This is a genomic window from Candidatus Enterococcus huntleyi (genome assembly GCF_009933175.1).
Classification (GTDB): Bacteria; Bacillota; Bacilli; order Lactobacillales; family Enterococcaceae; genus Enterococcus_K; species Enterococcus_K huntleyi.
The window spans coordinates 1-57,671 of record NZ_MAEJ01000016.1; the positions used below are offsets into that span (position 1 = coordinate 1).

General features: G+C 38.9%; 38 protein-coding genes, 1 CRISPR repeat array and 1 other annotated feature (1 of these 40 running past the window's edge). Of the genes, 5 read left to right on the plus strand and 33 right to left on the minus strand.

Annotated elements, in window-relative coordinates:
- Positions 1-244 precede the first annotated feature (244 nt).
- The 3 genes from uxaC to BAU15_RS10055 all read right to left on the minus strand — a co-directional run bounded on the left by uxaC (position 245) and on the right by BAU15_RS10055 (position 4,395).
- Entirely contained in the window at positions 245-1,636 is a 1,392-nt protein-coding gene (gene uxaC, locus BAU15_RS10045; RefSeq protein WP_161842625.1) for a glucuronate isomerase, read from the minus strand.
- A 12-nt stretch (positions 1,637-1,648) separates the two neighbouring features.
- Positions 1,649-2,728, minus strand: coding sequence for a mannonate dehydratase (gene uxuA, locus BAU15_RS10050; RefSeq protein ID WP_161842626.1), 1,080 nt, complete (start codon positions 2,726-2,728; stop codon positions 1,649-1,651).
- Between the two features lie 86 nt (positions 2,729-2,814).
- On the minus strand, positions 2,815-4,395 hold the full coding sequence (locus tag BAU15_RS10055) for a mannitol dehydrogenase family protein (RefSeq protein ID WP_161842627.1): 1,581 nt from the start codon (positions 4,393-4,395) through the stop codon (positions 2,815-2,817).
- Between the two features lie 148 nt (positions 4,396-4,543).
- Here BAU15_RS10055 and BAU15_RS10060 point away from each other — a divergent pair, with 148 nt between their 5' ends.
- Entirely contained in the window at positions 4,544-5,209 is a 666-nt protein-coding gene (locus BAU15_RS10060; RefSeq protein ID WP_161842628.1) for a GntR family transcriptional regulator, read from the plus strand.
- 122 nt (positions 5,210-5,331) lie between these two features.
- Here BAU15_RS10060 and BAU15_RS10065 read toward each other — a convergent pair whose 3' ends face one another.
- Together BAU15_RS10065 and BAU15_RS10070 are read right to left on the minus strand one after the other, a co-directional pair.
- On the minus strand, positions 5,332-5,673 hold the full coding sequence (locus tag BAU15_RS10065) for a YlbF/YmcA family competence regulator (RefSeq protein ID WP_161842629.1): 342 nt from the start codon (positions 5,671-5,673) through the stop codon (positions 5,332-5,334).
- Positions 5,674-6,104: 431 nt separating this feature from the next.
- Positions 6,105-8,267 carry a PBP1A family penicillin-binding protein gene (locus tag BAU15_RS10070; RefSeq protein WP_161842630.1) on the minus strand — a complete coding sequence of 721 codons (2,163 nt, stop codon included), beginning with the start codon at positions 8,265-8,267 and terminating at the stop codon, positions 6,105-6,107.
- Positions 8,268-8,532: 265 nt separating this feature from the next.
- On the opposite strand from BAU15_RS10070, the gene BAU15_RS10075 reads away from it, so the two are divergent.
- The gene (locus BAU15_RS10075) at positions 8,533-9,387 is read left to right on the plus strand and encodes an RluA family pseudouridine synthase (protein ID WP_161842631.1); all 855 of its coding nucleotides are present in this window, start codon (positions 8,533-8,535) and stop codon (positions 9,385-9,387) included.
- A gap of 366 nt (positions 9,388-9,753) precedes the next feature.
- Here BAU15_RS10075 and BAU15_RS10080 read toward each other — a convergent pair whose 3' ends face one another.
- From BAU15_RS10080 to BAU15_RS10090, 3 genes are read right to left on the minus strand one after another with little or no spacing between them, the layout of a single operon-like run.
- A complete protein-coding gene (locus BAU15_RS10080) occupies positions 9,754-10,614 on the minus strand; it encodes an ROK family protein (protein WP_161842632.1) in 861 nt (286 codons plus the stop codon).
- 17 nt (positions 10,615-10,631) lie between these two features.
- Positions 10,632-13,307 (minus strand): alpha-mannosidase, encoded by a 2,676-nt coding sequence (locus tag BAU15_RS10085; RefSeq protein ID WP_161842633.1) that lies wholly within the window; start codon positions 13,305-13,307, stop codon positions 10,632-10,634.
- A gap of 12 nt (positions 13,308-13,319) precedes the next feature.
- Positions 13,320-14,609: a glycoside hydrolase family 125 protein gene (locus tag BAU15_RS10090; protein ID WP_161842634.1), complete on the minus strand. Its 1,290-nt coding sequence runs from the start codon at positions 14,607-14,609 to the stop codon at positions 13,320-13,322.
- Positions 14,610-14,768: 159 nt separating this feature from the next.
- Here BAU15_RS10090 and BAU15_RS10095 point away from each other — a divergent pair, with 159 nt between their 5' ends.
- Positions 14,769-15,803 (plus strand): GntR family transcriptional regulator, encoded by a 1,035-nt coding sequence (locus BAU15_RS10095; RefSeq protein ID WP_161842635.1) that lies wholly within the window; start codon positions 14,769-14,771, stop codon positions 15,801-15,803.
- Position 15,804: 1 nt separating this feature from the next.
- Entirely contained in the window at positions 15,805-17,952 is a 2,148-nt protein-coding gene (locus tag BAU15_RS10100) for a GH92 family glycosyl hydrolase (protein ID WP_161842636.1), read from the plus strand.
- A 175-nt stretch (positions 17,953-18,127) separates the two neighbouring features.
- On the opposite strand, the gene BAU15_RS10105 is transcribed toward BAU15_RS10100, so the two are convergent.
- The 23 genes from BAU15_RS10105 to BAU15_RS10215 all read right to left on the minus strand — a co-directional run bounded on the left by BAU15_RS10105 (position 18,128) and on the right by BAU15_RS10215 (position 51,918).
- On the minus strand, positions 18,128-19,897 hold the full coding sequence (locus BAU15_RS10105) for an ABC transporter ATP-binding protein (protein ID WP_161842637.1): 1,770 nt from the start codon (positions 19,895-19,897) through the stop codon (positions 18,128-18,130).
- Positions 19,897-20,484, minus strand: a complete 588-nt coding sequence (locus BAU15_RS10110; RefSeq protein ID WP_161842638.1) for a MarR family winged helix-turn-helix transcriptional regulator — start codon at positions 20,482-20,484, stop codon at positions 19,897-19,899. Before BAU15_RS10110 ends, BAU15_RS10105 begins: the two co-directional genes overlap by 1 nt.
- Before the next feature lie 716 nt (positions 20,485-21,200).
- Positions 21,201-22,706, minus strand: a complete 1,506-nt coding sequence (locus BAU15_RS10115) for a sulfatase-like hydrolase/transferase (protein ID WP_161842670.1) — start codon at positions 22,704-22,706, stop codon at positions 21,201-21,203.
- A gap of 99 nt (positions 22,707-22,805) precedes the next feature.
- Positions 22,806-24,182: a family 20 glycosylhydrolase gene (locus BAU15_RS10120; protein ID WP_161842639.1), complete on the minus strand. Its 1,377-nt coding sequence runs from the start codon at positions 24,180-24,182 to the stop codon at positions 22,806-22,808.
- Positions 24,175-24,921 (minus strand): endonuclease/exonuclease/phosphatase family protein, encoded by a 747-nt coding sequence (locus BAU15_RS10125; protein ID WP_161842640.1) that lies wholly within the window; start codon positions 24,919-24,921, stop codon positions 24,175-24,177. The genes BAU15_RS10120 and BAU15_RS10125 overlap by 8 nt, the downstream gene beginning before the upstream one ends.
- An 11-nt stretch (positions 24,922-24,932) precedes the next feature.
- Positions 24,933-25,724 carry a YitT family protein gene (locus tag BAU15_RS10130; protein ID WP_237580176.1) on the minus strand — a complete coding sequence of 264 codons (792 nt, stop codon included), beginning with the start codon at positions 25,722-25,724 and terminating at the stop codon, positions 24,933-24,935.
- A gap of 15 nt (positions 25,725-25,739) precedes the next feature.
- A complete protein-coding gene (locus tag BAU15_RS10135) occupies positions 25,740-26,642 on the minus strand; it encodes a metallophosphoesterase (protein WP_161842641.1) in 903 nt (300 codons plus the stop codon).
- A gap of 21 nt (positions 26,643-26,663) precedes the next feature.
- Positions 26,664-27,608, minus strand: coding sequence for a DUF7916 family protein (locus BAU15_RS10140; protein ID WP_161842642.1), 945 nt, complete (start codon positions 27,606-27,608; stop codon positions 26,664-26,666).
- A 222-nt stretch (positions 27,609-27,830) separates the two neighbouring features.
- Positions 27,831-29,279: a response regulator transcription factor gene (locus BAU15_RS10145; protein ID WP_161842643.1), complete on the minus strand. Its 1,449-nt coding sequence runs from the start codon at positions 29,277-29,279 to the stop codon at positions 27,831-27,833.
- A complete protein-coding gene (locus BAU15_RS10150) occupies positions 29,272-31,011 on the minus strand; it encodes a sensor histidine kinase (protein ID WP_161842672.1) in 1,740 nt (579 codons plus the stop codon). The genes BAU15_RS10145 and BAU15_RS10150 overlap by 8 nt, the downstream gene beginning before the upstream one ends.
- The gene (locus tag BAU15_RS10155) at positions 31,007-31,621 is read right to left on the minus strand and encodes a YesL family protein (RefSeq protein ID WP_161842644.1); all 615 of its coding nucleotides are present in this window, start codon (positions 31,619-31,621) and stop codon (positions 31,007-31,009) included. Before BAU15_RS10155 ends, BAU15_RS10150 begins: the two co-directional genes overlap by 5 nt.
- A 94-nt stretch (positions 31,622-31,715) precedes the next feature.
- On the minus strand, positions 31,716-33,182 hold the full coding sequence (locus tag BAU15_RS10160) for an ABC transporter substrate-binding protein (protein WP_161842645.1): 1,467 nt from the start codon (positions 33,180-33,182) through the stop codon (positions 31,716-31,718).
- A 24-nt stretch (positions 33,183-33,206) separates the two neighbouring features.
- The gene (locus tag BAU15_RS10165) at positions 33,207-34,127 is read right to left on the minus strand and encodes a carbohydrate ABC transporter permease (protein ID WP_161842646.1); all 921 of its coding nucleotides are present in this window, start codon (positions 34,125-34,127) and stop codon (positions 33,207-33,209) included.
- A gap of 15 nt (positions 34,128-34,142) precedes the next feature.
- Positions 34,143-35,090: an ABC transporter permease gene (locus BAU15_RS10170; RefSeq protein ID WP_161842647.1), complete on the minus strand. Its 948-nt coding sequence runs from the start codon at positions 35,088-35,090 to the stop codon at positions 34,143-34,145.
- A 301-nt stretch (positions 35,091-35,391) separates the two neighbouring features.
- A CRISPR array of direct repeats spans positions 35,392-40,977; the repeat unit is 33 nt; unit sequence ATTTCAATCCACTAGCTCTATACAGAGCTAGAC.
- 166 nt (positions 40,978-41,143) lie between these two features.
- The gene (gene cas2 / locus BAU15_RS10175; RefSeq protein WP_161842648.1) at positions 41,144-41,434 is read right to left on the minus strand and encodes a CRISPR-associated endonuclease Cas2; all 291 of its coding nucleotides are present in this window, start codon (positions 41,432-41,434) and stop codon (positions 41,144-41,146) included.
- A 10-nt stretch (positions 41,435-41,444) separates the two neighbouring features.
- On the minus strand, positions 41,445-42,476 hold the full coding sequence (gene cas1c, locus BAU15_RS10180) for a type I-C CRISPR-associated endonuclease Cas1c (protein WP_161842649.1): 1,032 nt from the start codon (positions 42,474-42,476) through the stop codon (positions 41,445-41,447).
- Positions 42,473-43,126, minus strand: coding sequence for a CRISPR-associated protein Cas4 (cas4, locus tag BAU15_RS10185; RefSeq protein WP_161842650.1), 654 nt, complete (start codon positions 43,124-43,126; stop codon positions 42,473-42,475). Before cas4 ends, cas1c begins: the two co-directional genes overlap by 4 nt.
- Positions 43,127-43,129: 3 nt before the next feature.
- Positions 43,130-43,993, minus strand: coding sequence for a type I-C CRISPR-associated protein Cas7/Csd2 (gene cas7c, locus BAU15_RS10190; protein WP_161842651.1), 864 nt, complete (start codon positions 43,991-43,993; stop codon positions 43,130-43,132).
- The gene (gene cas8c, locus BAU15_RS10195; protein ID WP_161842652.1) at positions 43,994-45,886 is read right to left on the minus strand and encodes a type I-C CRISPR-associated protein Cas8c/Csd1; all 1,893 of its coding nucleotides are present in this window, start codon (positions 45,884-45,886) and stop codon (positions 43,994-43,996) included.
- Positions 45,883-46,602, minus strand: a complete 720-nt coding sequence (gene cas5c / locus BAU15_RS10200; RefSeq protein ID WP_161842653.1) for a type I-C CRISPR-associated protein Cas5c — start codon at positions 46,600-46,602, stop codon at positions 45,883-45,885. Before cas5c ends, cas8c begins: the two co-directional genes overlap by 4 nt.
- A gap of 14 nt (positions 46,603-46,616) precedes the next feature.
- A complete protein-coding gene (cas3, locus tag BAU15_RS10205) occupies positions 46,617-49,043 on the minus strand; it encodes a CRISPR-associated helicase Cas3' (RefSeq protein WP_161842654.1) in 2,427 nt (808 codons plus the stop codon).
- Positions 49,044-49,491: 448 nt separating this feature from the next.
- A complete protein-coding gene (locus BAU15_RS10210) occupies positions 49,492-50,211 on the minus strand; it encodes a pseudouridine synthase (protein WP_161842655.1) in 720 nt (239 codons plus the stop codon).
- Positions 50,212-50,271: 60 nt separating this feature from the next.
- A complete protein-coding gene (locus BAU15_RS10215; RefSeq protein WP_161842656.1) occupies positions 50,272-51,918 on the minus strand; it encodes a putative polysaccharide biosynthesis protein in 1,647 nt (548 codons plus the stop codon).
- A 272-nt stretch (positions 51,919-52,190) separates the two neighbouring features.
- Here BAU15_RS10215 and BAU15_RS10220 point away from each other — a divergent pair, with 272 nt between their 5' ends.
- Complete coding sequence (locus BAU15_RS10220; RefSeq protein ID WP_161842657.1) at positions 52,191-53,726, plus strand: UDP-N-acetylmuramoyl-L-alanyl-D-glutamate--L-lysine ligase; 1,536 nt, start codon at positions 52,191-52,193, stop codon at positions 53,724-53,726.
- A gap of 110 nt (positions 53,727-53,836) precedes the next feature.
- Here BAU15_RS10220 and leuS read toward each other — a convergent pair whose 3' ends face one another.
- Both leuS and BAU15_RS10230 read right to left on the minus strand, forming a co-directional pair.
- Positions 53,837-56,350: a leucine--tRNA ligase gene (gene leuS, locus BAU15_RS10225; RefSeq protein WP_161842658.1), complete on the minus strand. Its 2,514-nt coding sequence runs from the start codon at positions 56,348-56,350 to the stop codon at positions 53,837-53,839.
- Between the two features lie 54 nt (positions 56,351-56,404).
- Positions 56,405-56,613, minus strand: a binding site (T-box leader).
- Positions 56,614-56,659: 46 nt separating this feature from the next.
- Positions 56,660-57,671: the 3' end of a LysM peptidoglycan-binding domain-containing protein gene (locus tag BAU15_RS10230; RefSeq protein WP_161842659.1), read on the minus strand. It continues 1,361 nt past the right edge of the window; 1,012 of the gene's 2,373 nt are visible here — the last part of the coding sequence; its start codon lies beyond the right edge, outside the window; its stop codon occupies positions 56,660-56,662.

Below are 57,671 nucleotides of genomic sequence, written 5' to 3' on the forward strand. Positions count from 1 at the left end.
AAATCTACGTGACCGCATCTATTTAGTTCAAGGCTTAATTTTTGAAGACGTTAAAGACAACAAAAAGAAGCTCCAGCTAAGCAAAGCTGCTTAACTGGAGACACTGTACTCTATTCAATTTGACCCTCACCAACACTATTTGACGAAGAGCCTTTCTTTTCAGCATTTTCGTAATTCATTTTCTATTATTTTTTGATTTCTAATCACTTTTTCTTACAATCACTTTCTTCTCAGCTACTGCGTATTATTTACCAAAGCCAAAGTAGTGATTCGCATTGCCATAAGCAATCTTCGCAATGATCTCACCCAAATATTGATCATCTTCTGGCAACTGGCCTTCTTCCACCCATTCACTGACTAATTGGCAGAGAATCCGACGGAAATATTCATGCCGCGGATAAGAAAGGAAACTCCGTGAGTCGGTCAACATGCCAACAAAATTCCCGAGAATTCCGCCTTCAGCCAAGGTTGTCATCTGATAACGCATCCCTGAATAAGTGTCATTAAACCACCAAGCAGAACCAAATTGAATCTTGCCTTTGACATCCGCTTGGAAACAGCCCATTAGCGCAACGAGCGGTAGATAATCTTTAGCATTCAAAGAATAAAGAATCGTTTTCGGTAGTTGATCTTGTTGATTGAGCTCATCAAATAAACGACTAATCCCCGCTTCGATTCGTTCATCTCCTAGTGCATCGGCACCTGCATCGGGTCCATAGCTTTGAAACAATTGTTGATTATTATTTCTAGTCGCCATTAAATGAAGCTGCGCAGTCCAGCCTTGTTTGTGATATAAGCGCATCAAATCAACGGCCAAACCAAATTGATAGAACGCAACTTCCTCATTTGTCAAAGGAATCTGTGTTTGTTTCTTCTCAAAAATACCAGCTAATAATAGGCGATCATAGGTAAAAGGCTTTAATGTAGAAAAGCTATGATCAGACAATTTGCAGCCCAGCGAAGCAAAATGGTTCATACGATTTTCTAATGAATCGAGCAAGTCTTGATATTCTTTGATCTCACTACCAGTCACTTCAGACAGAGCCGTTAGATAAGACAAATACTCCTCATTTTGAATATTGATTGCTTTATCTGGTCGAAAAGTCGGATACACTTGGAAGTCTGACTCTTCTTTGAGCTTCGCGTGATAGTCTAATGAATCAATCGGATCATCCGTGGTACATATCACTTCAACATTCATTTGTTTAATCAGATTGCGGGTCGACATCTGTTCTTCCTGCAATTTTTGGTTGGCTTTTTCCCAAATAATTGGCGCATTTTTTCGATTGAGTAGCTCTTCAATCCCAAAAATCCGTTTTAATTCAAGATGTGTCCAGACATACAGCGGATTGCCAATACAATTTTCAATCGTTTCCGCCCAAGCTAGAAATTTTTCATAATCATCACCGGTTCCGGTAATTAACGCTTCCGGCACCCCGTTGGCTCGCATCAAGCGCCATTTATAATGGTCACCACCTAACCACGCTTGGGTGATATTGGCGAACTTCTTATTTTCATAAATCTCTTTGGGATCCAAATGGCAATGATAATCAATAATCGGTTGTTCTTCCGCATATTCATGAAATAGTTTTTTTGCAAACTCGCTCTTTAATAGAAAGTCTTTATCTAAAAACATGATTTCTCCTCACTATCCTCTGCCTTTACTTTTATCGATAGCTTCCCATAAGCCTAGTAAATAAGAAGCACCTAGCGCACGATCGTATAAGCCATAGCCCGCACGACCCGTTTCGCCCCAAATCATACGCCCGTGGTCTGGACGAATATATCCATCAAAGCCATTATCATACATCGCTTCTAAAATTTTATACATATCCAATGAACCCTCTGACGACAAATGTGGCGCTTCATAGAAATCTTTGTCATTACCCAAATACTTAATATTTCTAACATGGGCAAAAGGAATCCGGTCTCGTTTACAAAATTCTGCTAGAATCTCATAGACATTATTCGCTGGATCTTCTCCGATACTACCGGTACATAACGTAATCCCATTAGATGGGCTATCCACGACGTTACAAATCCAATCCAAATCCGCCCGATTCTTAACAATTCTCGGTAAGCCAAAGATTGAATACGGCGGATCATCAGGGTGAACAGCCATTTTTATGCCAACTTCTTCACACACAGGGATGATTTCTTTTAAGAAATAAGCGAAGTTCTCACGTAATTTCTCATCATCAACGTTCTCATAAGCTTTAAACAAATCTTTAACCTGAGCCAATCGTTCAGGCTCCCAACCAGGAAGTGTGTAATCTGAAGTTGACTCCTCCACCTCACGTACGATATCTTCCGGATCCTTATCAATCCCAACTTTTTCAAAAGCCATCGTCGATGAACCATCCGGTAGAATATAATCCAAATCAGTCTTAATCCAGTCAAAAATCGGCATGAAATTATAACAAATCACTTCAATTCCATATTCTGCTAAATTGCGAATCGATTCTTTATAATTTTCGATATATTGCTCGCGACTTGGTAAACCAATCTTGATATCATCATGCACATTGACGCTCTCAATCACCTTCAACGTCAGTCCAGCTGCTTCAACTTCCTCCACTAAAGCTTTAATCCGATCTTTCGGCCAAACCTCTCCTGCAGGGATATCAAATAACGTCCCCACGATTCCTTTCATCCCAGGAATTTGTCTGATTTCTTGTAACTGAATTTTGTCTGCTTCTTTGCCATACCAGCGAAAAGTCATTTCCATCTGTTTCATCTCCTCATTTATTGAACAATTTATTTTCCTTTTTATTAAAATGCCTATTAAAATAGGGTGTTAAACTAGCGCACAATTTATTGGACTGTTTCATGTAATACTTTGCGAACTGCGCCTTCTTTTTCGATCATTTCTTTGAAATAACCTTCAATTTTTTCACCTAGTCCTGCTTCATACAAATCAACACCAAAGATTGCACGATTGCTTAAAATCGGTTGTAAAATAGGGGCTACATCTCCGATAAATCCAAGTCTCACAGCTGATAAGTTTTCTTGTAATTCTTCTAATAACGGATCTGGACTCAATTGAGCTACTTCCCCTTGATCATTTACGCCCAGTAAATAGCGCAACCAACCAGCAATACTTAATGGCAGGTAAATTAACTCTTTTGACTGACCCTTTTCTAGATATTTCTTGATTGTTTCGCCAAATCGAATGGCCACCTTTTGTGAAGTATCCGCAGCAATCCGTTGCGGCATATCAGGAATCATCGGATTAGGAAGTCGTTTCGTTATAACTTCATCGATGAAAACTTTCGGTTGAATAATCTCAGGATCTTCCACTACCGGTAAGCCTTCAACATAGCCCACACCTTTAATTAACTGAACTATATCCTCGTCCTTCATCTCCTCAGCAATCGATTGATAGTCTAGTAGACAACCAAAAATGGACATCGCCGTGTGTAAAGGATTTAAACAAGTCGTGACTTTCATAGCATCCGTCTTATCAACAATTTCTCTAGTCGTCAAAATCACACCTGCCGCATCCAACGCTGGACGACCATTTGGAAAACTATCTTCAATCACTAGATAATGAGTCGCTTCCGTATTCGCAAAAGGCGCAATGTTCGTCCCTTTATCAGTATGAATTAAGGATAACCCAGTAATCCCTTCAGCAGTCAACTTATCTGCCACCACCTGTGAAGGATTAGGCGTGATTCGATCAATCATCGACCAGGGGAACGTCACTTTTTCAGTATCTTCTAAATAGTCGATGAATGCAGCATCCGCAAATCCATTTTCTACCCAACCTTTAGCAATTTGCAAGATAGATTCTTGGAATCGTTGACCATTTCTCGAAAAATTATCGGTGGAAATCATCGCTATCGGGTGCGCCCCGTGATTAAACCGATGAAAGAGAAGACTCGCTAAAATACTCATGGTATGAACCCCTTGATTCGGTCCTTTTTGAATATCACTTTTCACTAAAGGTGATAATTCTCCTTGACTATTCGCTAATGCATAACCTTTCTCAGTAATCGTGACCGTTACCATCTGTAGAGACGGCTGTTCGAAAATTGTCTGTACAGCCTGATAACTTACTTCATCTGATGGATGGCAATAATAGCTTTCTGCCACGGCATTCAACATTTTCTTCTCTAATTTACCATCTTCATGCATGATTACTTCTAAAATATTGTTATTATACGGTTGATACGCTTTTTCAATAACCTGTTCGTCAAACGTTTCGCAGACAATCACACCACTCTGCATTTCTTTTTTATCGACTAACTCTTGGGCAATTTCCGCATGAAACGCACGAAATAAATTCCCACCACCAAAGTGAACCCATTGAGGATGATCCTTCGTATAAGCAACTAGAGCCTCTTTATCGACTAATGGCAACTGAACATCCAAACATTTTTCAATCCCTTGCATTATAATTCCCTCCTAAAATTTCCTAAACTGATATATTAGTATTTTAATCTATCTAAAAGTAATTTGCAAACCTTTACAAAGAAACTTTTAGCTTATATACTAGTTTTATTGTCAATAAACATAAATAACATTAGAAAGGAGACGCGTAATGAGTACCAATAATTTTCAAAATCAAGCCTATGAATCCATAAAAAACGCCATCCTTTCAGCGGAATTAGTCCCTGGAACCAGAATTTCCGAAAAAGAATTTGAAGAACAACTCAAGATGGGACGGACGCCAATTCGAGAAGCAATTATTCGTTTACGTCGAGAAGAACTTGTCCGCGTGATTCCTCAAAGCGGCACCTATGTAGCGAAAATCAATATTCAACAGATTGAAGAAGCTCGATTTGTACGAGAAACCCTAGAAAAATCAATTTTCGTCTTAGCTTGTGACCTAGCCACAGAGGAACACTATCAAGCATTGGAAAAATTGCTTGTGTTGCAAAAAACCTATGCTTCACTCAAAGATGAGACAAATTTTTTCCAATTAGATGAGGAGTTCCATCATTTGGTTTATCAAATTGCCAATAAAAACCATGTCTGGAACTGGCTCCAATCGATCAATTTACAACTCAATCGCTTCCGCTTTTTACGTTTAGAAGTTGCTGGCCTTTCTTGGGAAGTTATTTTGACCGATCATGAAGAAATTCTTCAAGCGCTAAAAGAAAGAAACAAAGACAAAGTAGCCAAACTAGTTGGCACGCATATTGATGTCATCGATAATGATTTAAAAGTAGTCACACAAGCCTTTCCTGACTACTTCGAAGACTAATTACAAGAAATTTCATCAGCAAAAAAGACCACGAAATCATTGATATGATTTTGTGGCCTTTCCATTTATTCTTACTTATTCACTGAGTGCACATTCACAACTAAACGAACTATACCCTAGAATTAGTCTTGATATAACTCACGGACAGGTGTCATGATGATGCGGTTTAAGTCATTCACAATTAGGCTGAAAGCTTGTTCTTTTTCCATCAATTTGTTGATAACTTCTTCGCCTTGAACTTTCATCGCCATTTCTTGAGCTTTTTGGGCATCTTCATCTGAAAATTCTTGTCCTTGCATTTGTTTTTCTTGTAATTGAATTTGTAGGTTTTGGAACTCTTTGAACAACGCATGCGCTTCTTCATTGGCTTTTACGTTATTATACGCTTCTTGCAATGCTTTGAATTCAGCTAATTCACGAATTTCGCGTTCAATCTGGTTGGCGCTATCATAGATATTTGACATGGTTCTAAATCCTCATTTCGTATTTTTATTTTTCCTAATTATTGTAACATGTAACAAATCGTTTTCAAAGTAATCAATCAGATAGCTAGTTTTTTTATAGTAGGCATTACTCTAGCAGTCACTCCTACTAGTCAGGCTTCATTCACCTTACGTCATTTGTCTATTCACCCGATTAAATTCTACAATCAGCCACTAGGTAGATAGTAGGTATCCATCGGGTAAATACCTAGGGAATTCATAATAATACCCACTAGCGGCTTATATCTAGTTGTCTATTGAATCACTCTCTAGATGTTATCAGCACCCTCTGGCATCCTTTAGAATATAGGCTACTTATACAATTAACAACTCACTTGCATTATTTCATATAAGTATTCCCCAAGAGATACTAGTTCTTTTTCGCGCTGGGTAAACCTATTTTTTTACCTAGCTTACCCACCAGTCAACTTATCCCAAACACCTTTGATTTTGCCGCCGACTTTATCTAGTCCATCTTTGACTTTACCACCGATATCTTTGATGCCTTCTTTAGCTTTTTCACCAAAGTCAGCGACATCTTCTTTCCATTCATCAGAGGAATCGCCTTGGTTATTCACCTCATCAGCTGCGACAACTTTTCCTTCGGTCTGATAAGCATCTGCTACAGTAAAGCTTGAGCCATTTGTATATTGCAAGATCCCTTCGGTCTGGGCTTTAAAAACTTGTCCCACAACGCTACCACTGGTTCCTTCAATATAATGATCTTTACTAGATTCTTCAAAGCCCATCCAAGTTGAGATGACGACATCTGGGGTGTAACCAACAATCCACTGGTCATTGGCTTTTGTCGCGTCAAAGTTGGTTTCTGTTGTCCCAGTTTTCCCAGCAACAGTGTAACCGTAAGGCATTGCTTGTGCACCGGTCCCATAAGAAAATGTCCCTAGCAGCATACTCGTCATTTCATCTGCAGTGTCTTTTGAGACAACCTGTTTAGATTTCACCTTGGTATTATCAACTAGGACAACCCCTTGTGAGTCAACAATTTTAGTGATTAGGTGTGGCGTATATTTTTTTCCACCATTGGCAAAGGCACTGTAAGCGCTGGCCATCGTCAATGGTGATTCTCCTTGTTCGAGTCCACCTAAAGCTAAGCCCCAATATTTATCAGATTTTGATAAAGATAAACCGAATTCCTGCGCTTTGTCATAGCCCTTTTGTAAACCAATTTCATGTAATAACCAAACGGCTGGTAAATTCAAACTTTGAGCCACCGCTTGATACATCGGCACTTCACCTTGATACGTTCCATCATAATTTTTCGCTTCGTAATAAGTTTGCGGTTCATCTTTCAGGATACTATCTGGTTTGTACCCTGCTTCTAGCGCTGGCGCATAAACACTCAGCGGTTTAATCGTTGAACCAGGTGAACGGCGCATTTGTGTGGCAAAATTATAGCCTCTAAATACATGTTCTCCTCGTCTACCAACTAGGGCAGCCACCCCACCAGTCTTTGGATCTAGTGCAACAGAAGCTGATTGAACCATCGCTCCATCCACTGCATTAGCTGGGAATAAAGCATCGTTCTGATAGGTTGCCTCCATCTGTTGTTGATAATTTTGATTCAGTGTCGTGTAAATTTTGTAGCCATTATTCATAATATCTTTTTCATCTAACTTATAAGTATTCACTGCTTCATCAATGACAGCATCAAAATAATAAGGATACCGATAATCAGAAGAAGAATTTTGATACGTATCCTGAAGCATCGAGTTCATATCAACACTGGCTTCTTGATCCGCTTCTGCCTGGGTGATTTTTTTATTATCCACCATCACACTCAAAACAGTCGCCCGTCGATCCGTTGCGTAATTTGGATGATCAATCGGGTTATAGATAGATGGTCCCTTTAACATGCCGGCAATCGTTGCCGCCTGGCCAAGAGTCACTTGATTGGCATCCACACCGAAGTATTTTCGAGCCGCATCTTGAACACCCCAGACCCCATTTCCAAAATAAGAATTATTCAAATACATCGTCAAAATTTCATCTTTACTATAGTTCTTCTCAATTTCAATGGCCATGAACAATTCTTTGGCCTTTCTTTGGAAGGTTTGGTCAAGCGACAAGAAAGCATTTTTTGCTAACTGTTGCGTAATCGTACTTCCGCCCCCACCGCCAGTACCACCACTGGTAATCATCCTGACCCCAGCACGAGCAATCCCTTTGAGGTCATAGCCGTGGTGTGAATAAAAATTTCGATCCTCAGTAGAAATGACGGCATCTTGAATAAAAGGTGAAATTTGGTCCAATTCGACATACGAGCCTTTATTCGCGTAGATACTTCCAGCTTCTTCTCCACTCACATCATAAATTTTCGTGGTCTGAGTCATCCCTGATTTTAAGGCCGAAACATTCGAAGCTTTAGCCAAGGTATACAAATAAATACTGCTGACTAAGATAAAAACTAAGCCAATCAATAACAGAATTTTATTAATATAATATTTTTTCCAAATCCGCTTACGCCATTGATGAAATTTACTTAAGTTGGGTTTTAGCCAGCGCCAAAAAGTCTTCAGCCCTGCTCGGATACTGCCCCATATTTTTTGAAAATCCATTTATTTCTCTCTCCAATCTCATGACTTATCAATCATCAGAAAATAATTGCTGTCTAAAGTCTATCATAACTAGCCGCTAGTTGCCTACGTCCCTAGCAGTAGAATAAAGCTGATTCGCTCTAATTCTAGCAAGAAATTTCTATAAAAATCTGTTTTTTTCCTTAAATATTCCTAAACAATGGTACAATTACAAACACAAGAACCATCATTTCATGGTGTTAACCCTAAAATACACCATTTAAGAAAATAGTTTAAAGGAGTCTCTATGAAATTCACAATTACTTTACCGGAAAATCACGCACCTACAACTATCCGCGATCTCTTAGAAACAGAATGGCTAGTGCCTAGAAAGGTTCGTCACTTTTTGCGTATGAGGAAAAATGTTTGGCTCAACGGGGAAGTCGCACTCTTTCATCAAGAAGTCGTCCCTGGCGATAGCTTAACGCTAGTTTTGGAAGAGGATGATTATACCTATCAAGAGGTGATTCACGGTGATAAAACATTAGTCACACCCTTATATGAAGACGAGCATCTACTAATCGTCAATAAACCCGCTGGGATGAAGACGCATCCCAATGCACCTGACGAATCGGATACTTTATTGAATCATTTAGCAGCTTATCTTTCAGAACAAAATCAACGTCCTTATGTCGTCCATCGACTCGATAAAGAAACTAGCGGCGCGATTCTTTTTGCCAAAAACCCATTAGTCCTACCGATTCTTGGTCGCATGTTAGAACAGAAACAAATTGGCCGTCGCTATCAAGCGATTGTTCATGGAAGACTAGACAAAAATCTGACTATTAACAAAAAAATCGGCCGTGACCGCCATGATCGCCGCAAACGAGTCATCGATGAACGCAACGGACAACAGGCTGTCACACATGTCACGAGCCACGAAGTCCTAGGCAAGCAAACTGAAATCTATTGTGTGCTAGATACTGGCCGAACCCACCAAATTCGAGTTCATCTCGCAAGTATCGGTCACCCACTCGTCGGTGATCCGCTCTATCAAAAGAAATCCGCTGCTCGTTTGATGCTTCATGCGATTGAACTGAACATGACACATCCATTTACACAAGAAGAAATTAGCGTCACAGCCGCACCAGGACTTTGGTAGACTGGCATCCTTAGCTAATAAAAAAATATTGTGCCCTATGTATGCACAATCATATCTACTGATTTTAAACTATTAAAAAAGCTGATTTTCCATTGGATTGGAAAATCAGCTTTTTTTTGATAAACGGAAATTTCGTCTTATTAGCTAACGCTGTTTTAGGAAATGAAATGTTCCATTTCTTTTATCAGCAACGCATAACATTCCACTAAATGTTCCTACAAAAGCGGAACTGGCAAGCTATGGTCATGTAAGGGAGTGAAATGGGACATTTCACAACTATTGCCCTACGCATACCATTCCACTACTACGATACTTGGTAAGTGGAACTGGCATCTTGAAGCTGACCACTCCTGTCACGACCTTTTTTTATTTAACTAAATTCTCAGCTAATAGTGTACAGCCTAGAATGCCACTCTTATTTGGTAAGCCCCAAGTCACAATGTATTCGTCTAATGGCGGTGTGACTACATAGCCGGCCATTTCTCGCTCAAAGGCTTTGCGGATTTTTTCAACAAGGTGTTGTTGATTCATCACGCCGCCACCTAAAATAATTTTTTCAGGGGCTAAAGTTAGCGTATAAGTCATTAATGCTTGGGCAATATAATCTGCTTCGATTTCCCAAACTGGATCATTTTCTGATAAATATTGGCCTTTTGTTCCTGTCCGTTTTTCTAAAGAAGGTCCGGCAGCTAAGCCTTCTAAGCAATCTTTATGGAATGGACAAGTTCCTTCATAGCTATCTTCTGGGTTACGTTTGACGCGGATATGCCCCATCTCTGGATGCGCAATGCCTTGATAAACATCGCCATTAATCACAACACCCGCACCAATACCTGTTCCAACAGTCAAATAGATACAGCTTGATTTGCCTTTAGCTGCGCCCATTTTCAACTCGCCATAGGCAGCTGCGTTGACGTCTGTCGTCCAAGCCATCGGAATATCGTAACGTTCTTTTAAAGCGGGCAAGAATGGATAATTCGCCCAACCTTTTTTCGGTGTTGCTAGCACATAACCATAAGTCTCAGACTGTGTTTGGATATCGATGGGTCCAAATGAGCCAACGCCCATCGCCGCTAATGTAAATTGATCAAAAAATGCAAACACTTTTTCTAACGTTTCTTCTGGTTGTGTCGTAGGTATACTCACTTGTTCAAGAATATTTTGGTTCTCATCGGCCACGGCACAGACAAATTTTGTTCCGCCAGCTTCAATTCCTCCGTATAACATATCAGCTTTCCCTCTTTCTAAAACTTCATTGTGCGAATTTCATAAGGATCGATTGTTTCTACAACGGGCTCATCAAGTGGTTCTTCTAATAAATTCAGCAGTTTTGTTGGCACGGCTGCCTGCTTTTCTATCCGTAGAGGTTCTTTCTTATCTGATAAATTGAATCCTCGAACGATTAACTCATTGGTTTCACGATTTCTTTTGACTGCTGTTGTACCAAATGTTGCGCCTTCAATCGTCAAATAGTCATTTGCACTATTTAGTGTACCCGATTGTGGTTTTACTTGCAATGTCACGGCAGGAACTTGTGCACTATAGGCATCAAGATAAGTTTGATAGCGAGTTTCTGGTGCACCATGTACCTCAATGCCATAGTGGAAAGTGAATTCTCCTAAACATTGTGCTTCAGGTGTTGGGAAATAGCCCCAATCGCCTAGTTCGCCCACAGAACGTAGTAAGGTTACAGCAATCGTTTGACCCGCGACAATTTCATATTCATTCAAGCCAAAATTAGAAACAGTTAGACCCCAATTGTCGTCATGTAAATTAGCAAACGCATGCTGATGTTGCGGATTCGTCGGATTTTCCCAGCTAGCTGATACTTGATTAGGACGCGTCACGACTTCATAAATACTATCTGCTTCATGTGTTTGGGCGATAATATCGGTTGGGAATAAGACCCGTAAACGATGATCTTTCATTTGATTATTGATTTTTGTCTCGAAGGCCACTCGTTTGCTGCCTTTTTTGACAGTAATTAGTGTTTCAATCACCAATGGCGCAAGTTCTTTTGAACGACCTGCCTTACGATAGCGGAAATCAATCACAGCTTGTTGCTCTTGGCTTAATAATTCATCGGCGCTGACAGGAATCATCAAGGATTGTACCAATTTTACGACCGCTTGCTCTGCTGAATTTTTAACAACTGAGTAAGTTGCTTGACCTTCAGAAGATAGAATCGCTTGGTCACCTTCTGGTTTTTTGAAGATATATTCGTTGGCAATATCACCGACATCTTCAAAGACTAACAAATCAGAAACTTCTTTCTGCGTTGCCTTATCTAAGAGCGTCAAGCTGCCATTGTCGGCAATTGTTACTTTGATGGCTTCATTTTCAATCACGCGGCCATTTTCTGTGGCTAAGCCTGGTGTAGCTACATCAGCTTGGCCTTCGACAATCGCAAATGTTTCCCAAGAAAAGGCTGGCATCTCAGCCATGTGTAATTCCACCGTGATATATTTTTCCATGTAAGGAATCCGGAAACGATCTTTTGGCAAGTCATAATCAAAGCGCACCGCTTCTTCACTAATTGTTGCCGGCATTTCGTTGCCATTTTTATCGATTACTTTATACGATTTTTTTGGTTGTTGCTTCAATTCATCCCATAATTTACTTGGGTAGCCTTCACTGAAGGTTTTTCTTTCTAGTTCAATCTCAACAGAAACGATTTCTGTTTTCTTATAGCCCGTCGTATTAAAGACGACAAATGGTTGGCTCGTTTCAGGAAAAGCTGAGGTATCTAGCGCTTCGCCGATTACACGCAAGGCTTCTTCTTCAACGTATTTACCGACTTCATAAGATTTTTCAAAACGAGGCATCATTTCCCGATGCACTTCATCAACAGAACAGCCACAAATACTATCGTGCGGATGATTTTGCATCAAGGTTTTCCACGCATAAGTCAACTCATCATGAGGATAACTACCGCTAATCTCATACGCCATACTAGCTAACGGTTCAGCCACATTTTCTAGCTGACGTTGCACCTTAGTATTCCATTGTTTTAGATACACGCGAGCAGACGCGGTATTGGCTAGCGTAAACCAGCCATCCGTTTCTTGGCTAGTTAATTCGCCATGAACCGTACCTAAATCTTCTGGCAAATCATTTTTCACCGCTTCAATATAGTCAGTAAAGTTCGAATGAATAAACTCATAGTCAGGGAACAATTCGTTCGCTAGAGCAATCGCTTGGGTGACATTTTTTTGAACCGGTTGGTGATCGACGCCATTCATCATTAGGTAATGGTTGGTAGAGCCAAATTTTTCAACATCCGCCAATTTTTGTTTCCAAAAAGCCAGTGCCGCTTCTTTTTCAGCCGGAATTTCATTCCCATTACTGTACCAGTTAGCAAATAGCAAGCCAAAGATTTCGCTGTTATCTGGCCCTTGCCACCACATCTCAGAATATTGAGAAGTATAGCTTTCGGCTTCCAAGACTTCATTGTCAAAGCCAATCGGTTTCACACCACGTCCGAAAGCAGCCGTCTCTAAGCCAGCTTTTTTCATCATCTGCGGCGTTTGGCCCATATTCCCAAACGTATCCGGGAAATAGCCTAACATCACTGGTGTGCCCCATTTTTTACTATCTTCCATGCCAATCAACATATTCCGCACATTCGATTCTGAGCTGATTAAGAAGTCATCTTGTAAAATATAGAACGGACCAATTCTAAGTTTCCCTGCATCAATGGCTTGTTGCACTTCCCCACGACGCTCAGGACGAACCTGTAAATAATCATCTAAAATAATCGTTTGCCCATCCAAATGAAAACTATTAAAATTCGGATCTGTCTTGAACAAATCAAGCAAATCATCCATTAATTCAATTAAACGCATATGATGTTGTTCGTAAGGTAGATACCATTCGCGATCCCAATGACTATGAGATACAATATAGACTTTTTTCTTCATCACTATTCTCCTCTATTTTTCCACTCGAATATCAAAATAATCCATGACTAATTCACAAAACATCATGTTCGCCCACGAGAACCATTCTCTCGTATACTGATTCGGGTCGTTGACATCAAAGCCTTCATGCATCAAATGAGTACCTGCATCGTTCGCCACTAATAAATCAAGAATCCGTTTCTTCTCTGATTTATCTTCCGTCGTCATACCTTCCATCGCTAAGGCAATCGGCCAAACATAGTTTTCTGGTGTATGTGAGCTACCAATCCCTTTGGCAAATTTGCCTTCATAGAAATAAGGATTTTCTTTACTTAATAACGTTTTTCTTGTGCGTAAATAACGCGCATCCTGGGTTGTACCATAGCCTAAGTAAGGTGCTGAGATCAGGTTAGGAACATTGCTATCATCCATGACCGTCGCATTTCCTTGACCATCTACTTCATAAGCAAAGACATCTTCGCCCGCTTGGTTCGTCGTGCGACCATGCGCCTCAATCCCTGCTTGAATTTCTTCACGTAATGCTTTGGCAGACTGCACAATTTCAGTATTATCTAACACTTCCGCGAAAATTTCTTCGATATAACCTAGAACAACCGTCGCAAACATATTCGATGGCACCAGATAACCATATGCACAAGCATCATCACTTGGACGGAAGCCTGACCAAGTCATGCCAGTTGGCACCACTTTGGCGCCATGACCTTCATTAATCAAGGTATCTTCCTTGCGCCATGTGTCACGTTCAAAATTATAAGGTGACTGATCATGGTCTTGTTCCACTTTGAAGACAGTCAAAATTTTCTTCACGCCTTCAATAAAGTCTTCATTAAATTGATCCGTGCGACCGGTATTTTTATAAAGTAGATACGCTAATTGAACTGGATAACATAACGAGTCAATCTCATATTTACGTTCCCAAATCCAGTCATTCATAATTGTTTTATCAGTTTGATGTCCAGCGCCATTCGCTTCTTCGTTAAAAGCATTAGCATAAGGATCGATATTAATATAGTAAAATTGTTTTTTGACAAGTCCGCTAATCATCGCAGCCAAATCTTCATCTTCTTTTGCGACGACCAAATACGGTCTCACTTGGGCTGTTGAATCTCGCAGCCACATCGCTGGAATATCGCCAGTCAATAAGAAAGTTGTGCCATCTTCATGACGTTTCACTGTTGTTAATAAAGTATTTGCAAACGCTGCGTTAAAGTTTTCTGCCCAATCAGCATGTTCCTCGCCGCAACGTTGAGTAATCTCTTCCATAAATTCTTTCACTGATGTTGGTATCTCTTTATAAGCCATTTCCATCTCTCCACTCTAAGTTGATATATCATTTCTAACACAAAGTATAATCCAACTATGCCATCTTGTCTACGCTTTCTTTTTATTTTTTTAGATTTACTTTTTATTTATTTGTGATACTATGAAAATATGATATATCAATAAGAAGAGGTGAATAATTTGAGTCAGCCTTTATATAAAAAAATTATGTCTGATCTACAACAAGCTATTCAGACTGGTGAGCTAGCGATAGATAGTCAACTGCCTACCGAAAAAGAACTGTCTGAAACCTATGGCGTCAGTCGAATTACATCAAAAAGAGCCCTAACTGAACTTGAGCAAGCCGGCTTAATTTATCGGATTCAAGGGCGCGGTAGCTTTGTCAAAGAGCCCGTGCATACGCCAAAAACCACCGCCTCACGGATTTTATTTTTATTGCCTTTTGTCAATGACTTATCCGTCGGAAATTTTACAGAAGGTTTAAACCCTGTGATGTCTGAGAAAAATATTGAAGTCATGATGGCCAGTTTATTTTTCTTAAGCGGCAAAACCGCCAAAGAAATCGCTGCAGAATTTGATGGCATGATCTACTATGCCCATAGCACTGAACAATATTTGGATATCCTATTTGAGCTGTCACTCTTGCAATTCCCAGTAATTATTTTAGATAAAAAAATCTATGATTTGCCGTTCCCAACCGTGCTTTCAGATAACTTTGAAGGCGGCAGCTTGGCAACCACTCGTCTAATTGACGACGGACACAAGAGAATTGCTTACCTCTTTGGTGGCGAGATTCATCCACAATCTGCGCGTCAACGGTATTTAGGTTATATTGATAGCTTGTCAAAAGCCAATCTCGACTTTCATACGCAGCTCGATGAGCTATTACTCATCGATTCCAATTTATCTATTTATCTAGAAACCAATGAAATCACGGGACTCGTTTGTGAAAATGACCTAGTCGCTATCCAAGCAATGCGCGTCTTGCGTCAGGCTGGCAAAGAAGTTCCAGCTAGCTTTTCAGTGATCGGCTTTGATGATATTCAAGCAGCTGCTTTAGTCGATCCTCCGCTCACCACGATCGCTCAGGATTTTAAAAAATTAGGTGAAATTGCAGGTACCCTATTATTAGAATGGATTGAATCTGGGACACGCCCCTCTGACCAAAAAGTTCCGGTTCGCTATATAAAACGTCAATCGACAAAGGAGATTTGAAATGAACACAGCACGCATTGAGACCATCGACACTCGACACGGCACGGAAAATCAGCACAGCTTCTCAAATGGAAATTGTCTACCTTATACCGGCGTTCCTTTCGGCATGAATTACTTCGCACCGCAAACAACCAATCAAAAAGGCAGCTGGTGGTTCCATCCCAAAGATCGCACTTTCCAAGGTTACCGTCTGACGCACCAACCTAGTCCATGGATGGGCGACTACAGTCATCTGTTGCTACTGCCTTATAGTGGTGAATTATCGGAACCATCTTTATTTCATGCCCAAAGTTCTTACCGTCCGGAAGAAAGTACTTTTTGTCCCAGTCATTTGTCTATCACCGCCTTGCGTTATCAGATTACCTCAACCCTGATTCCTAGTCTGTATGGTGGCTTATTAGACATTGAGTATAGCGATCCAAAGGCCAGTCTATTACTCGCTCTTGGTGAAAATTATCAGCTTGATCAAATTAATGACACCACACTTTCCGGCTACGTTATTAACTACTCAGGCTGTGAAGATCCTGATTTTAAATTCTATTTCACACTAAAATTTGCCGCTCCTATTCAACAATTGACTGATACGCATAATCAAGAAGGGATTGTCCTAGTTCAATTTGGCGACATTGCGAAACAAACCGCTCAGCTCGGCACTTCCTTTATTAGTTCAGCTCAAGCGACACTCAATTTAGAGCGAGAAATCACACAAACGGCAGCCAATTATTTAACCAATAGTCAGACAAAATGGCAATCCTATCTGGATAAAATCGATGTTCGCCATCATGATAAAGCACAAGTTGCAACTTTTTATCATAACTTGTATCGGACTTTCTTGTTCCCACAAACCTTCTATGAAATTGATGGCACTAGGCAAAAAATCCATTACGATACCTATTCAAAAACCGTTCGTCCAGGTGTTTTGTACACCAACAATGGTTTCTGGGATACCTACAAAACGGTCTATCCACTCTATTCACTAATCGCCAAAGAAGAATACGGCGAGATGTTAGAAGGCTTCTTGAACAGTTACAAAGAAACTGGCTTTTTACCAAAATGGCTTTCGCCAGATGAACGTGGCTTAATGCCCGGCACCTTGATTGACGCGGTGATTGCCGATGCTGCAGTCAAAAATATCCGTCCTGATTTGATGCCAGAATTCTTAGAAGCGATGAAAAAAGCAGCGACGATTCAAAGCGACAATCCTAATTATGGTCGTCAAGGAACCTACGATTATTTGAAATACGGCTATGTCCCACTCGATTATCATGAATCGGTCAACCATACTTTAGATTACTGCTACAGTGACTTTTGTATTCATCAAGTCGCTGAAATCTTAGGCGATTCAGAAAAAGAATTCTACAAAAAACAAACAACCAATTATAAGAATCTATTTGATCCAACCGTTGGCTTTATGCGTGCGAAAGATCAAGCTGGCAACTTCAGAGAAAACTTTTTAGATACGCGTTGGGGCAAAGATTATGCGGAAGGCAGCGCTTGGCAAAGTAGCTTTGCTGTCTACCATGATTTTGCCGGACTGATTGATGCACACGGCGGCTCGGAAGCCTTTGAAGAAAAACTAATTACGCTGTGCAATCAAGCGCCACGTTATAACGTCGAAGGCTATGGCTTTGAGATTCATGAGATGAGCGAGATGGCGGCAACTGAATTTGGCCAATTAGCAATTTCTAACCAACCAAGCTTCCACTACCCATTCTTATTTAGCTATATCGGCAAACCAGAAATGGCGCAGCCTTTGTTGAAACAATTAATGACCCAAGAATTCGATGCTTCATCCACAGGTTTTCCTGGTGACGAAGACAACGGCAGCATGGCCGCCTGGTATATCTTTAACGCACTAGGCTTTTACCCTGTCTGCCCAGGTTCTGGCGAATATGTCCTAGGTATGCCGCTATTTGACCAAGTAACCATTCATTTATCCACAGGGGAAAACTTAACGCTGACAGCCGGACCAAATTATCCACAGCAACAATTTATCAACGGGGTAAAACGGAACGGCCAGAGCCACGAAGCCCTCTTCTTCACCCATGAAGATTTAGTAACAGGTGGAACCATTGATTATCATTTAGGTACAGTGCCTCGTCCTAAAAACTATTCAAAAGAACAATTACCCTTTAGCTTGAGCAACTAAACTAAAGAGTACTAAGCATTCAAAAACGAGACTGAATGTAGCCAAATTAGGCTACGTCCAGTCTCGTTTTTGTTTCACTATTTCTATTTTAAATTTTCCAGCTCAATTTCTCTGTTTCAATTTCCTTGTTTCAACATTTTCATTTTGAACCTATTTTCTAAAGGAATCTGGCAACTTATTCTGCCAATTCCCCTTGAATAAATTGTTCACTAACATATTTGGCATAGGTTTCATGGCTGCTCACCAATTCTTTGTGGGAGCCACTGCCTGTTACTTGACCTTTTTCGATGAAATAAATCTTATCGCTATCAACAATTGTCGCCAATCGATGGGCAATCACTAAAGTCGTGCGCCCTTTCATCAGATTAGCCAACGCTTTTTGAACCATCATTTCTGATTCACTATCCAAACTAGCCGTCGCTTCATCTAACATCAGAATTTTAGGATTTCGTAAGAAGGCTCGCGCAATCGCAATTCGCTGGCGTTGGCCACCAGAAATTTTGACGCCTCGTTCACCGACTTCTGTTCCTAATCCATCCGGCATTGCTTCAACAAACACGCGGGCATAAGCCAACTCTAATACTTGCCATAACTGATCATCACTATAGGTTTGATCTAAGCCATATGTCAAATTATCGCGAATTGTTCCCGCCATAATCGCACTATCTTGGGAGACATAGCCAATCTGTGCCCGATAATCTGCCAAGTTAATTGTGTTCACGTCCAACTCATCAAAAGCAATCGTGCCTTTAGTTGGTGCATAGAATCGCTCCAGCAAGCTAAAGATGGTCGACTTCCCACCACCTGAAGGCCCCGCAAAAGCAATAATTTGATTGGGCTCAGCTTCAAAGGAAATATCTGTCAGAATCGGTTCATCTTCTTCATACGAAAAATCAAGATGGTCGACACTCAATTTCTTACCCGATAAATCAACCATTTCACCACTAGTTAAGTCCTCTGACTCTTCATCCAACAATTCCTGTACACGTTTCGTTGAGCCTGCCGCTTTAGCCATCTCTGTAAATAATGTCGCAATGCTTGGAATCGAGCCAATCAGATTAAATAAGTACATTAAGAAGCTCATCAACGTGCCAATCGCCATCGTTCCCACAGCAATTCGGTGCATCCCATAAGCCAACACGCCGAAAATCATACTCATCATAACCATCATCATTAGCGGTTGCATCACGGAATCAAAAACCGCTTCTTTTTTCCCAACCTTGAACAAATTATCAACTTCATCAATCGCTTTTTTCTGTGCTTGCTCTTCTGCATTAGAGGTTTTTACCAAGCGAATTTCACTCAAGGTTTCACTCGCAATCCCGTTAAATTTCGCCAACGCATCCTGTCTCATATGCCCAATCTTTGAGCCAAAAGTGAAGACTGGTAACATGAACAAAATCACGACTGGCACGGCAATCACCATAATCAAGCTCATCTGCCAATCCATGCGGAACATCATATAGACCGAGCCCACCACCAAGATTGCACTGGATAAGGTCTGGGGAAAAGTCGTTGCGAGCAGCTGTTTGACTTGCGACGTATCATTCACCAAACGACTCGAAGTTTCGCCTGCTTTCACCGTATCAAAATAGCGAACTTTTAAGGTCGTCAATTTGAGCCATAAGTTCTTCCGCAAATTTTGAATCACATTTTCACCGAAAATTCCTAGCACCGTTCCACCTAATGCCGAAATCAACGCCGAACCAACAAACATCCCGACCACCTTAATCAGCAACGTATAATCGATTCCTTTTGAAAAATTATTGATTAAGGAAGACGCTAGCTGTGGCACATAAACCTGAACTGCCGACGAAATAGATAACAAGAAAATCCCTGTCAACAATAGTAAATACTTCGGTTTCGTTGTCCGAATCAGCTGCATAAATTGTTTCAATGAAAACTTGTTATTCTTTCTTGCTGCTATTTCTCTTTCGTGCGTCATTATCTGCGCCCTCTTCCTCTAAAAAATCCATCTCGATGAAACTCTTCAAAACCACCAAATTGTCCTTGGCGCATCATCTGTTCTCGGGCCTTTGAAAACCGCGATGACATCTTATCGAATTGGCGCCAACGTCGATCATCGCCAAAGATTTGGTTCAATTTATCATAAAATTCTTCCCCCGAGACATTCTCAACCAAACGGCTCATATACTCGTCCAACTCTTTCAGCTCTTCTTCACTAAAGTCTTTGAAAACTGCTTTTCTCAACTCACTAGAAATCGAGCCCTGCTCCTCTAATCCTTCGCGGCCTTTTTCAGTCAAACGAACAAAAGTCACTCGCGCATCCTCCGTCGATTTAACTTTTTCGACTGTGCCAGCTTCTTCCAACTTTTTAATAATTTGAGTCACACTCGAAGGTTTGATATCTAAATATTCCGAAATACGGCCTGCCGTCACATGCTCTTCCTCGGCTAATAAGCGCATCGCTTCAAAAATATTGTCCGTTCTATCTTCCATTCTCCCGGCAAAAATTAAAAATGGTTGATGAGCTAACTGGGCTAAGTGATTAATAATCGTGATTTCACGCATCAGTTATTCTCCTATCGTTTTTATTATTTAGTTTGTTTATCGATTAACTAACAAAATGAATTATAAACCATTTAGTTTGTTTGTCAACAGAAAAACTAAATATTTTTTGAGCAAGAATAAACAATCAGAAATCAACCTTTGCAGAATATTTTTTTTCTATCTGTAAACTATAACTAACAAAATATAGGAGCAATTTCATGATCCTCATTTCCCTTTAACTATTCCGGCCAATCAGTCCATAGCTATCGCCCTCTTTCACTGTTAATGAAACAATATTTAACGTTAGACTATTTTCAGTCCTTGTTATTTTCTCTTTCCATAGCCCTACTTTTCCAAGTATTTCTTAACTCAGGGAGTAACTAATTCTTAAATCGAAAAAATGGAAAAAAGTAAGTATACTTACTTTTTCGCCCTATTTACGTTTGAAGAATTTTGACGCTTATTTGATGCATAATAAGCTGAATACCCGAAAAAATTAAGTATACTTAATTTTTTCGGGTCTAATTTTGGACTTTCAATTTATTTTTCCTCAAAAAATAGAAAAACCACCTTTTCATTAAAAATAAAAAAAAATTTCGAGAACGATATTTTTACTCTTCTTTCCGTAGATAATTCATTCAAAACTAAATTCAGACGTGTTATATAACTTTACAAATCGAAAAGAGACACCCAAAAATCTGAAGGTGTCTCTTTCCATTAAACTAGTTACTCCCGTCTTATCTTCGACGCAAATAACGATATTCAAAAATCAAATTATCATTATTTTCTTCCATCCATTCTTCCATCAAGAGTTGTAAGGTAACTTTCTCTTCTTGGAAGTCTGGGTCATCAATCAAGTTGGATAATTCACCTGGATCTTTCGCCAAATCATACAACTCATCAATATCCCCAGCGTTAAAGACATATTTCCAATGCTGGTAACGTAACATCCGTTGGGAAAACAGAATGCTTCCAATCCCTGAACACTCGGTCACATTAACTTCTCTTAACTGTTGTTTTTCCCCTGTCAGAATCGGTAAGAATGATGCGCCATCTCGCTCGTTGTCAGTCACACCAGCCGCATCCAAGATGGTCGAATAAATATCACAACTATTGACTAGCGCGGCCGTTCGATTCTGCGTTTGTTGGTGCGCTTGTTTCACTAGTAATGGAATGTTACAGATTTCCTCATACATAAAAATCGCCTTATCGCATAAGCCATTATGAATCCCTAGCGACTCACCATGATCTGAACTAAAGATGATCAACGTATTTTCATATAACTCATTTTCCTTCAGGAAATCAAGCAAGCGACCAATTTGATAATCGATATGGCTCATATTCGCATAATAATGGCGGATGTAAGGTACAAATTGCGCCCAGCTAGGATCATTCGCCCGTTTCACATCATGAATTCTGGGCTTATTCGGACTATCTCCTTGATAATTTTTCCAAGGCGGAATCTCCATGTCGCGATATTGATCCAAAAATTCAGTCGGTGCATAATAAGGCTCATGCGGTCCCCAGAAATTCAACTGCAAATACCAGGGTTCTTCATTCTTAGAAAAATCCGAAATGATTTCTTTACTACGTTCGACTAAATAATGCTCAATCGTTGTCTCTAGCCCACTGGTTATTTCTCCTGCTTGATGGCTCGTGTAGTTCCCAGAAAGTATATTTTCAATTTTGACTTCCCTATTCTGACTCGCCAAATACTCTTTGAATTGCGGATAAATATAACCGCCAAAACCATGACCAGGAAAATCATCGCCTGTGTAACCAACTTTTGTCGGCACAGAAAGTTTTTCTGCCTCTAGCTCAGCAAAGCCGATATTGCCCATATATTTCTGGATATACGAATCATCCCTCACCGCCTGTGCCCCAGTGCCCAGATGCCACTTGCCGGTATAGCCAATTTGATACTGTTCTTTTTCTAAGCGACGGCTCAATAACTCAGGGGAATCAGGCAATTCCTGCACCATATTCCCATAATTATATGAGTTCGTTAACATGCCATGATGCATCGGAAATAAGCCTGTCTGCAACGAAGCTCGGGCCGGCGTACATATCGGACAGGTCGTATACGCATCATCAAACACCATACTTTGGCTCGCCAAGGCATCTAACACCGGTGTCTGACACAAACCTTCCTCATCATACACCGAAAGCGTATCTTTTCTTTGCTGATCCGTTAAAATAAATAAAATATTCGATCTATTTGGTTCTTTTTCTGTTCTGCTCATCACTCAATGAATACTCCTTCCATCGCATTTCTCAGCAATTTTTAGCCTCAACTTCTATTCCTACGCCCTCTATTTTGTTGGACTCTATTCCGCTATTTTTTAATCAGCAAAGTAGCAAGTCAGCAGTTCACCAATCTGTTCTTTGCTAGAAAAGACATTCCCACACTCTTTTTCCATGACTGCTGCTAACGCGTAAGAAACTTCTTCAAAAACTTCCTCTTCTGTCTTCGCTTCAGGTTTATCCGCCCAAACTGGGAAGCAGACACCTGGAAGTTGTTCAGAATAACCGTCTAAATCAATGACTTGGTCTTGCGCAAATCGAGTAGGATTCCACTCATTTCGAATCTTTTCGTATGTTGGATAGGTATAGCCAGCATTCTCGCCTAACACATAGTAGAAGAAATTATCATTATAATTAATCACCGTGTAGCCCTTTTCTAAGAAAGTCGAAACGGTCGCCATATTCTTGTTCCATCGTGTCCAATAAGTAATTTCCACCTTATCAGATAAGCAGACATGTTCTTCTCTATTGACCCGGAAAAAACCATCATTCCAAACTCTTGGTACAAATCCTAACTGACTAATTTTTTCAGCAACTTGATTCACATACGTAATAAAGGCATCGATTGCTTGCCCTTTTTGTCCATATAACTCTTTCGCATAGGCTGTCAAATCAGGATAGGCATCAATCTCATCGAAATCAACAAATTCATCCGCACCAATATGGAAATAGGTACTTCCTTTAAATAGCTCCGCGTACTCCTCATAGATTTTCCAGATGTAGGCCACGGCTTCCGGCTTATCAATCGACAAGGCAGCCGGATTCAATTCAATCGTACCATCTGCTAGTTTTTTGCGTAATTGCCACTCAGGATGGTTTGCTAAAATTTGTTTCAAGTGACCCGGACTATCAAAGTCTGGAATTATTTCGATTCCAGATAAGTTTGCATAAACAATCAGCTCTCGCACCTCAGCTTTGGTTAAGTAGTGGCTAGAAACAATTTCTGGATAAGTTTCTGATTCAATCCGAAAGCCAATATCTTCGGAAAAATGCAACTGTAGATAGTTAAATTGAAATAAGCCTAAAACATCTATAAATTTCATCAGCGTTTCTTTTGAGTAAAATTTCCGCCCCATATCAACCATAAAAATACGCTCTTCTTGGCTATAAGAAAGTGCCATATGTCCTTCTGCTAAACTGCCACAGAACAAGCGAATTAAGGCATGTGATAGTCCAAATTGTAGTTCTGCCATTGACCCAGCATTAATTACTAATTTATCGCCAGACTGAATATCAATCTGATTCTTCTGTTTATCCTGGTGAAGCTGTAAATGAATGGTCGCCGATTGTTCATTCAAAGTAATCGGTGCTTCTTTTTTGAACAAACGTCTAATACTCTGCTGTGCCTGTTTTGCCACTAACAATACTGCTTTTTCAGAAACACTAATTTGAGGATTTTCCATAAATTTAGTCATTTTTTCCGCCTTCTTTTATTTTAATTTTTGCTTCTAACATATAATGGTCTGATAATTCATTTTTGATGACATCTACTGCTAACACATCTATATTATTTGAGACCATGATATTATCGATACTAAAGCTTTTCATGGTAGCATCTTCTTTATGAAAGGTATCCAGCCAATGATTATCGTGCCCATTCACTAGGTTATACTCGCCAACAAACTGCTGCCATTCTTCTTTATCCTGATCCATATTAAAATCACCCATAATTACCCGGTATTCCCCACCAAAATCCGCTACTTCTGCTAACAGTTCTTCGACTTGTGCGCTTCTTATCTCAGCCGACTCAAAAGACAGGTGGGTATTACAAACTGTCAGTACCTGGTTATTACCTAGGTAAAAATTCGCTAATTGAGCTGTCCGCGGTTCTAAGCCATAGGTGGAATAACGTAATTCTTTATAAGCAAACGGTCGTACCTTACCTACTAATCCATTGCCATATTCTCCTGATTCTAAGGGCATCGCCGCACTAAACTGACTATATGAGTAAGTTGATCCAGCAATCGCCTCAATCATCGACAAAGGATTTCTCTGGGTATACTCATCAACCTCTTGCAGACCGACAAACTCAGCTCCTCGTTCAGCAATAAACTGTTGTAAATCTACAACTGATGAAAAATTTGCGGCTGCAATATTAAATGTCGCAACACTGAATTCTCGTTCTATCAATTCTTGTCCCTTATGTTGTTTCATAAGTAAGCTCCTTAAATAATTTTTCCAGCCGCATGTAGTGCCAATAATCTGGCAAGTAACCACGAATAACAGAAACTAAATAAAATACCCAGGGCAATCGACCCAAGCCCGTAAGTGAAAAATCCTAAAGCTAACACCAGGAAATTTAAGTTTCGAATCGTGGCTGCAATCGGTAGCTTCGGCTGTTTCTTATGAATAATCAGAGCAACTACATCCATCCCAACCGTTGAGGAATTCTCCGAAATACAACAATAATACCCCAACGAAATAAGTACGCACGAAAGAATAAAATCGATCGGTAAATTAATCACTAGTTGAATATTCCAATGATAAAATAGCGTGAAGAAAAATAGATAAGAAAAACTGCTGATGATTGATTTCAAGAAACTCTCTTTGCCCAAAAAGAACAGACAGGCCACCAATAATATGCCCGTCAACCCATTCGTTAAGTACGTCATATCTGTCAATAACCACTTATTCAGGACCATCGCTAAGCTTGTCACGCCACCGTTAATCACCTTATGCGGCACCATCCATTTGGCGTAAGCAAAGCCTAGCAGAACATTTCCGAAAATAATTTTACTCACTGAAAATAGAGTGGAAGAACGAGCAACTTTCCCTCTCGCTATATCCACTATATTCACAAAGTCATCGGCAGTCGTTTGCTTGATTGGCTGATTATCCACAGGCTCATTTTGAGTTGGTATTTCTTTTATTGCTTGAGACATACTTTTCCCAACTTCTAGGTCTTCATTGTCCACAGCCCGTTGTTGTTCCTCATTTGTTTTAATCGCTTTGTCCACTTTTCCACCTCTAATTCATCCACACTTTTCTGCTGAATAATAGACTAGACTTGTTTCTAGATTTTTTTCTTTATGCAAAATAATCCGTCGATAGCCACGATCGAATTCACCATACACGTTGTAACCACCAATCAACCCATAATTTAAACCAACGCCTAGCCATTCCGCTATAAAATTATTGTCGTGGTCATGCCCACAAAATACAGATTTACGAATATTTTTCTCTAATAAAGCAGCAAAAAAGCCACTATTAATTTCAGAGCAACAAATTTCTTCTCGGCATTCACCAGTAATCAGTTGTTTTGATGCTTCATTGTATTCAACAAGCGGAATATGCAGAAAAATAAGTGCTTCTTCGCCTTTACCATTCTCCTTGCAAGTCTGGTTAAACCAAGTAATTTGTTCAGGATACAAATAGGCATAATAGTTATCTGCATTTTTATCCTTCAAGCCAAGCGATGCCTGATTTTCAATATAATCACCCGAATCGATGATAAATAGCTGTTTAACAATCCGTTCGCCTGTAGCATCATAAATATCGATGCTCTCTGATTTCCGATTTCTAACAACCTGTTCATTCTCTGGCATCACGCGATTGACTAAGCAGTTTTCCATCGCACGAAGCTGAGCTCGGCTAATCTTGCCATGTTCAGAATCATGATTGCCATAGGTCACAGTTACTGGAATCGGACATGTATTCAATAAGTTAATCAACCGTTGATAAGCTTTTTCTGGCTGATATTCGCCATAACACCAGACTTGATCTCCTGTTAGCACCAATAAATCAGCATCCATCGTCGCCAAACAAGCAGTCAATTCTTGATACGTCCGCTCTGTCTCCTCATTCGCCGGATAGCCTAAATGTAAATCCGTAAATTGAGCAATCGTAAACGTTCCATCTTCTCGACACTTCAACATGTTTCTTTGACTTCCTTTCACTTAGCGGTTGATTGAGCGAGCCATAATTTGCATCGTGTGCTTCATTCCACGGATAGCCAGCGATAATTCAAAGATATTCTCAGCTGGCGCAACGCCACTATAGCCGGCATCACCGATATGTTGGATATCCACGCCGCACATTTTATTGTATAAAGCAATTTGGCGGATTGTATCCACCGTGGCACTCTCTTGACTTGTACCAATTGCTGACATCGTTAATAGTCCTAATTTTTTAGCCATCTTGACTGCGGTTTTCATTTCTATTTGATCAAAACCAGGCACTGTTCCCACAGCTGGCAGCAAGAGAATATCTGCTCCCGCCTCAGCGAATGTTTGAATAGCCTCTTCAGTTATAATCGGCTCATCCACGCCCGCACTGTGCATTTTCCCAGCAATAATTAAGCCATTATAATGCTGTTTCCCGACACGAATTGCTTCACCAATCTCCTGATTTGTCACACCTGTTCCTGGATTTCCTGTGAGGCAAATGAAATCAACGCCTAATTGTTCTGCCGCTGCAAATGTCTCAGCTGTGCTTTTACGTCCATCAGAAATAACGACTTTTTCACCCAATGTTTCTTGACTCTCAACCACCGGCTCCAAATTCACACCAATTACACGACCAGTTAATTCTTTTAACTCTTGAATCGGATTTCGGGTATTAGACGAAGGATCCGCCCACATCGAAAATGCTTCTTGCAAACCAACTCCAGGAAGCCCAATCACGACCGGATTTAAGCAATCAAATAAATTCAATAACAACATATCTGCCCCAAAAGCCGCTGCTAATTCAGCATTGGTTGTACTATCTGTTACGGGTGCCTGCACGCAGACATTCTCGCTCACAATCACTCGTCCATCACTTGCTTTAATCGCCTCGAATAACTCATCTCGCGTCATTTTTCTAATCTCTGATGCCGTCGCACTAATTAATCTTTTAACCATTATTCAGCCCTCATCTCTGCTTTAATTACTATTTCTTTGGTCAATAATTCTTACCTGTTAATAATTGAAATCGCTTCAATTATCGCGCACTCTTGACTAGTTCTCACTATGTTTTTTTGGCAATTCATAGTTTGTCGCTTTAGAAACTGACCTTTAGACTTGTCTAGTGATAAGAGCTTTAGCCACAACCTTTACCTATAACCACGGCTTTTACGGTCCAACCTAGTCAGAGATTCCTCTATACTCCTTCGGTGATACCCCATACATTTTCTTAAACATTTTGGAAAAATACGTGCTATTGTTGTAGCCAATTTCATCCGCAATTTCATTGATATTTTTTTCTGAGTGTAGCAGTAAATTTTGGGCTTTTTCCATCCGAAACTGATTCAAAAATTGAGAAAAGCTTCGCTTGGTTTCTTTTTTAAATAACTGACCTAAGTACATCACATTCAAATGTAATTCATCTGATACGCGTTTTAGAGTCAATTCTTTTTGATAATCTTTTTCAATAATAGCTAAAACATTTTGAACATTGCTGCTATACATTTTTGGCTCTTTTTGTTCATCAATGACTTTTACCAAGAGCTTTTCAAGTTCATTGACTGTGATTGCCTGATTAATCTTTTGAATAGTTGCTAAGTAATCCTCATCATCCAACTGGCCAAATTGGCGATAGATATCCATAAATAACAGAAAGGCAATGTGCCGCACATCCTCAGGAGAAATCCCCAACGATAAGACATCGGAAAAGATTTTCCTTACGGCTTCTTTCAAGGTAGCTGGTTTATTCAATGTCACTAAGCGGTTAAACTCCGACAAATCAATCAGCGACTCGGCATTAACTTCTTCTTGCGCTACTAATATATGGGTCGTATTTACCCCATAAAATTGATGCAGTTGATAACTTTGGCGTACTTTTCGATACATCTCAGGAATATCTTCTGTTTCGACAACCGGTTGGCTCAAACTCATTACCCAATCACTATCTTCAAAAAGTTCTTCAGCAAAATGAGTAAATTCATCGACGTTTTCTTTCCCTTGATAAATTAACACGAAGAAAACTAACTCCCCCAGATTACGGAAATAATAGAACTCTTGTCGGTTTGTTTCCAACCATCGGCTGACTTGTTTGCGATACACTCGTGGAAACTGACCAGATATGACTCGCCAAGGGGCCACAGATTGCTCCATTAAGGTCTGAATTTCTTCTTCTTCCCGTTCATCTAGCTCTTCGTTGACCCATTGTGTCAGTAAAAATTCTCGATAGGTTTCCTGCTGATTCTTTTGCTCCTCACGCTCTTCCAGACGTTCTTTGACCTTCTCCAAACTCTCAATTAATTCAACCTTATTGACTGGTTTCATCAAATAGTTGACCGCTCCTAATTGTAGTCCACTCTTTAAATACTCAAACTCCTGGTACCCGGATAAAATCATAAATTCAAACTCATAGCGTTGATTTTGAGCAGCTTCAATAAATTCTAAGCCACTCATCTCAGGCATCGTGACATCCGTGATAACTAAATCAATCGCCTTCTCTTCAAGAATCGAAAGAGCATCCTTGGCATTTTCAGCGGTAGCAACCACTTCAAACCCATAATTTTGCCAAGGAATAATCTTTGACAGACCCATTAAGATCATATACTCATCATCAACCAACAACACTCTATACATCTTTACCCACACCCTTTTCAAAAGAAATCTGAATAACTAAACCACCGTCAACATTATTTGAAAGGACCATTTTGTAGGAAGCCCCAAAATACGCGCGCAATCGTTCATTGACATTCTGTAGACCAATCGAGTGATACAATTGAATTTTTGGATAGTTCAAACGTTTTTCAATTTCTGCTAATTTTTCTGTTGGGATTCCTCGTCCATTGTCTCGAATTAGAATTTGAACGAGATTGCCGACCGTCTCTGCCTTGATACTAATTGCATTATCCGTTCGGGTAAAATCAATGCCATGAACAAAATAATTTTCAACTAATGGCTGAATAATAAACTTCGGCACCTGCAAGTTTTCTAACTCCGGAGCAACTGTAAAATGATAAGCAATTCGTTTTGGATAACGCATTTGATACAAATAGACATACTTTTCACAAAAATCTAACTCGGCTTTCAGCTGTGTTGTTTTCTCTTGATTGGTGTTATTTCTCAGCAAAGCAGAAAAGGCGTAGACCACTTCCGCCAGCTCTTCACTGCCCTCACTAATCGCATACATCCGAATATACTCCAGCGTATTGTAGAGAAAGTGAGGATTAATTTGCGACTGTAAGGCTCGCATGTGCGCATCCTGCTGCTTAATTTCCAGCTTATAAATATCCTCCACATACTGATTAATACTCTTCAGCATATGATTGATCCCATCCGACAATTCTTTCAGCTCATATTCGGTCTTTTCTGTATCAATCCGAACATCCAGATTCCCCTCCGACGCCTTTTCCATCGTATTCATAACCATCGTTAACTGTGTCGAATACTTCGTAAAAGTCCGCGACAAACTGTAAATCAAGATGCCATCCAACAAGATACCTCCGATGATTAGAAAGAAAATATCCTTCGCAGTTTTTCGCAAAATCATCTGTTTATCTAAGGTTGCTAAGATTCGGTATTCGCCATTTAGTTGTTGATACTCCACCAGATAATCATCATAAAATTCCGAGACCGGTACCCGAGAATTCACTTCCAGCGAATGCGTCAGTGTCTTCTCCTGCCATTCAACATGACTTTTAGGCATGCCCGCATCATGGTACGTATATAAGCGATTATTTGTCGACGAAACCATGTATACGGATAAACCTTCAAATGAAGATAACGTACTCAAACTATTCTCTAAGCCTTCCTTTTCAAAGCCGATGAAGATACTCCCTTTTTCATCACTATTCAGCAGAATGGGAGACTTTATATAAAAGCCATTATCTAATTTTGGGGTTCCTTTATAGATTCTTCCTCCTTTATCTTCCGTCGTTGATTGAAAATAATCTGGAGTATTCTTTAATATAATGTAAATCGATGTGACCTCAGAATATTCTGCATAGATGCCTTGAATTTGGTCAGTAAACGAGACATAATCAGGACTCTTGTCTTGATTATCGTAGACAAAATTAAAATAGTCAGGAATTGATAACGTCAAATAGGAAGTCACATTCTGAATTTTTTCAGGACTTCCTACGAGTTGATCTTTAATTAAGCGATTGACCGTCGTTCGGTCGCTAGGCATACGCATTGTATTTTGCAACGCATCTTTAACGACTGCATTGGCCAAATTATAATTTTGAAAATACGTATTTACACTAATCCCAATAATAGCAATAGTAATAAATGAAACTAAAATGAATGCGTACTTTCGCAACAGACGATTGAGCAGCGTGCCAGTAGAAAATAAAACTTTAAACTGCTTAATCATGAGTCTCTAACCGTTCATCAATTAAGTTGCGCCATGTTTGCGTAGAATAGTAATTCCACAACTGGATCGCAGCAAATGTACCAAATAAAATTAAGCCTTTGTATTTCCAAGTAAACCAAAGAATGACGGCTCCTCCGATTACGATCTTCAAGAAATTTGTAAAGCTCGACAAAGTAGAGATAAAGGCTAATTTTACAACATTTTTTGCTGAGATCTCGTACTGACTGTCTAATAATAAAGTGTACTGATAGGTTGCATAGGTATACAACAAGGCAAAAAGTAAAATAAAATCAATCACTAAGAAAGTTAGACCTTTAATTTGGACAGAAAGGTAAAGATTATACGCTAATACAGTAAAAATTCCGCCATAGAACCAGAAAAAGCCATTTCCCCGTTTAAAATTCGCTTTAAATAGACGCCAACCCTCTTTAAAAGTAATATCCTTATATTCAAATTCATGCGTTGCGAATAATTCATTGACCGTTTTCAATGCTGGCCCAACACCTGCGATGAATAATCCCGCTGCGCTATATAACCAAAAAAAGAGATTCAGTTTAATGATTACCCAAATGCGAATAAAAAATGCTTCTAGTGCTTTGCCTATCATAATTCTTACCACCTTTTTCATTGTTAACTTTATTATACAAAGAACGGCGAAAGTTTAACACCTCTACGCCGTCCTTCAATTTATTTAGCTGTGTTTATTTACTTTCCTTTAAAAACGCATCATATTGTGATTGCATTTCTTTAAGAACTTTATCATAACCAGCATTTTTCAATGCTTCATTTAATTTAGGTAATGTTTCATCTGGATCAACAGTCCCTGTGTTCAAGCCATCTAGATATTGGCTCATGACATTAGATAAGTTACTTACTTCTGCTTTAACAGAATCTGTATTAAAACTAAATCCTAAAATTGGAGAAGTTTCCGCAGCAGCAATTGATTCATCACGTGTTTTAATCATATCATCAGTTACAGTATCTTGTGTATAAAGAATGGCATTATTCCCAGTATTCCAAGCTGCCATGTGCATATTAGGTTGGTAGCCATCTAACAATTTGATTTTGCCATCTTGTCCATCAATTTTTTCCCAAGCTTCGCCTTCAATACCATAAATCAAACCATTTAATAATTCAGGATCACTATTTAATAAACCTAAAAATTCAACTGCTTTTTCTTTATTTTTCGAAGTGTTTGAAACAACAAAGTTCGCCATTTGTGCTTGTGCTGTTGATTTCAAAGGTACAGTAATTGGTTTAGAAACAAGCTCTTGATTTGCCGCATTCGTTAAAATAGTATCGCCATAATCGAAAGGACCTTGTGTTTCGCCACGGACGAACCATGTGTTTCCTTCAAGCGGGTAGTCTCTATTACTTGTCGCTGCATCGGCAGGAATCAAGCCTTGTTTATACCAGCTATGCAATGTTTTTAATGTTTTAACATAAGAATCTGTATCATATTGATTCACAATTTTCGTTTTGTCGCCATTTAATTCAACAGCAAATGGCAGACCATCGCCTAATGGATAATCGAAATTACTTTTCGCTCTGAATCCTTGACCGATAGCGAAAGCTGCAATATTTGGTTCTTTTTCATGGAATTCTTTTAATACTGCTTCAGCATCCTCATAAGAACTAATCCCATCAATAGAAAGATTGTATTTATCCAAGTATTGTTTGTTAAAAGTTAACATTTGTTGCGCAAATACATTCCCATTAACAGGAAATGCATATAACTTACCGTTAACTAAATTCCCTTTAATATAGGCTTCATCTAACTGATCATATGCATCTTTTGCATATTTAGGTGCCAATTCAGTTAAGTCCGCAAAAGCTCCCTTTTGGGCATTCGCAACATAATTATTGGCATAAGCAATATCATAATTTTCTCCAGAAGAGACAATGACACTCATTTTTTTCTCATAATCACCGAAGCCGATGTAATTGATATTGACTGTCGCACCAATTTTTTCCTCAATACGTTTATTTGCAACTTTCATTAAATCATCATAATTCTCTGGTTTATCCCCTATTTGGTACATTTGTAAAGTTGTCCCATCCTCAGAACCCTTACTTGAATCTTTATCTTTCGAAGTACCACATGCAACCAACGACCCTAATAGTAAAGTTGACAGGCCTGTTAAAGCGAGTGTTTTCCACAATTTCATTTGTTTCATCCTCCTAAAAATTTTTTATTCTTTCACGCCACCAATTGTTAATCCTTTGACAAAATGCTTTTGGAAGAAAGGATAACTAATTGCAATTGGTAGAGTGGAGATAACAACAATAGCCATACGTGCTGATTCACCTGGTACTGACGCTAGGCCGCCTGCTAATTGACTTCCAGCGCCTGCATTTTGTGTCAAGTACTCGATATTATTTTGAATTTTCACTAGTAAATATTGTAGTGGAACTAAGTTATCATTTTGAATATAAAGTAGCGCATTAAACCAGTCATTCCAGTAACCTAAGGCGGCGAACAAACTAATCGTCGCAATCCCTGGCACTGCTAACGGTAAGACAATTTGAATAAAGATTCGTATTTCACTAGCACCATCAATTCTCGCTGATTCAATAATTGAATCAGAAACTGAACGTTTAAAGAACGTGCGCATCACGATAATATTGAAGGGACTGACAGCCATCGGCAAAATCAAGGCCCAAATCGTATCTTTCAATTGTAATAAGTTGGTCATCACTAAGTAATTAGCCACCATCCCTGGTGAAAATAACATAGTAATCAAACAAAAGACAGTGAAAAAACGACGGAACGGAAAATTTGAACGAGAAATAGCATAGGCATACAATGAAGTCGCCGTACTATTAATTAATGTCCCTACCACCGTCACAATAATCGTTACAAATAATGCTTGGAAAATTTTATCCTGCATTTGACTAAACAAGTAAGTGTAACCAAAACTACTAAATTCTGACGGCCAAAAACTGTAGCCATTCGTCGTCAATGAAGTTTCACTGGTTACTGAAATCACCGCCACAAAGATAAATGGCAAAATACAAGAGAGTGCGAATAATGCAATCACTATATTTAAGACAAAGTTCACTGGTTTATTGAAGGAGCGAACTTGAACTTGTGCAACTTTTTTCTTTTTCATCGTATCTCTCCCTCTCTAAAATAGTGCAGATTCGCTGTCGTAACGACGTGCGATTGCATTGGTAATCATTAATAAGACGAAACCAACTACTGATTGATATAACCCAGCAGCTGCGGTCATCCCGAAGTCTCCGGTAGCTGTTAAGCCATTGAAGATATAGGTATCCAAGACCTGTGTTACTTCATATAAAGATCCTGAATTTCGTGGCACATTATAGAATAGTCCAAAGTCTGCTCTAAAAATATTTCCGACAGCTAGAATTGTTAAAATAGACATCAACGGAATCAACTGTGGAATGGTTACATTTTTAATCTGTTGCCATTTCGTTGCACCATCGACCATCGCGGCCTCATAATACGTTGGGTCAATCCCCATGACAGAAGCAAAGTAAATGATACTATTGTAGCCAATCCCTTTCCATGTACCAATCAGTACGAGGATGAATGGCCAGAATTTCGGATCATTGTACCAGTTAATCGCAGTGCCCCCATTTCCAACAATCCAATTGTTTAAAATCCCTCTATCAGGACTCAAGAAGGCATATACGAAATAGCCAATAATAACCCATGATAAGAAGTAAGGCAGTAACGACATTGTTTGATACACTTTAACCAGACGTTTATTTCGCAACTCACTCATGATTATCGCGAAAACTACAGAAATAATAAGATTCAGTAAAATGAAGGTTACATTATATAGCACTGTATTTTTCGTGATCAAAAATGCTTGATCAGAAGAGAATAAAAACTTAAAGTTCTCAAAGCCAACCCAAGGGCTCTCTCTTAAACTTGCTAAAAATCCATCTGGTGAAATGTGGAAATTCTTAAATGCCACCACATTCGCGAATACTGGAATATAGAAGAAGAAAATCATCCAAATCATTCCTGGTATCGCCATAAAAATAAGTGCTTTAAACCGCCAGACATTACTAAGAAAACGCCCGATACCCTTTTTCTTATTCATCATCAAACCCCTTTCTATAAAGCTAAAAAACTTACACCCATAGTTTAGCGCTTTCAATCGATAATAAGAATAAACAAAATATAGGTAACTCAGAACAAACTATAGTTTTTTCACAAAAAAATAGGACAGATCCTGAATTCAGAACTGTCATCGTAAATATTATTTTTTCTCAGTTACAGACCTTGCAGATCATTTGTATAGAAATGATTATTTCATGCGACTTTAATTCTTTTAAGCAGCAGTCACTGAGTTTTAGTAGTAGACGAAAAAAGTTTATAGTGCTAGCAGATATATCATACACATTTCAATCCACTAGCTCTATACAGAGCTAGACCCGAAACACCTGAAGGCATTGATTACAACGATCCTATTTCAATCCACTAGCTCTATACAGAGCTAGACACTAACTGATCTTGAATGGTTATTAGGCGCTGATATTTCAATCCACTAGCTCTATACAGAGCTAGACGGTAACATCCACAAGTTATGCTGATTTGAAGACTAATTTCAATCCACTAGCTCTATACAGAGCTAGACCGGACATGAAAGTGCTAAGCCATTTGAAAAACAAATTTCAATCCACTAGCTCTATACAGAGCTAGACCCTTTGGTGCTATCTACTACTACGGGATTAAAATTATTTCAATCCACTAGCTCTATACAGAGCTAGACTATGGACAAAAGAACAGATAGAAGAATATAAGGAAATTTCAATCCACTAGCTCTATACAGAGCTAGACGGCTATCAAAGAAAAGAATGCTAAGGCAGAGTATATTTCAATCCACTAGCTCTATACAGAGCTAGACCGAAACAAATGAGCCGATAATGACTTTTACATTAATTTCAATCCACTAGCTCTATACAGAGCTAGACTCTAATGTGTGGTTGTCTCTTGTAACTTTCCCGCTTATTTCAATCCACTAGCTCTATACAGAGCTAGACATACTATTCTGCGGAACAAGTAGAATTGTTTTTAATTTCAATCCACTAGCTCTATACAGAGCTAGACATGATTCTGGAGATGAAAAAGCAAAGCCCTTTATCATTTCAATCCACTAGCTCTATACAGAGCTAGACGCCCAAAACATAAAAAAGGATGAAGGCTAGCATAAATTTCAATCCACTAGCTCTATACAGAGCTAGACAAGACACCGATTATTAACCCACAAGTAAGTAGCATTTCAATCCACTAGCTCTATACAGAGCTAGACCTTCTTCTATGTCTTCTTCTGTCGCATCATCCGATTTCAATCCACTAGCTCTATACAGAGCTAGACGTTTCAAGCAGAAATTCTTCAAAGTTCCTTCCAGTACATTTCAATCCACTAGCTCTATACAGAGCTAGACATACAATTCGGCGATGGATCTGCGTGAATGCCGATTTCAATCCACTAGCTCTATACAGAGCTAGACCAAAAGGCTTGTGCTTTTTTGCTACTCTTCATCCTCATTTCAATCCACTAGCTCTATACAGAGCTAGACGTTAATACAAATCTTGCTTCAAATGAAATTAGAATTTCAATCCACTAGCTCTATACAGAGCTAGACAAGTGTTCGGCTCACACCCTCAAGTGGTCCCCTGTATTTCAATCCACTAGCTCTATACAGAGCTAGACCTTTGTTTTCCAGCCCTCAAATTCATTAGTAGAAGGGATTTCAATCCACTAGCTCTATACAGAGCTAGACGCGTACTACGGCATCTTGCAAAATATCGAGTACATTTCAATCCACTAGCTCTATACAGAGCTAGACAGAGCAATTCTAATACTTCTCGTAATTCCGGCTTTAAATTTCAATCCACTAGCTCTATACAGAGCTAGACAAAATCGGAAGCCTATTGATCGTATTAAACAGATTATTTCAATCCACTAGCTCTATACAGAGCTAGACGCAGATAAACCTACACGAAAAACTGATTTTACATTTCAATCCACTAGCTCTATACAGAGCTAGACGACGAGCGACTGAACAATATCACATCATCTGAGATATTTCAATCCACTAGCTCTATACAGAGCTAGACAATTGCCGACAAGTATCGTTTTAAAAATCGACGGATTTCAATCCACTAGTTCTATACAGAGCTAGACTGATAGCTGTAGCCCAATTCGTCAGCAATTTCTTATTTCAATCCACTAGCTCTATACAGAGCTAGACATTAGTACGGCGCGATAGTCGGGATAGTGCTGTAAATTTCAATCCACTAGCTCTATACAGAGCTAGACTTAGAATCTGAAACTATACGCCCTATCTATTTGAATTTCAATCCACTAGCTCTATACAGAGCTAGACAGTCCTTAGACACGAGCTAGTTCATGCACTCTTGTATATTTCAATCCACTAGCTCTATACAGAGCTAGACTCCATAATGGCTTTTAACGGCACGCCCATCTCAGCTAATTTCAATCCACTAGCTCTATACAGAGCTAGACATCGTACAACAATGTCAATGCTAGTGCAAATTTATTTCAATCCACTAGCTCTATACAGAGCTAGACGCTATGCAGTAGTAGAAGAAGGTGTATTATCTTTTATTTCAATCCACTAGCTCTATACAGAGCTAGACCAGGAGCGGTAAAACGTAAATTCAAGATTGATATTGATTTCAATCCACTAGCTCTATACAGAGCTAGACATGTATGAGTACATTCTAAGCAAATGGCAATTCGTATTTCAATCCACTAGCTCTATACAGAGCTAGACACAGACGACCATGAATATATACATGCACGTAACTATTTCAATCCACTAGCTCTATACAGAGCTAGACATGTTATCAAGCAACGGGCGTGCTATTTGTCTAGCCATTTCAATCCACTAGCTCTATACAGAGCTAGACCTAAAGCTTGGGTATCTTCATTATCCTCAGATACAATTTCAATCCACTAGCTCTATACAGAGCTAGACATATTGAAAAGGAGTAGAGCGTTATGATTACAGCTATTTCAATCCACTAGCTCTATACAGAGCTAGACGAGTAGTTCAAGATGCCGTATTAAAAAAATATCAAATTTCAATCCACTAGCTCTATACAGAGCTAGACATATTAAAGAGTTTCTCTTGCCGAACGAAACAGTTATTTCAATCCACTAGCTCTATACAGAGCTAGACAACGGAGGTGAGATCGTGGCTAAAGGGAAATACCAAATTTCAATCCACTAGCTCTATACAGAGCTAGACAATTATCGTTCCGAATGGTCCTAATACAGCTGACATTTCAATCCACTAGCTCTATACAGAGCTAGACACGTTCGTGAATGGCGCTCTCATACAGGTAAATTATTTCAATCCACTAGCTCTATACAGAGCTAGACACATGGTGGCACAGGCAGCAGACACCGCGGCAACATTTCAATCCACTAGCTCTATACAGAGCTAGACCATGAACTTGCTTCTGCTGCAATTGAAATCATGGGAATTTCAATCCACTAGCTCTATACAGAGCTAGACACAGTATTCAATAACTTGTATCTACACACTTCAACTATTTCAATCCACTAGCTCTATACAGAGCTAGACACATGTTATCAGAAAAAATTCAAAATATGATTGGTATTTCAATCCACTAGCTCTATACAGAGCTAGACTTAAAACATCCGAGGTAGTTATGGTCAAAGTATTATTTCAATCCACTAGCTCTATACAGAGCTAGATAGAAGAAGGATTGAAAATCCTACATACAGCGCATAATTTCAATCCACTAGCTCTATACAGAGCTAGACGGGATATTGCCAAAGGATGGAATAATGTGACAATTATTTCAATCCACTAGCTCTATACAGAGCTAGACGGTAGCCAAAAAGGTTAGGTATATCGATATTTGTAGATTTCAATCCACTAGCTCTATACAGAGCTAGACGAGTTCGAACCAAGAAATTTGGCACATTAAATTTGAATTTCAATCCACTAGCTCTATACAGAGCTAGACAGGACAACAAACATAACTTTGATGGCAAAGATAAATTTCAATCCACTAGCTCTATACAGAGCTAGACACAGAGCTTTTCAGAATTATACACTGCACTATTTATTTCAATCCACTAGCTCTATACAGAGCTAGACTATCAATTGTGGCTAGAAAAGACTGGCCAAGTCATTTCAATCCACTAGCTCTATACAGAGCTAGACAGTATTCAGAGTTGATGAAAATGACGATTTGATTATTTCAATCCACTAGCTCTATACAGAGCTAGACGATTGACGGTTTTTCCATTGATTTTCAAAGTACCTTATTTCAATCCACTAGCTCTATACAGAGCTAGACTATAATGGCCAAGAAGAAAGTTGAAAAGGTAGAAATTTCAATCCACTAGCTCTATACAGAGCTAGACACTCTAAAGTATGTTCTAGCGCTACCATGCTCACAATTTCAATCCACTAGCTCTATACAGAGCTAGACTCTTGTCTGTGAGTCAATTCATGTATCGCTGTACGATTTCAATCCACTAGCTCTATACAGAGCTAGACGAAACCCTATTCGGCATGAGAGGTAAGCTACTAAAAATTTCAATCCACTAGCTCTATACAGAGCTAGACCTTGTTTAACAACAAAAACCAAAAGGAAAGAGGGTATTTCAATCCACTAGCTCTATACAGAGCTAGACAACGATTGCAAGGACTCGGAAACGTCCTCAATCATTTCAATCCACTAGCTCTATACAGAGCTAGACCCAGTTGAGCCTTCAAATCGGATGATATCACCCTCAATTTCAATCCACTAGCTCTATACAGAGCTAGACATAAACAAGGCGAAGCGCTAGTTGCTGTTTTAAAGATTTCAATCCACTAGCTCTATACAGAGCTAGACTTCATGATTATTCACCTGCTTCGATAACACGTGAATTTCAATCCACTAGCTCTATACAGAGCTAGACCGACGACGATTTACCGTTCTGAGGTGACCAACAATATTTCAATCCACTAGCTCTATACAGAGCTAGACACAATTTGTGTTTGTCAAGGAACAACCAGACGTGATTTCAATCCACTAGCTCTATACAGAGCTAGACCAAAACAGTTGTATTCCTACAGGGTGCCTTACGGAATTTCAATCCACTAGCTCTATACAGAGCTAGACCACAGCGTGTGATACACCATCAGGGATAATCCAAATTTCAATCCACTAGCTCTATACAGAGCTAGACCACCACTTCGTTTTTACCGTTTTGCCGAGGTATGGAATTTCAATCCACTAGCTCTATACAGAGCTAGACTAGACCTCAATATTCCTTTTCCAATAACTATTAGTATTTCAATCCACTAGCTCTATACAGAGCTAGACAAACGGCGAGCAAATTGTATTCGATGCATATTACATTTCAATCCACTAGCTCTATACAGAGCTAGACAAGCAGATTTAGCTTTTAAACGTTCTTCGTCATTAATTTCAATCCACTAGCTCTATACAGAGCTAGACACGTTGATTACCTAAAACAAAATAATCTTGAACATATTTCAATCCACTAGCTCTATACAGAGCTAGACTGATAGCGGCAAGACGTTTACTGCCAATGGCGGGATTTCAATCCACTAGCTCTATACAGAGCTAGACTTGCTAAGTTCTAGGTACAATCCGTTACTCTATATTTCAATCCACTAGCTCTATACAGAGCTAGACGATAGATAGTTGATAGATAGCTCAGTAATACATAATTTCAATCCACTAGCTCTATACAGAGCTAGACATAAAGCATTCACTTTAAGAGACAAATTCTTCGAGATTTCAATCCACTAGCTCTATACAGAGCTAGACAAGTTGATGTACCCAGTGAATACAAAAATAAATTAATTTCAATCCACTAGCTCTATACAGAGCTAGACTTCCAGATTTACAGCATTCAACGCCTCTACGGTATTTCAATCCACTAGCTCTATACAGAGCTAGACCGTGATTTTTGCTAAAAAACACGAATGTACTTTCGAATATCCAGCAAAATCACCTTAAAACATTAATATTTGATTAGAAAAAGTTGCTTTCTAGTCTAAGTATGATCAAAAACCGGTGCGGATGCCCCGGTGTTTTCATGTGCACTTCACATCCGCACCACAAATTTTAGAATATCAGTGGCTCTTCTACCTTGATTGCTTCTTTTGCACCGATATGCTCTACTTTCGTTTTATAGTTATTACCCAAACGATAAATTCGCAAACTATCCTTTTCTTCATCAATTAATTCAATTAATTCTTTCTTTAGTCTCACTAGTTCTGTTGCATCTACAATACACTCAAAAACGGAGTTTTGAACCCTAACACCATAATCTTGACACTTTTTGGCTACTTTTCTGAGCCGTCGAGTGCCTTTTTCAGAACTGGTAGCTACATCATACGTAATCAACACTAGCATTTAATTTCTCCTATTTCCATAAAAATGGCGGATACCCATCCAAATCTCCACGTAGAAATCGACTAAGCAGCAAAGCTTGCGCATACGGAACTAAGCCCCACTGTATTTTCTCACCTAGAAAAGGATGTTGAATCTGTTCTTGTTTTTTCTCTTGCCAACTCTGAAAGAATTTTCTTCTTCCCTCATCGGTTAAAATTACTGCACCATTTTCTTTTTTTATAAAATCTTTGGCAGCTATTTTCTTTTTATTTATCATAGTCAACACAAACCGGTCAGCAAAAATCCCTCTTAATTCTTCCATTAAGTCTAAAGATAATGATGGTCTTCCTGGACGATCTTGATGCATGAACCCTGAGTATGGATCTAACCCAACTGTTTCCAATGCAGCAGAACAATCTTGAGCTAACAGTGTGTATGCAAGTGACAACATCGCATTCACGTTATCTAACGGCGGGCGACGAGTCCTACCATAAAATCCAAAATCTTCCTTTTGCTGTAAGATCATTTGATCAAACAATAGAAAGTAACGATTTGCTGCCTGGCCCTCAATCCCTCTTAACGTATCCAGATCTGTAACTTCGCGAATTCTTTCTATTGTTTGTTTCAGTTCTAGGGAAATCATTTTGAATTGTTCTACATTCACTCTTAACGTCTGTTCCCTAGCCACTCGTTCAAGCATCCATCTCTGATTATACAGCTTTCCAATAATAAAATGACGGGCAATTTCGACACTTTTATCCTCATTATCCGATATTCGATACTGTTCTTTTCTCAAAGCGATATTACCAGTAACCGGTCCCGATAGACGACTGCCAAACTTCCCTGTCCTAGTTAAAAATGTCAAATTGATATTTTTTTCAGCACATTTTCTCATTAATGCAGGACTCGTGCCTAGATAGCCTGTCGTCACAATTGCTTCTATGTTATGCAATGGGACTCGTCCTTTAATCTCGTTATCAACTTTAACTAAGATATTTTCTCCATCAAGCGCTAGGTAAGTATCCGGATTTGTTATATATATTGTGTTTAGCAGTTTTCTCAATCCTGTAACCTCCGCTCTAAATAGCTCTTTACAGTCTGACTATTCATTAACTTAGGCAAGCAAATATTTTGTAAAGAACATTTTTTACAAAAGTTCCCTGTTTTTACTTTAGGCGTATATTTCCGACCCCAATAACCGTGCATTTCTTCCAAATTTTTCTTTAAATTAGCTCGCAAATCTTCTGTGAACACGATTTTCTCTCTTCTTCTTGTTTCATTGTAATAGATATACCCCTCCGAGATTTCACAAACCAGCATTTCTTCTAAGCACACTGCTTGAGCTGTAAGTTGTAAAATATCACTAGGTTCTATTTTAGGTTTCCCATGTTTGTACTCAATAGGAACAGGAATGAATTTCCCTTCTTCGCCTGCCAATGAAATTCCTTTGAGGTCTTGAACAAACTCAACCACATCGCAAATACCCGTGATACCAAGAGTTGGTGATTGAACGGGTAGTGCCCGAACAATCACCTTATCCTTTCGCTTTTCACGAATCATAGGCTGATCCGCACGTTCATGCAGATATTGACCTTCTAGCGTTAAAACATTTTCATGCCATTGTTGTTCAATATGAATTAACGCCCATTGACGTCTACAAAAAAGAAAATGTTGAATTCCTGAAATCATCAAAAAATCTTGTTCATCATACATAGATTAAAACCCGTCTATCACATTAACATCCAAATATGGAAGAGACTCCTCAATTACTTCATAATCTTCAATTGATTTCGGCACATCGACTTCTGCTTTTTTCTGATATTTAACAGAACGATGAACCTTAGCTGATGAATGTTTCCCCATTTTTGTTGGATGCTCCCACCAATATATTTTTTCGACACTCATGCTACCATCTGGTCTTGCTGAAGAAGCATCATTTTCAAATAATGTTCGTAAAGCTTCTTTAATTTTTTCCGCATCTGCTGTTGTGAACCCTGTCTTTTCAGCAAGTTGGACATTGATACTTCCATTAAATATATACAGTCCGAAATCAACAAAATGTTTTGTCCCCATCGTATCAGAACTTTTTCCGCCACCTTCACTGACTGAGTTCACACTTTTAGTAATTTGCATACTATTAATCGTGATTGGATCAACACTTACCGCTGTTTGAATCGAAACGGGGCCTCTTACACCCACAGAAAGTTCTAAGCCTTTAAAGGCAAATACTTGACCAAAACTTCTAGTATCAATCCATGTCTCACATGCTAATTCACTAAAACGAGCAGTATCAGCTTTTTTCTTATCGGAAGAAATTTTCTTCAATTCTTCAATTGAATCCACGCGTTCTTTTAGACTTTTTAATCCATCATCTGCACGGTCATCTGATTGAACAAAGATTTTTTCGCCCATGTCTTGTAGACGATTACGAATTTTTCGTTTGATTGCCACGTCAGAAATTTCACCAACTCCATCAAAATTCTGACGTGGTCTGTTTCCATTTAGAGGATCTCCGTTTGGATTTGCATTTTCGACAGATACTACCACTTTAAAATCAATTTTCTTTTGTAATGTGTTCATCTATTTTTCCTCCGTATCACTAGTATTATTTTTATAGTTTATTAATGCTTCTCTTTGACTGTAATAACCTAAGAGATATTTACCATTCAATGGTGCATCGCCATAATCATTATTCTCCACTACGATTTTCGAACCGATTTCATCAAGTTCCTTTTGATAAAAATGACTCGTGTCTTTTAATCTTATTTGATAAGGAATCAAATTTTCTTGAATAATTTTCCAAGTAGATAGAGGCCGCATACTAAATGTATTCATATAACGTTTAGCATTAGTATTTCTCTTTACCCCTGCTTTCATCAAAGCTCGCTCTTCTAAAACATCCGCTACAGCTAACAATCTACCAAACAAATAATTTCTATCTGTAATCTCTCTATCTAAAGCCACACTTTTTTCCCCCTTTTTAAATTTATAATGTTTATTCATAACAGAGCACGCGACACTCAGCTCCTTATTCCACTCCCATTTTTCCCTATTAACCGGGTTGCTTACTCGGCGAAGAGCACTTTGAACAACATTCATAGGAATATCTTTCCCATCTACAACACATGAATAGAGTTGTTGAATCGTATTCTTAATTAGCGCTTCATTTCCTCTTGACCCATAGGCAGTTTCTGCAATATCTTTCAGGCTAGGTGCGCCAAAAAACTGATAATTCTTCTTGTTCCACACACCTGTATGTTGCCAATAGCATGTCTCATGCCAATTTTCTAGACGATCAAAATACAATTGTTGCGGCAGAACTTGGTAGTATAAAATCCCCATTCTCCCTTTTGTTGCACTGTCCAGGATCATCAACTGAATTTGTGATTCATAAGCTAACTTTTTCTGGTAACCTGATAAGGCACTTCTAAATACTTCAGCAAACTTTTGGGCTGTCGTATCGTGATCCAAAATACTGTCCTCTTCTTCGTCAAAAAAGAAATCATAGGTTGATTCTTCAGGTGTAGGAATTGCGACACCTTCCATACTCCAAACGAGAAATACACGCCCATCATTTGTATATCCTTGTCTACTTATCAACCATTTCAATGCATTATGTGCTTTCTGTGAAACCTCATAGCCAATAGTCGCGACTTGATTTTTATCTGAGAAACGTCCTCGATAAGTAAAATTAGTAGAATCATTTCCCGATATCAGTTTCGCCATATCCCCACCATACCGCACTTTTGAAGGATGATTTTCAGTTAAAGGCATCTGTTTTCCAGTTACATAATCGAGCCCTTCACCTTCTTCGATTTGTTTTTGAGTATAATAATTCACATAATCATCCATCACTTGTTTATCATCCCAGACAGGTACATCGACACTGCCTAATTCGTGGACGTTAAAGCGAATAAATGTTGAAAACTGGTCTCCTACTAACACGGTAAATAAAGGTGGCTTATCACCTAAATCCGCTGACCATTTAGCAAGTAATTGATTGTTTTCAGCTACCAATACTTGTTTATCTAACAAATCCTTGATTAAAGTGCCTTTTTCTAAATAAGTTAAGATACTTTTCACACGTGCATTTGCGTAATCTGAATGGCACCAAGCTCTGAGATTTTCCAGATACATCAGATGTGCATTTTCTTTCTTATACTTGCCACCATACTCTTGATAATCACCAGCCACATATTGTAAGCCGTCATGTAGTCCATGTGGGGAAGGACTACTAGTTCGTCCAGCCGAATCGATTGTGACGGGAATCAACGTCGCGGCTTCATCTTTAGGAACAACAGTCGCACTAAATAAATCCCCGTTAGGTGTAATCGTCACTTCTACTTGTGCATTTTGGTACGCATGAGAGATTGGCAGCAAAGTTATTTCTTGCCCCCATCTATTTTTTTCTTTTATCCCTACACGCTCACTATTCACTTCATATGTTTCGAATAGATCAGATAACCATGTCATTCTTTCACCCCCAGTTGTTCAGCTAAATCATCAACAAGCTCCATATCTTCTATACTGAAGGATTTCGCTTTCATTGCTTTTAACGATCTAACCAATGTGCATTCCTCAGGTCTAGGAAATTTAATCACACCATTCTTCATTACTGGTTGCCATAATCGCACAGACAGTTCATCTTTTCCCGTTTCATCTGGATACGAAAAACCATGAACCATTGTCCCAAAATGAAGTTCTCCATAATGATCATAAAATCCTTCTGATTCCCCGTACTCCACAGGTTCCACATAACCTTGGCATTCTCTCGTTCCAAGAAAGATATCTCTTCTTCCACCTGCTTTAATTGAACGTTTCAAGATCTGAAAATGCTTATGCTCATTCCAATCCTGTTTTAAATCAGGTCGATAAGGATTAAACTCAAAATGAGCCTTAACCTCATACACAGGCTTCTTCAAATACGTATAGTAGGCTAAATCATTGCCACCACTATCATTGTATTTCATCGGGCGCATCGCTTTTGACTCCATTTGGATTGGGTTAACCACACGCACCTCATCAATAAAATACATAATGGTTGGTTTCCAATAAATTGATTCCGCAATCCCTTTTAATGCTTGATAGGTAGGGATTTGATAGGTCATCTTCTCGCCACCCATTTTTGTCACAGGGTCGGTAAAAAGAGCATATTCTCCTTCAACCCGAAATGTTACTTGATTTCTCATATAGCTCCTCCTTCTTAATAAAATAATCCATCACTCGCTGCAAGTGCAGTAAGGTCAACGCCAAACTCTCTTGAATATGCGTTATCATTTAAGGCTAAGACTTCCCCGTTAAATAAACGAAAAATCGAACCGCTTTTTTCTAATGCAGCTAATTCATGGTTATATAAGTTAACGGTGTAGGCCTGTGCTTTTCTTATTAACGGTATCACTTGTTCCATCTGAAGCTCTCCATTTAGCTGACCAATAATTTCAATTCCTTCACCATATGGAACAAGCACCGCGGTAGTAGGACTATCAATCACTTCAAAATATTTTGCAATTGTTTTCGGGCTACTTCTCAAAAGTAGTTCTACCTTTTTATTCAAAGTTCGCTCATAATGATCGACCGATTTTATATTCTTACCGATCAATTCGTCCAATATTAAACTTGTGTTATTCCCCACAGGAAATCCAAGTTCTGTCTCTAATTCTTTAAAAAATCTTTGGAAATATATAAACTGCGCTTCAGCAGAAAATATGTCTCCACTATACAGTGTAGGCTCTTCTTTAATCTCATCTAATATTCGCAAGGTTTCTTTTTTTCCAATAGCTATTTCTCTTAAATTCTTCAAGTTTTCAAGCTTGTCATTCAAATTAATTAAATAAACAGGTTGGACTTTTGTCTCACCATGGCGATTACATCTCCCAGCAGCTTGAGCAATAGAATCAAGCCCTGCTGCGGATCGGATGACCGATTCAAAACTAATATCCACACCTGCCTCAATTAATTGAGTAGTCACACAAATAATTTTCTCATTAGGTTTGTTAGCTTCTAATTTCTCTATAATTTCTTTAAGGATATCTCGTCTGTTTTCTGGACACATCGCCGTACTAAGATGATATAATGTAATCCCTTTTAATTTTTTTTCTTCCAATTCTTTATATAACTTTAAAACAGCAGATTTTGTATTCAAAATGACTAACAGACTATTTTTCTCTTCAATGATTTCCTGACAAAGTTCGCTAGTTTGTTCGATATTCCAACCGCTTACATGGATTTTATCATGGATTGCTACACGTTTAAAGGCTTGTTGGATTTCACTTAAATTCCGAATGATTTCAGCATCTTTTTCTAATTCTCGTTCTAGTTTCTCTAACGATGGTTGTGTTGCCGTACAAAGAATACTTGTGGTGTTTCCACATTTCTTCAAATAGTTTAATGAAGCAACAAACAAATTTGTACATTTTACTGGAACACTCTGCACTTCATCAAAAATCAACACCGAATCTTGCAAGTTATGGAACCTTCTAGGATTTCTTGTCCCTTTACTATAAATAGTGTTTAGAAATTGAACCATCGTTGTAAAAATTATCGGCGCCTCCCAATTATCTCGCATCAACGCTTGTTCCTCTTCATTCTTCTCATCTTGATCATCTTTATCAGGTTCTTGAATGATGTTCGAATGATGCTCTATGATATTTACATCATCTTTCAAAATCCCTCTCACAGTCGCTGCATTCTGTTCAATGATGGTCGTAAAAGGAACAATATAAATAATTCTTTTTTTCTTATGTTTAAGCGCATGCTCCAATGCAAACCGTAAACTCGCCAGTGTTTTTCCACCACCAGTCGGGATAGACAGACTATATATACCAGCCTGCTCTTTCCCGTACAGCTTGCATTCATCTGACATCTTTTGTCGAAGATCATTGATTGTATTCTGTGGCGACTGCTTATTTAGCTTTTCAACATGAGTTTCAAGATGATTTTGATAACCCAAAAATAGTGCTTGGGCGTCAAGTTCCCTCACTTCAGTATTTTCTTCAAAACAACGAGTATTAGTCCTATCTGCGTCTAATAAACAGCTATATACAAACTTCAGCAGAAAGAAACTATCATCACTAGACAATTTTTTTACTTGTCTAAATTCTATAAGTTCAGCAGCAGCTTGTTCCAGTAGCTGCTCAAAATCTTGCCAGTTTATTATCTCATCAAAAAATCGCTTTTTTACCTCTTCGTACTCCGGTAATTCTTTTTTTACGACACGTTCTAAAAAAGCCGAATCTGCCTGTCCTTCACCATCTATAAAATCTTGTAGACCTTTCCCACTATGATGAGAGATGATACAATTGCCGATTAATTCAGCAAGTAATACTTTGCTAGCAGACATTTTGGTTTGTCTGACACTCTCATAGATAAGGCGGCCACCCGCTGTTGAATGATCGACGCTCCCGCGAACTGTGCTACCTGGGTTATCAACAGATTTCCGCAAATACTCCTGAAAATCATTTGAGAATTTGCCTGCATCATGTAAAAGTCCTGCTAAATAACAGACAGTCGCCAACCCCACAGATTCTCCGTATCCTCTAGCAAGCTCAGCACTTTGATTCAAATGATCCTTTAAAGCTTGCTCTGTTCCATCTGATTTCCGGACGTGAGCAATATAAAATGAGTTTCCCATAAAAATCCACCTTTCCATTTCTTTATTATTATGCCCTTATTCTATAAGCACGATATATAATCCTTCACAATTCCATATTAAGAAACCTCACAAGCCTCTTTTGTATCCGTTTCCAATTCATAGAATCCAAATTCACTATCTGATTATACTAATCAATATAATCAGATAGTATTCGTTAAAATATATACCTATACATTTAAATCCACAAGATTATTCATCTTTTCGGCAATCATAACCTTGACATCGACAACACTCTTCTAAAAAGTTACAGCCGCTCCTTTAAGTGTGACATTTTTTATTACAAAAACATACTAACATTCCTTTAAGTATTAGTCAACATTATATCAAAAATAAAAAATATACATATACGAAGTTAATAATGAAATGGAAAATCTCTAGATTTTCCATTTCATTATTAACAAAAAAATCTATTTATTAAAAAATTGAATTATTCCCCTCTCAACGCCTTCAGCTCTTCCTCAGTCAATTGCCGATAACTGCCTAGTTGAATATCTTCTGGTAGGTAAAGATTACCCATTCGTACCCGTTTTAGGTAGGTAACTTCTTTACCTACAGCCGCGACCATTCGTTTGACTTGATGGAATTTCCCTTCATGTAAGACTAAGCTGATTTTAGAAGTGGACATGGCTTCGTCTACTGAGACAATTGTCAGTTTGGCTGGTAACGTCTGCTCATCACCGCTAATGACCAAACCTTCATCAAAGGCTTTCACATCTTCGTCAGTCATCACACCAGAAACGTGAGCGTAGTACTCTTTTTCCACATGTTTTTTTGGTGATAATAATTGGTGTGATAGTAGGCCATCATTGGTAATCAATAGCAGTCCTTCGGTATCTTTATCTAAGCGACCGACAGGAAATAAATCTTCACGATAGTCTTCATCAGCAAATAAATCTAAAACTGTTTCTTCGTGATTATCTTGGGTTGCTGAGATGACTCCTTGTGGTTTATTTAGTAGGTAATAAAAATCTTTTTGGTAGGTAATTTGCTCACCTTCGAATATTACTTGATCTGAGGTTTCGGCTACTTGGAATTTATCACTTTTCACTACTACTCCATTGACCTGCACTAGGCCTTTTTTTATGAACCCTTTGACTTCTTTTCGACTTCCAAAACCCATATCTGCTAAAAATTTATCTAAACGCATCGCTATTTCCTCCTAAAAAAGAGCGGAGCTGACTGCTGTCATGGACTCCACTCAAGATGATTATTTTATTTTAAGTTTATTCCGTAAGCTACCTACTCGATCGCCAAGAAGCTTGTCTGCCAAACGGGTCTTCAAAGCAAGATACCCATAAGCTACCATACCTACTCCTGCAACGAGTATGATTAAAACTAATGACTGGAATTTACTGTCGACATCCAACACTAGGCCAAATATCATCCGGCAAATCCCTGCTGCAATCAGCATAATAATGGTCATAATGAAAATCAACAAGACTCTTCGTCCCGTTAAACTCACATTAAAACGTGTAACTTTATGAATCTTTCTGACTGTTAGGAAGCAAGTAACAGCAAATCCGATGATGGTAGCTGTTAAAGGACCATAAACTTCCAATAAACGAATTAACGGGTATTGTAAGATCAATTTCACAACGAAACCTACAGCCAAATAGACAATTGCTGCTGTATTTTGATACATTCCTTGCAACATGTTAGATGCTAACATGTACAAGCCTAAGAACAAGCCCGCAATACACGCCTGAATTAATACGTTGGTTCCTAAATGATCAGGTGAATAAAATAAAGTATTTAATGGATAAGCCAATAACATCATGCCAAAAGTGGCTGGAAACATCACAAAGGCAAATAGTTGGAAATTATTAGTAGTCAGTTTAGCTAACCCAACACGATCCTTCATTGTTGCAGCTTCAGTAATCAACGGCAAGCCTGCCATCGCAATCGATGTGGCTAAGGCAATCACAACCATCGTCAATTTATCTGGGTTGGCACTAAAAATAGAAAACAACTCGATCAAGTGGTCATGTGCATAAGCTGTTGTATCTGACATGGTCTTAACAAAGGTCATTTGGTCAACTAATTTGAAAATAGTTACTCCTGAACCTACAATGATAAATGGAATGGCTTCTTTCACCGTTTCAATTAATAATTCCTTCGTAGCTACGGATAACTGATTCGTGCTTTTTTCAACAAAGACGTCCATCTTCACTTTTTGTTTTTGTAAAAAGTATAGCAATACAGCCATGCTTGCTAGCATTCCGATAAAAGCGGCTAATGTCGATTGTGTCACGGCAGCAACATAATCGCCTTGACCGACTTTCATAATGATAAATGCCGTCAATAACATATAGAACACACGTGCCACTTGTTCCACTATTTGAGACAAGGCAAATGGCATCATATCTTGATTTCCTTGGAAATAGCCCCGAATAACGCTCATACAAGGGAAAACCAAGATTGCTACGCTTAATGCTCGCATAGTAGGAATCAAATCTTTTCCGCCTCCAGAAGCCGCAGCTAACCAAGGGGAGCCAATATACATGATTCCAGCAAAAACGACACCTAAAACAGCCATCATCTGTAACGCTCGGATGAATAATTGTCGACTGGTGTGATATTCATTTAATGAATTATAATGAGAAACTTGCTTGGCAATAGCGGCAGGAATACCTGCACTGGAAATAAGAAGAAACAGAGCATACACGTTGTAGCCCATATTCATCAAGCCATTGGCAGCTTTAGCATGTTCACCCATCCAGGCGTACCATGGAATGATGTAAACAGCGCCTAACAGTCTAGAAATGATATTACTAGCTGTCATCCACGCAGAACCACGAGCCATTTTCTCTTGATTGGTCAATTTTTTTGACACTGGTTGTGTTTGATTATCCATCTGAATGATTCCCAACTTTCTTCAAAACATACTCCTTCATTTTAATTGTAATTCATCAAACTAGCAATCTCTTTTACAAAATATTATAGTAGAAATAAAATTCTTTTCATTTTTCCTAACTTTTCGTTTCTCCCTATCTTAAAAAAAATGAAAGATCCTATGGTATAATCAAAGATGGCTATATTGAAAAATTAGTAATCACATTTTTCCTTATATTTATATAACCTATCCATTTATTTTTATAAAAAACAATTTAAAGTGAGGCATCTCTTATGACGTTTTCCCTAGATAAAATCCGTACGTTATTACTTGAACACCATTTGTTAAAGGAGTTTGTAACGGCTGATGGTTGGCATTTTACCTTAAATGAACTTTCTACTTACTCATTTGAAAAGATTTCTTATGATTCGCGACAAGTAGATGAACAGACACTCTTTTTCTGTAAAGGACTTAACTTTAAAGAAGAATATCTTACTTCAGCTCTGCAATCCGGCTTAACTTGTTATGTCTCTGAACAGCCTTATGAAGTAGTTGCCCTATGCGGCATTATCGTTACTGATATTCGTAAAGCCATGGCCGTCCTTAGTATGGCCTTCTATGATTATCCGCAAAATGAACTAACGCTGATTGGTTTTACTGGAACCAAAGGCAAGACCACAGCGGCTTACTTTACAAAAGCGATTCTCGATCAGACCACAGATAATAAAACGGCCTTACTTTCAACAATGAACACAACTTTGGATGGAGTGAACTATTTCAAATCACATTTAACCACTCCCGAATCGCTTGATTTGTATCGAATGATGCGTCAAGCAGTCGATAATCAGATGACGCATTTGGTCATGGAGGTTTCTTCGCAAGCCTACAAGACACAGCGCGTTTATGGCTTAACGTTTGATATCGGCCTGTTTTTAAATATTTCACCTGACCATATCAGTCCAATTGAGCATCCGACCTTTGATGATTATTTCTATTGTAAACGGCAATTATTGCTCCATTCAAAACAAGTCATCTTTAATCGCGACATCGATTATTATTCGCTCTTAGCTGAATCTATTCAAGAGGCAAAGGTTCCAGCCTTGACTTACGGGCGCCACGAAAATGCTGATTTCCAGGTAATCACTGATGAAACAGATTCACTGGCCTTTCAGTTAACACCGACTACTGCTTATCTAGCCAAAGGAAATGAGACAGTATCGACAATTGAGGGTCACTATAAAATTTTATTAGCTGGCGATTTCAATCAAGAAAATGCAGCAAGTGCCCTTTTAGCTGCTAATCTAGCGGGTGCTTCAATTTCAGATGGCCAGATAGGTCTTTCTCAGGCCCGTGTTCCCGGACGTATGGATCGTCTAACGAACGTAAATGGGGCTGCCATCTTCGTCGATTATGCCCATAACTATCTCAGTCTAAAAAACTTACTACAATTTGCTAGAAAAGAAAATCCGACGGGTAAATTAATCGTCATCATTGGCAGTCCCGGCGACAAAGCTATCTCGCGACGCAAAGATTTTGGTTCTGTGCTATCAGAGCTTGCCGACGTAGCCATTTTAACAACTGATGATCCGGCTCATGAATCTCCACAAAAAATTGCAGAAGAAATTGCTGCAGCGATTACCAGCGAAACGGTCGAAGTCCATTTCGAGATGGATCGAACAAAAGCCATAGAAGTAGCTTTAAACAGCTGCAACCCAGAGGATACCGTCGTTATCGCTGGTAAAGGAGTCGATTTATACCAAAAAGTATTGAATAAAGACGAACCTTATGAAGGAGACTATGCGATTGCTAAACGACTCACTGAAAAGTAAATTTAGTCGTATACTAATAACACCAGAAAAAATGATCTAATTCAAAAAAGACGGAGGGATGACAATTTTTTGTCATTCCTCCGTCTTTTTGTTATAAAACAATCCTTCTTTTAATTTGCGACAATATTGACCAATTTATTAGGAACGACAATTACTTTACGAATTGTTTTTCCTTCAATATTCGCTTGAATAGTTTCATCAGCCATCGCTAATTTTTCAAGCTCGTCTTTTGATAAGTCACGAGCCACATTGACTTTTGTACGAACTTTTCCGTTAATTTGGAAAACAACTTCAATCTCATCTTCCACTAATTGTGCTTCATCATAGGTTGGCCAAGGAACATAAGAAATTCCATCCTCATTCCCTAAGATAGACCACAATTCTTCTCCCATATGTGGCGCAACTGGTGCCAATAATTGCACGAAGCCTTCCATGTATTCATAAGGAAGAACTTCTGATTTATAGGCTTCATTAACGAACACCATCAGCTGCGAAATCCCTGTATTAAAATGTAGATTATTGAAATCTTCTGTGACTTTCTTCACTGTTTGATGGTAGACTTTGGTTAATTTCCCATCATTGACTGTGGTGATTCGGTCACGCATTTTATCATTTTCATCCACTAACAGACGCCATACGCGGTCTAAGAATTTACGGCTTCCTTCAAGTCCATTTTCACTCCACGCAATCGAAGCATCCAACGGTCCCATGAACATTTCATACATCCGTAATGTATCGGCACCGTATTTTTCAATCACGTCATCTGGATTCACGACATTCTTCAGTGATTTACTCATCTTAGCCGGCGCTTCTTCTAATTCTTCACCTGTTTCCATGCTGACCCAAACATTATCGCGTTTTTCAACTTTATTAGTTGGTACTAATGCCCCACGGCTGTCACGGAAACTTTGACCTAAAATCATTCCTTGATTGTACAGTTTTTGGAACGGTTCTTTCGTTGCAACCACCCCAATATCATATAAGAATTTATGCCAGAAACGAGCGTACAATAAGTGAAGTACCGCATGCTCCGCACCACCGATATAAATATCAACCGGCATCCAGCGTTCAAGTTTTTCCTGACTCGCTATTTCATTCTTGTTATGCGGGTCAATGAAACGTAGGTAATACCACGAGCTACCAGCCCACTGTGGCATCGTATTTGTCTCACGACGACCCTTCATACCCGTCTCAGGATCCACAACATTCACCCAATCAGTAATATTGGCTAATGGTGACTCCCCTGTTCCACTTGGTTGGATATTATCTGTTTTTGGCAAAGTCAAAGGCAATTCTGATTCCGGAACAGTTGTTGTCGTGCCATCTTCCCAATGAATCACTGGAATTGGTTCACCCCAATAACGCTGACGAGAAAATAACCAGTCACGTAGACGATAGCTAACTTCTTTTTTACCCACGCCTTGTTCTTCTAACCAAGCATTCATTTGTTCGATTGCTTCTTCTTTGTTCAAGCCATCAAGAAAATCAGAATTAATATGCGGACCATCGCCAACATAGGCTTCTTTAGTGACATCGCCACCTGCTACAACCGGTGTAATTTCGATACCGAAAGTTTGAGCAAATTCAAAATCTCGTTCGTCATGCGCTGGAACCGCCATGATAGCACCAGTTCCATAAGAAGCTAAGACATAGTCAGCAATCCAAATAGGTATTTGTTTGCCGTTCACTGGATTAATTGCGTAGGCACCTGTGAAAACACCAGTCTTTTCTTTGGCTAAATCAGTCCGATTTAAATCAGATTTCTTCGCAGCAGCTTCAATATAGGCTTCAACTGCTTCTTTTTGTTCCGGTGTCGTAATCTTTTTCACCAAATCAAGCTCTGGTGCTAAGACAGTATACGTTGCGCCAAATAACGTATCTGGACGTGTTGTAAAGACATTAAATGATTCATCTGCTCCGTCAATTTTAAAAGTCACACTCGCTCCAACCGAACGACCGATCCAGTTTCTTTGCATTTCTTTGATACTTTCAGGCCAGTCAACGGTCTCTAAATCATCTAATAAACGATCTGCATAGGCCGTAATCTTCAACATCCATTGACGCATTGGTTTACGCACAACATCATAGCCGCCACGTTCACTTTTGCCATCAATGACTTCTTCATTAGAAATAACTGTTCCTAATTCAGGCACCCAATTCACAGCAACTTCTGCTTCATACGCTAGCCCTTTTTCATATAATTTAGTGAAAATCCATTGCGTCCATTTGTAGTATTCAGGATCCGTAGTATTAATTTCACGATTCCAATCATAACTAAAGCCTAGTGCATTAATTTGGCGACGGAAAGTTTCAATATTCTTTTTCGTAAATTCTGCTGGATCATTCCCTGTATCTAACGCATATTGCTCCGCTGGCAATCCAAATGCATCCCAACCCATCGGATGCAAAACATTATACCCTTGGCTTCTTTTGATACGTGATAGAATATCGGTCGCAGTATAACCTTCTGGGTGACCTACGTGAAGTCCTTGTCCTGAAGGATACGGAAACATATCTAATGCATAAAATTTTGGTTTCTCTGGGTCATCAAGCGTGTTAAAGGCATTCGTTTTTGCCCAGTATTTTTGCCATTTTTTTTCTATCTCTTTGTGGTTATAACTCATGATTTTCCTCCTTTATACTAAAAAAAAGTCCTATAAAAAGAGCATGTGCTCTTTTTATAGGACGTAATCTACGTGGTACCACCTACATTTACCTTTTCATTGAAAAGGCCTCAGACGTGTTAACGATCGTCACCGTACTTGCTTACTTTGGTTCAGCAAATATACGAGAAAGGCGAGTTCAAAAGCATCCATACACATTTTCACCAACCATGTGCTCTCTAAAATTTCAAACTTTTTACTAATTCCTTTTTATCCGCTTATCTATTTCAGTAGCTTCATACTACCAAATTTACTCAACGAATTCAATTCTTATTTCACTTTAAGTTTTTGCCCAATGTAAATCATATCAGATTTTAGATTGTTCAATGATTTTACTTTATCAACTGTTAACCCATTTTTTTGAGCAATCGTCCATAATGTATCGCCACTCTTCACCTGATAAGTGCCTGCTGCTGAAGAACTGCTAGGTTTTGAACTAGTATTCGAACTTGCAGAGTTATTCGTAGTTGTTGTGCTACCAGCCGCTTTTGAAACGCGTACTTTCTGCCCTGGATAAATGAAATCATTCTTAATATTATTCCATTTTTTGAAGTCAGTCATACTAATACCATGCTTCGTAGAAATTCCCCAGACTGAGTCACCCGATTTGACGGTATAGTACTGATCTGAATTTGAGGCACTACTATTACTACTGCTTGAATTAGTCGTTGAATTATTATTGGTGTTCGAACTAGTCGAATTACTCGTTGTACCCGCAGACGATGAACCATTTTTAACCACTAGCTTTTGACCTGGATAGATGAAATCATTTTTGATATTGTTCCAACTTCTCAATTGACTCATGCTAATTCCATATTTATTTGAAATAGCCCAGACTGAATCACCCGATTTAACAGTATACTGCTGGCTGCCAGTAGATGAATTATTGTTAGAACTGCTATTGCTCTTATTGTTTGAGCCAGTCGTCGAATTATTTGTTGTGCCTGCAGTAGCAGTCGATGAACCATTTTTGACGACTAACTTTTGACCTGGGTAGATGAAATCATTTTTGATATTATTCCAACTTCTCAATTGGCTCATGCTAATCCCATATTTATTCGAGATGGCCCAAATCGAATCACCTGATTTAACAGTATACTGCTGACTTGAACCTGATGTCCCCGTTGAGCCACTGTTGCCTTTATTCGCTGAATTGTTGGTTGTATTAGTGTTTGAATTGCTCGTCGAATTATTGCTTGAACTACTTGAACCAGCTGTCCCTTTTTTAACTACTAATTTTTGACCTGGATAGATGAAATCATTTTTGATACTGTTCCAACTT

What these genes read in the sequence shown, in the direction of transcription:
- uxaC (WP_161842625.1), bottom strand. Translation starts at nt 1,636, where the DNA reads ATGTTTTTAGATAAAGACTTTCTATTAAAGAGCGAGTTTGCAAAAAAA.
- uxuA (WP_161842626.1), bottom strand. Translation starts at nt 2,728, where the DNA reads ATGGAAATGACTTTTCGCTGGTATGGCAAAGAAGCAGACAAAATTCAG.
- BAU15_RS10055 (WP_161842627.1), bottom strand. Translation starts at nt 4,395, where the DNA reads ATGCAAGGGATTGAAAAATGTTTGGATGTTCAGTTGCCATTAGTCGAT.
- BAU15_RS10060 (WP_161842628.1), top strand. Translation starts at nt 4,544, where the DNA reads ATGAGTACCAATAATTTTCAAAATCAAGCCTATGAATCCATAAAAAAC.
- BAU15_RS10065 (WP_161842629.1), bottom strand. Translation starts at nt 5,673, where the DNA reads ATGTCAAATATCTATGATAGCGCCAACCAGATTGAACGCGAAATTCGT.
- BAU15_RS10070 (WP_161842630.1), bottom strand. Translation starts at nt 8,267, where the DNA reads ATGGATTTTCAAAAAATATGGGGCAGTATCCGAGCAGGGCTGAAGACT.
- BAU15_RS10075 (WP_161842631.1), top strand. Translation starts at nt 8,533, where the DNA reads ATGAAATTCACAATTACTTTACCGGAAAATCACGCACCTACAACTATC.
- BAU15_RS10080 (WP_161842632.1), bottom strand. Translation starts at nt 10,614, where the DNA reads ATGTTATACGGAGGAATTGAAGCTGGCGGAACAAAATTTGTCTGTGCC.
- BAU15_RS10085 (WP_161842633.1), bottom strand. Translation starts at nt 13,307, where the DNA reads ATGAAGAAAAAAGTCTATATTGTATCTCATAGTCATTGGGATCGCGAA.
- BAU15_RS10090 (WP_161842634.1), bottom strand. Translation starts at nt 14,609, where the DNA reads ATGGCTTATAAAGAGATACCAACATCAGTGAAAGAATTTATGGAAGAG.
- BAU15_RS10100 (WP_161842636.1), top strand. Translation starts at nt 15,805, where the DNA reads ATGAACACAGCACGCATTGAGACCATCGACACTCGACACGGCACGGAA.
- BAU15_RS10105 (WP_161842637.1), bottom strand. Translation starts at nt 19,897, where the DNA reads ATGACGCACGAAAGAGAAATAGCAGCAAGAAAGAATAACAAGTTTTCA.
- BAU15_RS10110 (WP_161842638.1), bottom strand. Translation starts at nt 20,484, where the DNA reads ATGCGTGAAATCACGATTATTAATCACTTAGCCCAGTTAGCTCATCAA.
- BAU15_RS10115 (WP_161842670.1), bottom strand. Translation starts at nt 22,706, where the DNA reads ATGAGCAGAACAGAAAAAGAACCAAATAGATCGAATATTTTATTTATT.
- BAU15_RS10120 (WP_161842639.1), bottom strand. Translation starts at nt 24,182, where the DNA reads ATGACTAAATTTATGGAAAATCCTCAAATTAGTGTTTCTGAAAAAGCA.
- BAU15_RS10125 (WP_161842640.1), bottom strand. Translation starts at nt 24,921, where the DNA reads ATGAAACAACATAAGGGACAAGAATTGATAGAACGAGAATTCAGTGTT.
- BAU15_RS10135 (WP_161842641.1), bottom strand. Translation starts at nt 26,642, where the DNA reads ATGTTGAAGTGTCGAGAAGATGGAACGTTTACGATTGCTCAATTTACG.
- BAU15_RS10140 (WP_161842642.1), bottom strand. Translation starts at nt 27,608, where the DNA reads ATGGTTAAAAGATTAATTAGTGCGACGGCATCAGAGATTAGAAAAATG.
- BAU15_RS10145 (WP_161842643.1), bottom strand. Translation starts at nt 29,279, where the DNA reads ATGTATAGAGTGTTGTTGGTTGATGATGAGTATATGATCTTAATGGGT.
- BAU15_RS10155 (WP_161842644.1), bottom strand. Translation starts at nt 31,621, where the DNA reads ATGATAGGCAAAGCACTAGAAGCATTTTTTATTCGCATTTGGGTAATC.
- BAU15_RS10160 (WP_161842645.1), bottom strand. Translation starts at nt 33,182, where the DNA reads ATGAAATTGTGGAAAACACTCGCTTTAACAGGCCTGTCAACTTTACTA.
- BAU15_RS10165 (WP_161842646.1), bottom strand. Translation starts at nt 34,127, where the DNA reads ATGAAAAAGAAAAAAGTTGCACAAGTTCAAGTTCGCTCCTTCAATAAA.
- BAU15_RS10170 (WP_161842647.1), bottom strand. Translation starts at nt 35,090, where the DNA reads ATGAATAAGAAAAAGGGTATCGGGCGTTTTCTTAGTAATGTCTGGCGG.
- cas2 (WP_161842648.1), bottom strand. Translation starts at nt 41,434, where the DNA reads ATGCTAGTGTTGATTACGTATGATGTAGCTACCAGTTCTGAAAAAGGC.
- cas4 (WP_161842650.1), bottom strand. Translation starts at nt 43,126, where the DNA reads ATGTATGATGAACAAGATTTTTTGATGATTTCAGGAATTCAACATTTT.
- cas7c (WP_161842651.1), bottom strand. Translation starts at nt 43,993, where the DNA reads ATGAACACATTACAAAAGAAAATTGATTTTAAAGTGGTAGTATCTGTC.
- cas8c (WP_161842652.1), bottom strand. Translation starts at nt 45,886, where the DNA reads ATGACATGGTTATCTGATCTATTCGAAACATATGAAGTGAATAGTGAG.
- cas5c (WP_161842653.1), bottom strand. Translation starts at nt 46,602, where the DNA reads ATGAGAAATCAAGTAACATTTCGGGTTGAAGGAGAATATGCTCTTTTT.
- cas3 (WP_161842654.1), bottom strand. Translation starts at nt 49,043, where the DNA reads ATGGGAAACTCATTTTATATTGCTCACGTCCGGAAATCAGATGGAACA.
- BAU15_RS10210 (WP_161842655.1), bottom strand. Translation starts at nt 50,211, where the DNA reads ATGCGTTTAGATAAATTTTTAGCAGATATGGGTTTTGGAAGTCGAAAA.
- BAU15_RS10215 (WP_161842656.1), bottom strand. Translation starts at nt 51,918, where the DNA reads ATGGATAATCAAACACAACCAGTGTCAAAAAAATTGACCAATCAAGAG.
- BAU15_RS10220 (WP_161842657.1), top strand. Translation starts at nt 52,191, where the DNA reads ATGACGTTTTCCCTAGATAAAATCCGTACGTTATTACTTGAACACCAT.
- leuS (WP_161842658.1), bottom strand. Translation starts at nt 56,350, where the DNA reads ATGAGTTATAACCACAAAGAGATAGAAAAAAAATGGCAAAAATACTGG.